Source organism: Parasutterella sp. (genome assembly GCF_057870745.1).
Map to the genome: position 1 here is coordinate 1 of NZ_DBMALT010000014.1, position 57671 is coordinate 57671.

50 protein-coding genes, 1 pseudogene and 1 riboswitch are annotated in these 57671 nt (G+C 48.0%); of the genes and pseudogenes, 34 read left to right on the forward strand and 17 right to left on the reverse strand.

Annotated elements, in window-relative coordinates; genetic code table 11:
* Window positions 1–107: 107 nt before the first annotated feature.
* The 5 genes from ACZND6_RS05270 to ACZND6_RS05290 form a co-directional block, all read right to left on the reverse strand.
* The gene (locus ACZND6_RS05270) at window positions 108–1214 is read right to left on the reverse strand and encodes an amidohydrolase (protein WP_155168397.1); all 1107 of its coding nucleotides are present in this window, start codon (window positions 1212–1214) and stop codon (window positions 108–110) included.
* Between the two features lie 158 nt (window positions 1215–1372).
* Window positions 1373–2812, reverse strand: a complete 1440-nt coding sequence (locus ACZND6_RS05275) for an APC family permease (RefSeq protein WP_300874782.1) — start codon at window positions 2810–2812, stop codon at window positions 1373–1375.
* A 208-nt stretch (window positions 2813–3020) separates the two neighbouring features.
* Window positions 3021–3614 carry a methylated-DNA--[protein]-cysteine S-methyltransferase gene (locus ACZND6_RS05280; protein ID WP_370748955.1) on the reverse strand — a complete coding sequence of 198 codons (594 nt, stop codon included), beginning with the start codon at window positions 3612–3614 and terminating at the stop codon, window positions 3021–3023.
* Window positions 3615–3717: 103 nt separating this feature from the next.
* Entirely contained in the window at window positions 3718–4167 is a 450-nt protein-coding gene (locus ACZND6_RS05285; protein ID WP_022100257.1) for an Lrp/AsnC family transcriptional regulator, read from the reverse strand.
* Window positions 4168–4273: 106 nt separating this feature from the next.
* A complete protein-coding gene (locus ACZND6_RS05290) occupies window positions 4274–5371 on the reverse strand; it encodes a threonine synthase (protein WP_369976143.1) in 1098 nt (365 codons plus the stop codon).
* 283 nt (window positions 5372–5654) lie between these two features.
* On the opposite strand from ACZND6_RS05290, the gene ACZND6_RS05295 reads away from it, so the two are divergent.
* The 20 genes from ACZND6_RS05295 to ACZND6_RS05390 all read left to right on the forward strand — a co-directional run bounded on the left by ACZND6_RS05295 (window position 5655) and on the right by ACZND6_RS05390 (window position 24892).
* Window positions 5655–5945: a hypothetical protein gene (locus ACZND6_RS05295; protein ID WP_155168389.1), complete on the forward strand. Its 291-nt coding sequence runs from the start codon at window positions 5655–5657 to the stop codon at window positions 5943–5945.
* Between the two features lie 48 nt (window positions 5946–5993).
* Window positions 5994–7310, forward strand: coding sequence for a heavy metal translocating P-type ATPase (locus ACZND6_RS05300; protein WP_293737824.1), 1317 nt, complete (start codon window positions 5994–5996; stop codon window positions 7308–7310).
* Window positions 7307–7750: an HMA2 domain-containing protein gene (locus ACZND6_RS05305; protein ID WP_155168387.1), complete on the forward strand. Its 444-nt coding sequence runs from the start codon at window positions 7307–7309 to the stop codon at window positions 7748–7750. Before ACZND6_RS05300 ends, ACZND6_RS05305 begins: the two co-directional genes overlap by 4 nt.
* 568 nt (window positions 7751–8318) lie before the next feature.
* The gene (locus ACZND6_RS05310) at window positions 8319–10364 is read left to right on the forward strand and encodes a multiheme c-type cytochrome (RefSeq protein ID WP_008812360.1); all 2046 of its coding nucleotides are present in this window, start codon (window positions 8319–8321) and stop codon (window positions 10362–10364) included.
* A 65-nt stretch (window positions 10365–10429) separates the two neighbouring features.
* Window positions 10430–10855 (forward strand): rhodanese-like domain-containing protein, encoded by a 426-nt coding sequence (locus ACZND6_RS05315; RefSeq protein WP_008812359.1) that lies wholly within the window; start codon window positions 10430–10432, stop codon window positions 10853–10855.
* Window positions 10856–10905: 50 nt separating this feature from the next.
* The gene (locus tag ACZND6_RS05320) at window positions 10906–11700 is read left to right on the forward strand and encodes an FKBP-type peptidyl-prolyl cis-trans isomerase (RefSeq protein WP_022100796.1); all 795 of its coding nucleotides are present in this window, start codon (window positions 10906–10908) and stop codon (window positions 11698–11700) included.
* A gap of 22 nt (window positions 11701–11722) precedes the next feature.
* Entirely contained in the window at window positions 11723–12376 is a 654-nt protein-coding gene (locus ACZND6_RS05325) for a tetratricopeptide repeat protein (protein ID WP_293737825.1), read from the forward strand.
* Window positions 12377–12415: 39 nt separating this feature from the next.
* A complete protein-coding gene (locus ACZND6_RS05330) occupies window positions 12416–13159 on the forward strand; it encodes a 4Fe-4S dicluster domain-containing protein (RefSeq protein ID WP_008812356.1) in 744 nt (247 codons plus the stop codon).
* 2 nt (window positions 13160–13161) lie between these two features.
* Entirely contained in the window at window positions 13162–14100 is a 939-nt protein-coding gene (gene nrfD / locus ACZND6_RS05335; protein ID WP_293737826.1) for an NrfD/PsrC family molybdoenzyme membrane anchor subunit, read from the forward strand.
* A gap of 98 nt (window positions 14101–14198) precedes the next feature.
* Window positions 14199–14699, forward strand: a complete 501-nt coding sequence (locus ACZND6_RS05340; RefSeq protein WP_008812354.1) for a nitrous oxide reductase accessory protein NosL — start codon at window positions 14199–14201, stop codon at window positions 14697–14699.
* A gap of 2 nt (window positions 14700–14701) precedes the next feature.
* On the forward strand, window positions 14702–15979 hold the full coding sequence (gene nosD, locus ACZND6_RS05345) for a nitrous oxide reductase family maturation protein NosD (protein ID WP_300874816.1): 1278 nt from the start codon (window positions 14702–14704) through the stop codon (window positions 15977–15979).
* Window positions 15976–16848 (forward strand): ABC transporter ATP-binding protein, encoded by an 873-nt coding sequence (locus ACZND6_RS05350; protein ID WP_302817672.1) that lies wholly within the window; start codon window positions 15976–15978, stop codon window positions 16846–16848. The genes nosD and ACZND6_RS05350 overlap by 4 nt, the downstream gene beginning before the upstream one ends.
* Window positions 16845–17654 (forward strand): ABC transporter permease, encoded by an 810-nt coding sequence (locus ACZND6_RS05355; RefSeq protein WP_293737829.1) that lies wholly within the window; start codon window positions 16845–16847, stop codon window positions 17652–17654. The genes ACZND6_RS05350 and ACZND6_RS05355 overlap by 4 nt, the downstream gene beginning before the upstream one ends.
* A 30-nt stretch (window positions 17655–17684) precedes the next feature.
* On the forward strand, window positions 17685–19556 hold the full coding sequence (locus tag ACZND6_RS05360; RefSeq protein ID WP_293737830.1) for a heme lyase CcmF/NrfE family subunit: 1872 nt from the start codon (window positions 17685–17687) through the stop codon (window positions 19554–19556).
* Entirely contained in the window at window positions 19553–19942 is a 390-nt protein-coding gene (locus tag ACZND6_RS05365; RefSeq protein WP_302817675.1) for a cytochrome c-type biogenesis protein, read from the forward strand. The genes ACZND6_RS05360 and ACZND6_RS05365 overlap by 4 nt, the downstream gene beginning before the upstream one ends.
* Window positions 19939–20535 carry a TlpA family protein disulfide reductase gene (locus ACZND6_RS05370; RefSeq protein WP_489524445.1) on the forward strand — a complete coding sequence of 199 codons (597 nt, stop codon included), beginning with the start codon at window positions 19939–19941 and terminating at the stop codon, window positions 20533–20535. Before ACZND6_RS05365 ends, ACZND6_RS05370 begins: the two co-directional genes overlap by 4 nt.
* A gap of 283 nt (window positions 20536–20818) precedes the next feature.
* Window positions 20819–22597: a sensor histidine kinase gene (locus tag ACZND6_RS05375; protein ID WP_293737833.1), complete on the forward strand. Its 1779-nt coding sequence runs from the start codon at window positions 20819–20821 to the stop codon at window positions 22595–22597.
* A complete protein-coding gene (locus ACZND6_RS05380) occupies window positions 22584–23234 on the forward strand; it encodes a response regulator transcription factor (RefSeq protein WP_008812346.1) in 651 nt (216 codons plus the stop codon). Before ACZND6_RS05375 ends, ACZND6_RS05380 begins: the two co-directional genes overlap by 14 nt.
* Window positions 23235–23396: 162 nt before the next feature.
* Window positions 23397–24512 (forward strand): HNH endonuclease domain-containing protein, encoded by a 1116-nt coding sequence (locus tag ACZND6_RS05385; RefSeq protein ID WP_293737834.1) that lies wholly within the window; start codon window positions 23397–23399, stop codon window positions 24510–24512.
* Window positions 24503–24892 carry an HIT family protein gene (locus ACZND6_RS05390; RefSeq protein WP_293737835.1) on the forward strand — a complete coding sequence of 130 codons (390 nt, stop codon included), beginning with the start codon at window positions 24503–24505 and terminating at the stop codon, window positions 24890–24892. The genes ACZND6_RS05385 and ACZND6_RS05390 overlap by 10 nt, the downstream gene beginning before the upstream one ends.
* 6 nt (window positions 24893–24898) lie before the next feature.
* Here the strand turns inward: ACZND6_RS05390 and ACZND6_RS05395 are convergent, their stop codons facing one another.
* Together ACZND6_RS05395 and ACZND6_RS05400 are read right to left on the reverse strand one after the other, a co-directional pair.
* Entirely contained in the window at window positions 24899–25237 is a 339-nt protein-coding gene (locus tag ACZND6_RS05395; RefSeq protein WP_489524453.1) for a DUF4143 domain-containing protein, read from the reverse strand.
* A gap of 6 nt (window positions 25238–25243) precedes the next feature.
* Window positions 25244–25966, reverse strand: a pseudogene (locus tag ACZND6_RS05400) (ATP-binding protein); the annotation flags it as partial.
* 659 nt (window positions 25967–26625) lie between these two features.
* Here ACZND6_RS05400 and ACZND6_RS05405 point away from each other — a divergent pair.
* Window positions 26626–27438, forward strand: coding sequence for a MetQ/NlpA family ABC transporter substrate-binding protein (locus tag ACZND6_RS05405; protein WP_300874827.1), 813 nt, complete (start codon window positions 26626–26628; stop codon window positions 27436–27438).
* An 82-nt stretch (window positions 27439–27520) separates the two neighbouring features.
* Here the strand turns inward: ACZND6_RS05405 and ACZND6_RS05410 are convergent, their stop codons facing one another.
* Together ACZND6_RS05410 and ACZND6_RS05415 are read right to left on the reverse strand one after the other, a co-directional pair.
* Complete coding sequence (locus ACZND6_RS05410; protein WP_300817011.1) at window positions 27521–28150, reverse strand: RNA-guided endonuclease InsQ/TnpB family protein; 630 nt, start codon at window positions 28148–28150, stop codon at window positions 27521–27523.
* A complete protein-coding gene (locus ACZND6_RS05415; protein ID WP_489524446.1) occupies window positions 28120–28662 on the reverse strand; it encodes a helix-turn-helix domain-containing protein in 543 nt (180 codons plus the stop codon). The genes ACZND6_RS05410 and ACZND6_RS05415 overlap by 31 nt, the downstream gene beginning before the upstream one ends.
* A gap of 517 nt (window positions 28663–29179) precedes the next feature.
* A riboswitch (Lysine riboswitch) is annotated at window positions 29180–29352 on the forward strand.
* Between the two features lie 88 nt (window positions 29353–29440).
* Here ACZND6_RS05415 and ACZND6_RS05420 point away from each other — a divergent pair.
* The 4 genes from ACZND6_RS05420 (at window position 29441) to ACZND6_RS05435 (ending at window position 33369) form a co-directional block, all read left to right on the forward strand.
* A complete protein-coding gene (locus tag ACZND6_RS05420) occupies window positions 29441–30886 on the forward strand; it encodes a Na+/H+ antiporter NhaC family protein (RefSeq protein ID WP_293738360.1) in 1446 nt (481 codons plus the stop codon).
* Between the two features lie 3 nt (window positions 30887–30889).
* Window positions 30890–32035 (forward strand): M20 family metallopeptidase, encoded by a 1146-nt coding sequence (locus ACZND6_RS05425; protein ID WP_418941372.1) that lies wholly within the window; start codon window positions 30890–30892, stop codon window positions 32033–32035.
* Between the two features lie 257 nt (window positions 32036–32292).
* The gene (locus ACZND6_RS05430) at window positions 32293–32778 is read left to right on the forward strand and encodes an IS110 family transposase (RefSeq protein WP_489524447.1); all 486 of its coding nucleotides are present in this window, start codon (window positions 32293–32295) and stop codon (window positions 32776–32778) included.
* 171 nt (window positions 32779–32949) lie between these two features.
* Window positions 32950–33369 (forward strand): transposase, encoded by a 420-nt coding sequence (locus ACZND6_RS05435; RefSeq protein WP_489524448.1) that lies wholly within the window; start codon window positions 32950–32952, stop codon window positions 33367–33369.
* A gap of 340 nt (window positions 33370–33709) precedes the next feature.
* On the opposite strand, the gene ACZND6_RS05440 is transcribed toward ACZND6_RS05435, so the two are convergent.
* On the reverse strand, window positions 33710–36022 hold the full coding sequence (locus tag ACZND6_RS05440) for a phosphoethanolamine--lipid A transferase (protein WP_489524449.1): 2313 nt from the start codon (window positions 36020–36022) through the stop codon (window positions 33710–33712).
* A gap of 97 nt (window positions 36023–36119) precedes the next feature.
* Here ACZND6_RS05440 and ACZND6_RS05445 point away from each other — a divergent pair, with 97 nt between their 5' ends.
* Window positions 36120–36806, forward strand: coding sequence for a response regulator transcription factor (locus ACZND6_RS05445; protein WP_302817642.1), 687 nt, complete (start codon window positions 36120–36122; stop codon window positions 36804–36806).
* Window positions 36803–38116 carry a sensor histidine kinase gene (locus tag ACZND6_RS05450; protein WP_418572924.1) on the forward strand — a complete coding sequence of 438 codons (1314 nt, stop codon included), beginning with the start codon at window positions 36803–36805 and terminating at the stop codon, window positions 38114–38116. Before ACZND6_RS05445 ends, ACZND6_RS05450 begins: the two co-directional genes overlap by 4 nt.
* On the opposite strand, the gene ACZND6_RS05455 is transcribed toward ACZND6_RS05450, so the two are convergent.
* The 4 genes from ACZND6_RS05455 to ACZND6_RS05470 all read right to left on the reverse strand — a co-directional run bounded on the left by ACZND6_RS05455 (window position 38087) and on the right by ACZND6_RS05470 (window position 42963).
* Window positions 38087–39058: an AEC family transporter gene (locus ACZND6_RS05455; protein WP_302817644.1), complete on the reverse strand. Its 972-nt coding sequence runs from the start codon at window positions 39056–39058 to the stop codon at window positions 38087–38089. The genes ACZND6_RS05450 and ACZND6_RS05455 overlap by 30 nt on opposite strands.
* A gap of 138 nt (window positions 39059–39196) precedes the next feature.
* On the reverse strand, window positions 39197–39766 hold the full coding sequence (locus ACZND6_RS05460) for a molecular chaperone TorD family protein (protein ID WP_300876890.1): 570 nt from the start codon (window positions 39764–39766) through the stop codon (window positions 39197–39199).
* Window positions 39767–40109: 343 nt separating this feature from the next.
* Complete coding sequence (locus tag ACZND6_RS05465; RefSeq protein ID WP_302817647.1) at window positions 40110–40751, reverse strand: 4Fe-4S dicluster domain-containing protein; 642 nt, start codon at window positions 40749–40751, stop codon at window positions 40110–40112.
* A 10-nt stretch (window positions 40752–40761) separates the two neighbouring features.
* Complete coding sequence (locus tag ACZND6_RS05470; protein WP_418572929.1) at window positions 40762–42963, reverse strand: molybdopterin-containing oxidoreductase family protein; 2202 nt, start codon at window positions 42961–42963, stop codon at window positions 40762–40764.
* Window positions 42964–43097: 134 nt separating this feature from the next.
* Between ACZND6_RS05470 and ACZND6_RS05475 the strand changes: the two genes are divergently transcribed.
* The gene (locus ACZND6_RS05475) at window positions 43098–44087 is read left to right on the forward strand and encodes a LysR substrate-binding domain-containing protein (protein WP_489524450.1); all 990 of its coding nucleotides are present in this window, start codon (window positions 43098–43100) and stop codon (window positions 44085–44087) included.
* Window positions 44088–44214: 127 nt separating this feature from the next.
* Window positions 44215–47373, forward strand: coding sequence for an MATE family efflux transporter (locus ACZND6_RS05480; protein WP_302817825.1), 3159 nt, complete (start codon window positions 44215–44217; stop codon window positions 47371–47373).
* Window positions 47374–47640: 267 nt separating this feature from the next.
* Here the strand turns inward: ACZND6_RS05480 and ACZND6_RS05485 are convergent, their stop codons facing one another.
* Entirely contained in the window at window positions 47641–48555 is a 915-nt protein-coding gene (locus ACZND6_RS05485) for a LysR family transcriptional regulator (RefSeq protein ID WP_149888983.1), read from the reverse strand.
* A gap of 94 nt (window positions 48556–48649) precedes the next feature.
* Here ACZND6_RS05485 and ACZND6_RS05490 point away from each other — a divergent pair, with 94 nt between their 5' ends.
* The 3 genes from ACZND6_RS05490 to ACZND6_RS05500 all read left to right on the forward strand — a co-directional run bounded on the left by ACZND6_RS05490 (window position 48650) and on the right by ACZND6_RS05500 (window position 52701).
* Window positions 48650–49597: a carbon-nitrogen hydrolase family protein gene (locus ACZND6_RS05490; protein WP_489524451.1), complete on the forward strand. Its 948-nt coding sequence runs from the start codon at window positions 48650–48652 to the stop codon at window positions 49595–49597.
* A gap of 57 nt (window positions 49598–49654) precedes the next feature.
* On the forward strand, window positions 49655–50944 hold the full coding sequence (locus ACZND6_RS05495) for a citrate transporter (protein ID WP_149888985.1): 1290 nt from the start codon (window positions 49655–49657) through the stop codon (window positions 50942–50944).
* A gap of 431 nt (window positions 50945–51375) precedes the next feature.
* Window positions 51376–52701, forward strand: a complete 1326-nt coding sequence (locus ACZND6_RS05500) for an L-cysteine desulfidase family protein (protein WP_418581589.1) — start codon at window positions 51376–51378, stop codon at window positions 52699–52701.
* 58 nt (window positions 52702–52759) lie between these two features.
* On the opposite strand, the gene ACZND6_RS05505 is transcribed toward ACZND6_RS05500, so the two are convergent.
* The gene (locus ACZND6_RS05505; protein ID WP_240141196.1) at window positions 52760–53968 is read right to left on the reverse strand and encodes a M20 metallopeptidase family protein; all 1209 of its coding nucleotides are present in this window, start codon (window positions 53966–53968) and stop codon (window positions 52760–52762) included.
* A 466-nt stretch (window positions 53969–54434) separates the two neighbouring features.
* Between ACZND6_RS05505 and ACZND6_RS05510 the strand changes: the two genes are divergently transcribed.
* Both ACZND6_RS05510 and ACZND6_RS05515 read left to right on the forward strand, forming a co-directional pair.
* Window positions 54435–55613, forward strand: coding sequence for a hypothetical protein (locus tag ACZND6_RS05510; protein WP_300877052.1), 1179 nt, complete (start codon window positions 54435–54437; stop codon window positions 55611–55613).
* A 28-nt stretch (window positions 55614–55641) separates the two neighbouring features.
* Complete coding sequence (locus ACZND6_RS05515) at window positions 55642–57252, forward strand: gamma-glutamyltransferase family protein (RefSeq protein WP_300877055.1); 1611 nt, start codon at window positions 55642–55644, stop codon at window positions 57250–57252.
* Window positions 57253–57335: 83 nt separating this feature from the next.
* Here the strand turns inward: ACZND6_RS05515 and ACZND6_RS05520 are convergent, their stop codons facing one another.
* Complete coding sequence (locus ACZND6_RS05520) at window positions 57336–57584, reverse strand: hypothetical protein (protein WP_008864387.1); 249 nt, start codon at window positions 57582–57584, stop codon at window positions 57336–57338.
* Window positions 57585–57671: the final 87 nt, after the last annotated feature.

A 57671-nucleotide genomic window follows, 5' to 3' on the forward strand; every position in this document is an offset into this window, starting at 1 on the left:
GAGCCCGAGACATTCTCGAGCTTCTTGGCATTAACAACAAATTCCCGCGAAACCTGAAAGGCTAAAAGTCAATACCGAACTATTTCGCGGGAGTTTGGGTTCGTTAATCAGGCAAGAATTTTGCCGACAACGTTAACAAGCAGCTGAGAGGCCTGCGGGAGAATGGCTTCATTAAAGTTCATGTTTCGGTCATGCAGTCCCGGTGCGGCGCCGCTTCCGATGCCGTAATACAGAACTCGGAGCTCCGGTTTGGCTTTCTTGTAGAAGTGGAAGTCTTCCCCGCCGCCTCCGCAGTTAGCACCCAAAGTTTCTTTTCCGAAAGTCCCTGCAACGGTTTCTTTGAATAGCTCACCGAGTGCTTCATCGTATTCAGGACCCGGGCAATACTCTGTGACTTCGCAGGAAGCCTTGGCCCCGAAGCTGCCTTCTAAGCCTGCGGCTGCGAGTTTCATTCTTCCGATGATCACTTCGAGTGCGGCATTGTCCTGAGCACGGAGGTCGTAGGCGATCTTCACAAAGCTCGGAATGGAATTGGTTGCACCGACTTCAGAATGAATCTGAGTCGGTTTGACGGACCAAGACTTGTTCGGATCGATTTTGATCAGCCCGACTGAAGCAATGTACTGAGAGGCGGCTTCGATCGGATTGATGCCGAGATGCGGTCTTGCGGCATGAGCCTGTTTGCCGTCAATGCGAACTTCAACGGTTGCACAGGCAACATGATTCACGGACGCACAGTATTTTCCGAACGGAAGGTCCTGAACGGGACGGATGTGAGAACCAACAACGATATCAACGCCGTCTAGGACGCCGTCTTTGATCATGGCGAGCGCGCCTTGGAGGCTTTCTTCAGCCGGCTGAAACGCCAGACGAATTTTTCCCTTTTTAAGGTTTTTGCGGATTTCTGGAGCTGCAGCAAGAAGAATTGCCGCATGAGCATCATGGCCGCAGGCGTGAATGGCCTCTATTCTTTCAGGATCGTTGGGATCTGCATAGGGCAAAGCATCGATGTCGGCGCGAAGCATGACCGTGGGACCAGCAACGCCGCTGTCAATATCAACAACTAGGCCATGACCGCCCACGCCTGAGCGGACGTTAAAACCCATTTCTTCGAGTTTGTTTTGGATGTATTGAGCAGTTTTGATTTCCTGGCCGGAAAGTTCTGCCAGTTTGTGCAGTTCAGTTCTGTACTGGATGGCTTCTTGGAATGACATATTTGGAACAACAAGTAGCGACCGGCCGGTCTCGTTTCGAGCCTAATCCTCCGATCGTTCGTCGTCTCAAGAAGAGACGCGCAGATTTTAGGATAGGACCTATCCTTTGACAATCCGGCTTGGTAGAAATCAGAGTCTTCCAAGAAGCGTTCGTGCGATTAGGCAGCAGAATCCTTTACTTCTGTCAGGTGCTGATGCTGAAATTTGTCGAAGAATTTCAGAGGGATGATAGTGAAGATGATCAAGCCTCCCGCGAGGAACCCAACGTATCCGAGGGATGCCGCAAGGCCTTCATTGATGATTTCTTCCGGCGGAATAAAACCGCAGAGCAGCGCAATTAAAGAGGTACAGAAGGCCACGCCCGACATTAAGATCATTCCTACCCTTCCGCCCGGAACTTTGTATTCTCCCGGGCTGTCGGGGTTTTCAATTTTGAGACGAATTGCCGCGGCAAACATCAGCAGGTACATGATCATGTAAAGCTGAGAGCACAAAGCAAGGAACAGCCAGAAGGCATCCGACACGCTGGGCATGATGAGCACACTCAGGCTCAGGAAAGACGCTAGGGAGGCCTGCAGAATAAAAATTCTTGTCTGCATGCCGTAACTGTTTCGGTATTGCCAATACTGCGGAAGATAGCCTTCTTTAGCAACTTCGAGCAAACCGCGGGAAGGACCGTTCATCCATGTCACGACAGATGCTAAAGCGCCGTAGGCTAAAAGACAGGCGAGAATCGGTGTGAGCCAGCCGACTCCGAGGGCATTCAGCATCAATTCAAAACTTTGGCAGACACCTGCGGACTTAGACAGATCGCCGATCGGAACAACAAGAGAAATCGAGAGCGCACCTAAGACGGAGAGGATCAAAATAATGGCCGTTGCCAGGTAAATGGATTTCGGGAAAGATGAGCGCGGATTCTTCATCGAGGTGACATGCACGGAGCTCATTTCCATACCGGCGAGCGACACCATCATGCCGGCAAGCAGCATCCATTGTCTTGCAGTGGACAGGTCAGGAATAAGCGCTTTCCCGCCGTCCAAATTGATTTGAACCAGTTTGCCGAGCCAAACATAGGTGAGCGCACAGACAATCAGAAAAAAGCCGGGAATAATGGTTCCGACAACCACACCGGAATTTGATAAGAAAACCGATAACCGCATGCCGCGGAAGTTTAGAAAGGTGGAGAGCCACAGCAAAAAGATGGCCGTAAAGAAGATGTACCACCGATTTGAGGCTAACTCGGGATTAAAAATGTATGCGATGCAGGTGGCGACAAAGGTGACCGCGGCCGGATACCACGGCATGTTTTGGAACCATTCCATAAAGATCGCGAGGAACCCGAGCTTGGGGCCGAACGCTTCTTTGACCCAAATAAAGACGCCGCCGCGCTGAGGATAAGTACTGGCAAGTTCTGCGGATACTAAAGCAGAGGGAATGAAGAAACAGGCAGCTGCGGCTGAGAGGAAGAAAATAATGTTCCAGCCGTATTCAGCCATACTCGGCAGATTTCTCAGCGAGAAAACAGAGCACACAGTGAGCATGGCCATGCCTTTAATGCTCATGGTGAATGCAGAATTCGGAGCTTCTTTATCTTCCATAACTATCCTTCCGGGAACTTTCGCAAATCGATCTGAAGGAGAACTGCGTGCTGCCGAAGAACTCGTCGGGCGATCGATGGGTTATAACCGCTCAATATATTGAGAATTGTGGAAGGATAACCGAGCTTTGACGCAAAATAGGGATGGGGTTGGCCCTGTCGGCTTATTCACTTACGTTCCGTTGCAACTTCGGAAGTTTTTGTTGGGTCTATCCAACAATGCGCTTTGGGCAGTCGCCAAAAGGTAGGTTTTCGATATCGGTGCCGAGTTCGTGTGCGAGCAGATATTTTTTGACATCAAAACCGCCGCCGTAACCGGTGAGTGACTTATCTTTGCCGATGACGCGGTGGCAGGGAACGATGATGGAGAAAGGATTATCTCCGACGGCAACACCGACTGCTCGAGCGGCTTTTGGAGTTCCGGCTTTTTGAGCGAGCTCCCCGTAAGTGATCGTCTCGCCGTATGGAATTTCCAGCAAGAGCTGCCAAACGCGTTTTTGGAAATCCGTGCCGAGGAAAAGGAGATCAAAGTCCGGAGCTTCTTTGCTGCCTTCGAAATACGCATCGAGCCAATCGGAAGCTGCTTCGATAACTTTCGATGTGCTTTTGACCACAGATGCCTTGGTGTACTTTTGCAGGCGGTTCATGATGGTGGAGTGGTGCCAGCCGTCAATCCAATCTGCAACGACCAAACGGTTATTCCATGAACCGAGTGTCAGCGCCCCTCCACAAGGAAGCCTCTTTTCTGAGATGTAGATCGGTTCGATCGCCTCGGAAGTCGTAATTTGTGGTCTTTTTCTCATTTTTTCTATTGGGAGGATGGTGACTTTGTTCTTGGGAAGATTTTATGAACAAACGGACTGCGAAGAGGCAGTCCGTTAGCGCGTTAGAAAGAGATTACTCAGGTCAAAGAATAATGCGGTGAGGGATGATTTCTTTCATCAAAAGCGTGGTCTCGACCTTCTTAATATTAGGCAGCAAAGAGAGCTGCGTGTCGTAGGCTTCCTGATAGGCGGTCAAATCCGGAGTGGCGACCAGAAGGACGTAGTCCTGTTCGCCGAAGATCCGATGCGCTTCGATGATGCAGGGAATTTTTTCCAGGGCTTTTTCAAATTCTGTGATTTTTTCACCGGCAGCTTGCGACAAGGTGATGAATACCAGTGCCTGGAAACCCATGCCGACAAGCTTGGGATTGACAACGGCTTGATAGCTTTCAATGACGCCGGATTCCTCAAGATTCTTAACTCTTCGCTGGCAGGAAGATACGCTGAGATTGGTCTTTTTTGAAAGTTCGGAAAGTTGGATTTTTCCATTCTCTAAAAGAACGGAAAGAATCTCTTTGTCGTATTTATCCATGGACCGGTCTCACCATAAAAGAAGTTGACCAAATTCTAGCAATCTTATGCTGAAAGGAAGTAGTCAATGTGCACAAAATGCAACTTCCTCCTGACAAAACTGCTAATTAATGTTCGCTCTTAAGGCCTGCGCCGCAAAGAGAGAGGAGGGCGTCCTCGGTCGGACCGAATTTTTCGCAGTAGCGATAGTAGGCGGCAAGCGCGGCGGCTGTAGTGTGTTCAACATAGAAACCGCGTTTTGCCATTTCCTCGCGGCACGGAAGAATTCTGTCTTCCGGAGCGGTGATTACTTTGACGTTGTGGCGGCGGATCATGTCGAGTACTTCATCTGCGCGAGCCGGTTTGCCGATCGCAATGCCTTCTGCCAATGTTGGTTTCGGTGTGACTTCGACTAAAGAAGAAGACCCCTGTTCTTCGGTTTCATAGAACGGAGCGCAGTTTTCGCTTTGAACAGCGATGAGCTGCGGGAATTCGTCGATAACTCCGGAACGCATGAGATGCTCTAAAGCGAGGACGGCGCCAATGAAGAGCGTTCCGTTGCCGAGTTCAATGAAGATATGACGAGGGATTCTTTTGAGCTGCTCAAAGGTTTCATAAATATAGGCTTTTGTGCCTTCGTAGAAGTAAGGGTTGTAAACGTGGTTGGCGTAGTAAGCCCCTTCTTCTTTGACCTTAGAGCGGCAGACTTCGGCGCAATGGTCTCTAGTTCCGGGGACGACAACCGCTTTGGCTCCGAAGCCTTCAATCATGGCGATCTTATTCGGGCTGGTGCCTTCGGGAACGTAAATTTCGCAGGCGATACCGCTTCTGGCGCAGTAGGCGGCAACAGCCACGCCGGCGTTGCCGCTGGAGTCCTGAACGCATTTTTTAACGCCGATGGCTTTCATATGGCTTACCAAGGTAGCTGCTCCGCGGTCCTTAAAGGAGAGCGTCGGCATCATGAAATCCATCTTGAGGAAGACGCTTCCGTTATAGGAAACGATGGGCGTCATGCCTTCTCCCATGGAAACTCGGCGCCAAACATCACCGTCCAAATTCATAAAAGCGTGGTAACGGAATTGAGACCAAACCGATTTATCAATTAAGGATTCCTGCCAAAGAGGAAGGTGATCCTGAGGAAGGGAAAACAGGCCGCCGCATTCGCAGGCGTTGTGAAAGGTTGAAGTGGGTGTTTCTTTGCCGCAGCTCGTGCAGATGTAGCTCATTGGGACTCCGAAAATAATTAATTATGTAAAAAAGACCACAACCTTGAAAGTATACCGAGAATCAACGTTAAGGAAGGGTGTGCGCCTGATCAAGGAGGAAAAAGGACGCGATAGTTTGGATGGCAACTATGAGAAAAAGACCACAAAATTTTCTCTGCTTTTGCTGAAGGTGCCGGAGGTTGTGAGCCCCGTTGCTTTGCTCATTTTGCGTGCTTAGGGTTCAAAAAAATCTTCCGTAAACAAGAATAATTCTCATTTCAAACAAAAGCGAAGGTTACTTATCATGGGTGAAAACAACAAGGTATTGCTTGGTGTCCTCGGCGGCGTCTTACTCGGTGCTTTTGGTGCTGCTGTCGTCAAACGCGGAAATCTTCGTCCTCATGCCGCCAAAGTCCTTTCGTACGGATACGACATTAAGGATGCAATCATTGAGCAGGCTAAAACGCTCAAAGAAACATGTGAAGATTTAGCTGCCGAAGCCAAAGAAAAATACGAAGATCGTAAAGCCGAAGAACAGAAACCGGCAGTGACGCCCGCTCCGACTGTTGTCCCTGAAGATTCGAAAAAAGAATAAGTCGGACTTTCTGATATTAGTTTCAGAAATTTAGCTGTCGAGGTAGGTATGGATTTTCGAGTGGTAGCGAAAACGCGCCATCGTGCGCGTTTTCGCTCTGATTTCAAAGTCAGCTTCATTGAAAGCAGCGAAAAAGCAAAGGCGAGTATCGAGGGTCAGGCCGTTCGTCTTGCCGACCGAATCGTCCCGTACAGCTTTTTATTAGCAGGTGTTGTGGGCTTGGCTACCCGGAACTTGGCAAAAGTAGCCGCTGTTTTAATGGTTGACTATTCCTGCGCTTTAAAGCTTGCGACACCGATCGCATTTTTAAGTGCGATGAAGGAAGCTGTTAACCACAAGATCCTTATTAAAGGCGGTAAATATTTGGAGGCGTTAGCCAAAGTTGATACTGTTGTTTTTGATAAGACCGGCACGTTAACTGTTTCCTCGCCAAAGGTTGCAGAAGTCCTTTCGTTGGATCCTGATTGGACGGAAGACGAGGTTCTGAAGATTTCTGCTTGTTTGGAAGAACATTTCCCGCATCCAGTTGCCCGCGCTGTGGTCAAAGCCGCAGAGCAAAAGAATTTGGCGCATGAAGAAGAGCATGCAGAGGTTGAATATATTGTCGGCCACGGTATTGCCTCGAAATTACGCGGTCAGCATTTGGTGATCGGTTCCCGTCATTTCGTAGAAGATGACGGCGTGTCATGTGCTTTTGCGCAAAACCAAATTGAAGCCATTGCGTCCAAAGGTCATTCTGTTCTCTATCTGGCGGTGGGCCAGAAGCTCATAGGCTTGATCGGCATTGAAGATCCTTTGAGAGACGAATCGAAGTATGTCATAGCTCGCCTTCGCCAAATGGGCATTCCGCACATTGTGATGATCACCGGTGACGGAGAAAAAACCGCGGCCAATGTGGCGGCCCGTCTCGGAATTACCGAGTTCTACTCTCAAGTGCTTCCTGACGGAAAGTCCGCCATTGTGTCGCATTTAGAAAAAGAGGGCAGGCGCGTTTTGATGATCGGTGACGGCATCAACGACACGCCTGCGCTGTCTGCTGCTTCGGTCGGCGTCTCGTTGTCCGACGGCGCCGATCTTGCAAAGGAAGTCGCCTCCGTTGTTCTATTAGGTTCTGATTTAACGCATTTGCCGCTGGCGCTGGAGCTCGGAAGAAGAACCTACGCAAGAATTAAAACGAATTTCAGAACTACGATCGGACTGAATACAGCGTATTTAGTCGGAGGGCTGGCCGGATTGATTATGCCGGCGACCGGAGCCGTTCTGCATAATGCGACAACGCTCGGCGTGGCCTGGAACGCTCAGCGCGCCAAGCTTCCAGGCGACACATCCGACTATGCACCTTTCCTCCTGGAGTTTGCGCAATGACTTTCTTAGATCAATACATCGTTAGCCGCACAAAAAGTCGGATGCGGTTGCGGATTCCTCAGCTAAAAAGCAATGAGACTGCGGTAAAAATTTTCGACGAAGTTAGAAATGTCGCAGGAATCGAAACGGCAGATATCAACGAAACAACGGGTTCTTTGCTCATTCGATTTGTGCCGGAGCTTTTTGACGAGCAGCAGCTTGAAAAGATCTTGCAGCACAACCTGGAAGGGCTCCCCGTCAGCAGTCGGTGCGCTCCCGAGAAAATTCTGAGAAGCAAGGAGCTTCGCAGGGTGGAGAACGGCAGCATGATGCTCTTTGGCGGAGCCACCCTTGCATCAATCTTGCTGAAAAACTGGAAACTCCATACATATGCGGGAATTGCGTACACCGTGTTCACGCTTTTGCATATGCATCGGTACCGAAAGACTTTGACGAGATAACGCAGGGCCTCCAAGATTCGGAGGCTTTTTTCTTATCTCTTCTATAGTCGTTACATAAACTTCCTCACGTATTAAAGGGATGGGGCAAAAAATGTTGCGTCCACAACACGGCAGTGAGGTCTTAGGGGCTATTTTTTTCTAAGATGTTTTCCTTATTGCATACGGCGATTTTTAGTCCCGTATCGCCTTTATGAAGCCCCCTTTGTTGCACATTTATACATCCATAAGGGTTGGTATTTACTTGTCTTGCCTGACAACTTCTTCTGGTTATTAGCGAACAGATCTCAAGGACGCCAGGACATTTTGAAAATTTTGCATCACAGCTGCCGGATTCCCCGAATTGAATAAAACAGCAAAGACTACCCCTAAAGGATTAGTCCGTTCAGTCTAAAAACAGGGGTTACCCTTAGTATGAATATCTTATTTGTGCCTTTCTAACCTTAAATTAACCTGAAGGTGGGGAAAGGTATTGCCTTTGCATTCCTTGTTCCCATTTCACACCTACCGAGGCCTAGATATTCGGAGCAATTTAATTATTCGAAAAACCTCTGCCTCACCTGGAGAAGATATGTTACGAGAGACACGAAAAACAGCGATAGGCTTAGGCCTTGCAGCTGCTATGGCGACATCATGTGTCTATGCAGCGGACGGTCAGCCCCTTCCGACACCTAAGGTTAATGAGATTACCCAGAAAGTATGGGCCAATCCTGACCTGACGGAACCGACCAAGGGCATCCGCACCCTGCAGGACTACATCGTCCAAGAAAAAGAACTTTGGGACTTTTTATTCCAGAATCATCCCATCTTTGCTACTTACGGAAAAGACGGACGAGTGATCGGTACACCGGTTATCTCTACCCGCGGCTCTGAATACCTTGGTGAAGGCAATGCTCAGAAGTACTCCGCTCATCAGGACGGCAACCGTCCGATGGCCTCTCAATACCGTTTGGGCCAGCGCTCCATTCTTGACTTCCCCAACAAGTTTGTGGGACCGGAAAAATGCGGCGAATGCCACGCGATTCAGTACGAACAGTGGAAGCGTTCCCGTCATGCTAAGACGGTTCGTTTCCCTGGCGAACATCCTGAAGTCGATAACGACCTGAAGAAGAAACTGTACGGTTCTGAGGCCTCTATTCTTCCTGACGGTATTACGGCTGATGTGATTTACGCCACCATCGGTACACCGCGTACCAAATACGGCTACATCGACGGATGGCTCGTTCGCGGTTCCTACCACGTTCGTGACGGCTTGCTCAAAGACGGCACCGGTAAGGTTGTTGCCGGCGGCAACCAGTTCTCCCGCGGCTGGGCAGAATGGCTGACACCTGAAAAAGCGAAAGAAATTCAGAAATTAATCCCTGACTTCCCGACAGAACTCAGCCAGTTCGGACCTTCCGCCTCCCACCAGTGGGGTATGACATCCTACGGTTCTACTTATGAAGGCAAACTTCTGTTCCAGGCTGCTTCCTCTTACTGCGAAGTCTGTCACGCCTTCAAGTTTGACTTTAAGGATAAGAAGGAATTCTTCGCTGCTCTGGGCAACCCGAAAGAACTCCAGAAACACACAATCTCCCGCGGTATCGCTTGTGAAGAATGCCATGGTGAAGGCGGACACTTGGTTGGCAACACCAACAACATGAGCACAAACTGCGACCGCTGCCATCAGCGCTTGAACTTTATCGAAGACGAAGTTGATCGTCCCGATGCTAAGGGTAAGCTTGAAAAGGCATTCAACGCTAAGACGAAGTCTTCTTGCCCGTCCTGCGGTACAGAAGGCGCTCAGCTCTTCATGTCGAAGCACTATGAAAAGGGTATGCGCTGCGTTACCTGCCACGACCCGCATGAAGTTACCAGCAACGACTGGACTTCCGGAGTAACACGTCCCGCAATTCGTAAGAACTGCCAAGACTGCCATACGACACAGGCTCAGATGGTTGCGAATGCCGACACCCACAGCAAGGTCGACTGCATCGCCTGCCATATGCCGTTCACGATGAGCTGCGAAAACTTCACAGCTATTCAGCGTCCTGACATGGCCGGTTTTGACGCCGTCCGTCGTTCTCACCTCTTCAAGATCATGGTCGATCCTGACAAGAAGATGATGAACCCGGGTCCGGGCCAGTCTCGTGCTTCCAACTCTAAGGGCTGGAGAATCTCCAGAGACGAAGAAGGTCACGGTTACGTTGACTTAATGTGGAGCTGCGCACGTACATCCATCGCCGACTTTACGGTTGTCGAAGGCAAAGGCTGCCACAGCCCGTTCCAGTCTGAACTCGATCAGGGCCTGATCTATCAGGACCAGAAAGAGATCTATGGCGAAGTCATGAAGTGGCAGAACCCGATTAAGGAAGGCCACCAGAAGAACGTCGAAGCTCTGACTCGTATCAACAAGCTGCTTGAAGTCACCAAACTCACGCCTGAACAGAGAACGGAAGCCATGCTTCTTATCGACAAGGCCGGCGAAATCATCAAACAGGTCCAGGATGACGGTTCTTGGGGTGTGCATGCCTTCAACTACACGAAACAGCGTGTTGAGACGGCACAAGCCTACCTGACCAAGGCTCAGTCCATTATCGATCAGGGCGGTTACAAGGCTGTAAAAGCAACGAAGTAACCACAAAGATTAGTGTCACGTAAACTTCGGGTCTTCGGACCCGAAGTGAAAGCAGAGAAGTAAGAATGAAAAGCAAAATACTCCAAGCCGCGATGATTTCGTTTCTGTGTCTTTACCCGCAAATCAACTTTGCGGGCGGAGGCGGAGAACCGGTCGAAGCGCCTGTCTATGACGAACTCCTAAACCAGATCTCTATGCGCGAAGCTGAGATGCTCTGGCAAGCCGGAATTCCTTTCTACGACGTGAATACGCTTGAAGTATGGACCCAGGGCTACATCCCGGGCGCTAAGTTCTTCAACGTCCGCAACTGGAAAAAACTTCTTCCCGAAAACAAAGACCAAACGATGGTGTTCTACTGCGTGAATAAACTTTGCACGGCTAGCGAAATGGCTGCCCGCGAAGTCATGAAGCTCGGTTACACCGACGTGCGTCAGATGCCGGACGGCATTGAGGGCTGGAAGCTTTCCGGACGCAAGGTTGAAAGACCTTAAAGAAATTTCATTCCGTTTGAATCAAATCAACCTCATTTAAAAGTATCACTATGTCGATTCTCAAAAAAACTATGTTGTCAGTCGCGTTGACCTTCGTTTTCGTCGGTTCCGCCCTTGCACAGGACATGACACCGGAGGCCAAAGAGTCTTACAGCTTAGGAGCTTCGCTTGGAAATTACCTTTCCTCTCAGGTCTTCAAACAGTCTGAGCTTGGCGCACCCGTTAACATGGACCTGGTTGTGGAGGGCTTAATGGATGCTCTGAAGAATAAGAGCAAGTTAAGCGAGGAAGAAATCGTGACTTCGCTCAACACCAGAGCTGAAAAGCTGAACCAGCTCCATGAGGCAAAGGTCAAGGAAGTCAAGGAAAAGAATCGAGGCGAAAGTCTTGCCTACCTTGAGAAAAACAAAAAGAAGAAGGGCGTTAAGGTCCTGGCTTCCGGAGTTCAGTATGAAGAGCTGAAAGCCGGTACCGGCCCCTCCCCGAAAGAAGAAGACGTAGTGACGATGGTTTACGTCGGAAAACTGGTTAACGGCACGCCTTTTACGAATGCAGAAGGAACACCTGCTGAAGAAAAAGACGTCGTCATGACCCTGATTCCCGGCTTTAAGGAAGGTTTGTCTCAGATGAAAGAGGGCGGCAAGGCCGTTTTCGTTATCCCGGCCGATAAGGGTTACGGTGAAAACGGAGCCGGTCCGGTTCCGCCCGAATCTGCTCTCATTTTTGAAGTGACGCTCAAAAAAGTTGAAAAACCGGGTGCTAACAAAGAATCTAACCAGGCAATGCCGGCAGGACATCCTCCGATGAACGGAAGTCGTCCTAAAATGGCGTGGCCTCACAGTTAATTCTTAAGCAAAGGGAGTTTTAATGATGATCGGATTGGCTGCATCCATCGCTATCGTGGTTTTCTTAGTGTGTATCGTTTTTATCGTTTACGCATTGAGAAGCCGTGCAGCACGCAGCCACACCTCGATCCTTTCACTGATTATTCTTCTTCTCATCGGTTCGTCGTTGGGTGTGTACGCTTCTGTGGGCCGCTTTTCCGATTGGGAAAAGGCTCAGGTGGACAACACCAAAGATCATCGTCTCGCAGCCAAGATCACTCAGGCCCGCAGAGATGCGATGAATAAACCTCGCAGTGTGGAAGCCCACAGAGATCTTGCCGGACTTTACATGCAGGGCGGGCTCTTTGACGAGAGCGCAAAAACATTGGATGAAGCTTTAACAATTACCGGACCGAATGCCGGATTGTATGGAGACAAAGCCAGAGCGCTCTACTACCGAGATCATCGTCAGATGACATCGGAAGTGAAGCTCACGCTTGAAAAAGCGTTAAGTCTGAATCCGGCGGAAGCCTCTTCAAGAATGCTGCTTGCGGAACACGCCTTTAGGAATAAAGACTACGCAGCGGCGATCAGTGAATGGGAAACAATCATTAAAGCGCACAGTGCTCCGGAGCGCGAAACGGCAATCCAGCGTGCGATTGCTAACGCTCGGGAGAAGTTAGCCCAGTCAAAATAAATTAGCGACAGACGAATTAGTCTGTTTTGGAGAATCACCGTGAGTGCAAACATCGACAGAAGAACATTTCTAGCCGGTACAACCGCGGGTTCCTTAGTTTTGTTATCGCTCGGAGGCTGCAATAAGCCCGACGAGAACAAAGGCGCAATAAAAACGAGCGCAGGATCTGATTCTGGCCAAGCTAAGCCGCATTACGCGATGGTCTTTGACCAAAACAAGTGTATCGGCTGCGGCTTGTGCAAAGAAGCCTGCAACGAAACCAACAAATTGCCCAAGGGAGTTTCGCGCTTAGTGCTCGAACGTCAGACGACTCATGTTCCGGGAACTGCGTGTCCGATTTGCGGAAAACTCGAAGGCTGCGACTGCGAGCGCGTATACGTTCGTGTCTCTTGTCAGCAGTGCCAGGACGCCCCGTGCGTTCGTGTCTGCCCGACAGGTGCAGCACATCGAGACCCGAAGACCGGTATCGTGACGATGGATCCGGACCGCTGCGTCGGCTGCAAGTACTGCATTGCCGCTTGTCCTTACAACGTTCGATACATCAACTCGGAAACAAAAGTGGCGGACAACTGCGACTTTTGCCTGAAGACCAAATTAGCAAACGGAGAAGAACCCGCCTGCGTACAAGCCTGCCGGCACGGCGCCTTGTATTTCGGCGACGTCAATGATCCGCAAAGCATCATCAGCCGTCTGCTTCGTGTCAAAGACACGGTTCGTATCCGTCCGCATTTGGGTACGGAGCCTAGCCTCAGATACGTCACCGTTCAGAAAGAAGGAGTCTGATCATGTTGGACTTTACTATTGGTCTTACCGAGGGTGTTGCCTGGCCTTGGCCGATTGCCGTGTATCTGTTCTTAGCCGGTATTTCCGGGGGTGCGGTTGCCGTTGCGATCTGTGTGAACCTTTTCAGAGGCGTTCACCTCAACACACCCATCATGAAGGCGGCGAGTTTGATCGGTTTTATTACGATCGTTCTCGGCATGATCTGCTTGGTGCTGGACCTGACCAATCCGCTCTTCTTCTGGCGAATTCTGGTTTATTACAACCCGACTTCCGTCATGAGCATCGGCGTGATGGCGCTTCTGTTCTATATCCCGCTCGTTTTTGTGCTGATGTGCGTTGCGCTTCAGCAGGAAATTACGTCCGTTAGCTGGCTCAAGTGGCTTGACCCGATCATCAGCTTCTTTGCCAAATTCAGAGTGGCTTTGGACTGGATCGTTCTTATCCTTGCGATTGCGATCTGTGCCTACACCGGCTTCCTGATTTCGGCTCTGATTCGCTTCCCGCTGATCAACACCGCTGTCCTTCCGGCCTTGTTCGTCGCCTCTGGTTTCTCTGCCGGCTGTGCAGCGACAAAAGTTTTGGCCGCTTGGCTCTTCGGTGCCGATCGTCACGGCTCCGATCTGCATGTTCTTCATGCGGCTGAATGGCCGATCATGGCGGTTGAAGCTCTCTGCCTGCTGATGATCATCATCGCTTTGGTCAGCGGAAACGCCGCTGCTCAGGCTGCCTTTGCTGCCTTTACAAGCGGAATGTGGGCTCAGGTTTTCTGGGTCGGTGCAGTCGGTATCGGTTTCCTGATTCCGCTGGCGCTGAGCTTCTTCGGAAGCAAGGCATTCCGTACCGGAGCAACTGCTTTTTATACCTCCGGACTGGCTGCTATTTGCGGAATGATGTGCCTGCGTTTATTCATTATTTACGCCGGCCAGATCAACTCCATCTAAATAGAAACAGTGCTCCGAGAGTTTGCTTTCGGGGCACTTTTCTTATCTCCTTAGACCGGTAGAAAACCGGCCACTTTAATCTTTAGGAATCCTCCGCTATGGAAAAGTTAATTCAAGTCTTCTGTACAGTCGCAGCTGCCGCTCTCCTTGCCGGATGCAGTGGAAAAAGTGAAGATAAAATCCCGGGCCCGGTAGCTTTTGATAAACACGATCGCTGCCATATTTGCGGCATGGTTATTTTGAACTATCCCGGAGCAAAAGCTCAGGTTTTTGTAAAGGGAGAAAAAGAGCCCCTGAAGTTTTGTTCCGTCAAAGACGGATTTGTCTATGTTCTGCAGCCTGAGAATGCAAAACGAACCGTGGCTTTCTGGGTTTCCGACTTCGGCAATAAGAAAGATATCCCGCTGCATGAAAAGATGCTCTCGGCACAAAAAGCTTTCTTTAACGCCGGATCTGACGTTCGCGGTGCGATGGGCAAATCGATTCTTCCTTTCGCGACCAAGGGAGACGTCGAAGCCTTTACAAAAGAGCACGGCGGAACAATTGTGAACTATTCCGAAGTGAACCTTGGGCTTTTGAAATCGCTTAAAGGCCACTGAGCATGAGAAAAGTGCCTCTTCTGTTTCTTTTATTTTTTCCGCTCTTTTGCAGTGCGGCCCAATGGGATGTGAGTACGTCTCAGGAACTCTGCGATGCGCTTTCAAAAGCGGGGGCAGGAGACGAAATTGTGATGTCTCCGGGAACCTATGAAGGCACTTTTTCAATTCCTACCAGTCTTTCTCTTCGAGGAAGCAAAGATTCGATCATCGACGCCGCCGGAAAAGGATCCTGCCTAGAGATCAAGGCTTCCGGAATAAAGGTTTCAGGCTTAACGCTTAAAAATTACGGTGCAGATCTTTATGAACGAAACAGCGGCGTTTTAATCAACGAAGGCATTGAAGATATCCTTTTAAAGGATCTCAAAATCGAAGGTGCCGGATTCGGAATTCGAGCCGACAAATCCGAAAAAATTCATATTGAGGGCTGCGAAATTCGCGGCAATAAAAGAAAACACGTTTTAGACCGAGGGGATGGTGTCTATTTCAATTATGTGAAGAACGCTGTACTGCAAAACAACAAAGTTCGGTACACCAGAGACGGGTTTTATTTCGAAAATACCGATCGAACACAAAGCAGCGGAAATTACTTTGCGGCTCTCCAATACGGTATCCATTACATGTACACACGAGGCGATTCCGCCTGGAACAACGAAGCAGAAGCCTGTATCGGCGGCTATGCGCTGATGAGTTCTGAAAAAATCCGCCTGTTCGACAACCTCTCCAAGCGTACGGTCGAATTTGGCGTCCTGCTTAACGAAACAGATGCCTCTGAAGTATCAAACAATCGCGTTGAGCGTGTTAAAAATCCGCGAGGCAAACCTTCCTTAGACACTGAAGGGAAAGGCATATTTATATACGGCGGCGGTATCAATACTGTTGAAGGCAACAGCTTTGAAGGGTGCGACATCGGTGCAGGCGTGGCCATGGGTGGAGAAGGAACCGTTCTCCATAACAATCGTTTTGTCGGCAATCGTTTGCAGGTCAGATATATCGGTTCTTCTTTTGTGGAGTGGAGCAGGGAAGGAGTCGGAAATTATTGGAGCAACTACCAGGGCTGGGATTTGAATCAAGACGGCGTGGGAGATGTTCCGTATCAGCCGAATGACTCCTTGGACAGATTATTTTGGCTTTATCCGCAAAGCCGTTTCCTAATGGATAGTCCCCTTGTCGTTTTTCTGAGGTTTATTACCGCCCAGTTTCAGTTGGATAAGGGCAAGGGCATTGTCGATTCAACCCCAATCATGCACGATCCTATTTCGACGAAGAAAGGAACCATATGAATGCAGTCGAATGCCTGAATGTCTCGTTTAACCGAGGATCACGGATGGTCCTCGATGGCATTTCTTTATCTGTTGCACAAGGAGAATTCGTCGCATTGATCGGACACAACGGCGCGGGAAAATCTACGCTGATTAAGATGTGTCTCGGCCTTATTACGCCGAAAAAGGGGAAAGTTAAGGTATTGGACGGAAAGCCCGGTACTTCTCCTGTCTCAGTCGGTTACCTGCCGGAGAACGTGAGTTTCTACGACGGAATGACGATCCGAGAAAATCTCAACTATTTTGCGGATCTTAAAAATATCTCGCGCCAAAGAGCCGATGAACTAATTGAATCACTGGGACTTTCAGCTGTAGCTGCACAAAAAGTCGGCCAGTGCTCTAAGGGGCAGAGACAGCGTTTAGGGCTGGCTCAGGCACTTTTAGCTAAGCCTAAACTGCTTTTCTTGGATGAACCGACGGTTGGATTGGATCCTACCGCGTCGGATTTTATGTATCAGGAGCTCTTAAAACTCAAAGAACGCGGCTGTACCGTGATTGTGTGCACCCATGAGCTTATGTTGGTTGAAGGATTTGCGGATCGAATTGTGATGCTCGTGGGAGGACATAAGGCGGCGGACGGAACGATTCGAAATTTGAGTGAAAAGATGGGACTCTCTTTTGAGTTGGTTTCTTCAGAGGCCTTGAATGCAGCTCGTCAGGATGAATTTCTTCGTTCTTCTGTCGTTGACGGGCGCCTTGTCTGTACGGGAACGGATCTCAGCCAAAAACTCACTTATTTGGAAAAGAAATACGGCATCACCGGGGTCGGCGTAAAGAATCCGTCTTTGATGGACATTTATAAAGCAGCGTTGAAGGAGCACCAAAAGTGAGAAGTTTTTTATCTTCTGTTCGGGTCGTTGCTGCAAAGGAATTCAGAGACTGCTGGAGAAATTTATGGCTGATCGTAGGATCCGCACTTTTTGCTTTTCTCTCTCTGGCAGTAGTCTTCGGAACGGCGGCAATCGGCGGCGATTTTTCTTTTCGCCCGTTGGAAGCTGTGATGACTTCGGTAGTCACACTCGGCGTGTTTTTGATTCCGCTAATTGCGGTTCTGATTTCTTATGACGCTTTTGTCGGAGAGCGGGAGCACGGAACGTTAATTCTTCTTTTAACTTATCCGCTCTCCCGAACGGCGCTTTTAACCGGCAAACTTCTCGGACAAGGCGTTGCACTCGGCGTTTGCCTGCTTCTTGGTTTTTCCGTATTGCCGCTCCTTACGGCATTAAATGTTCTACCCTACGACCTCACAAGACTTAGTCTTTTGACTGCGGCTCTGATTTTTTCAGGCTGGCTCTTAGGCTTGGTTTTTATCTTAATTTCTTTAACGGTCAGCTTGTTGGCGAAGAACAAGGCGCGGACTTTAGGCGTTCTGCTCTCTATTTGGCTGCTTTCAGTTATTTTTTACGATTTAGGGCTTTTGATCATCACGATTGCCTTTGAGCATCAGATCACAAACGAATTCCTGAACATCTGTTTGGCGGCTAATCCGGCGAGTGCCTTCCGTCTTTTTAACCAGCAACTGCTTGAAAATTCGAATATTCCCCTCCAAACTTCGTGGCTTGGGTTATATTTGTGCCTATGGTCGTCGGTCTTGTTCATTCTGGACCGTTTTATTTTGAATAAAAGAACTTTCTAATCAAAGTTTTTTAACGAAGGACGCTCTTCCGTGCAGGCAGAAATTAGTCATTTTGTTCTTATTGCCGCTGCGTTATGTGCAGTGTTTTTGTCTTTGCCGACCCTATTGGGGTCTAAAAGCAGAGCACCGCTTTTCGTTAATCTTTGGAAGCCGGCTTTAGGCATTACGTTCGCAGGGTTAACTTTTGCTCTGATCATGCTGATCTGGGCATTTTTAACTAATGATTTTTCGATTGCCTACGTTGCCAACAATTCCAATACAAAATTAGACCCGGTTTATAAAATTTCTGCAGTTTGGGGAAGTCACGAAGGCTCTATGCTTTTGTGGGTCTGGACGATTACCGTTTGGGCTTCTTTGTTTGCAGTTTTCTCACGAGACGACGAGCTGTTCAAGTCCAGAGTGCTGGGTATTTTGCTCGGCGTGACCGGTCTAATCTGCCTCTTCCTTATCTTTACTTCAAATCCTTTTGAACGGCTGCTTCCTTTAGTTCCTCCCGAAGGGAAAGACTTAAACCCGATTCTTCAGGATATCGGCATGATCCTGCATCCGCCGATGCTTTTCTTAGGTTATGCGGGTACGGTTTTGTGCTTTGCATTCGGCCTAGGCGCTTTGATGGAAGGGAAGGTGAGACCGGAATCGCTTCGCGGGCTTACCACGATTTCGGTGATTGCGTGGCTTTTCCTGACCGCCGGCAACGTTCTAGGTTCTTGGTGGGCCTATAACGAACTAGGCTGGGGCGGCTGGTGGTTCTGGGATCCGGTTGAGAACTCATCTTTTGTTCCCTGGCTTCTCATGACAGCCCAGCTCCATGCGTTGGTTCTTCTCAGATTCCGTGCCCACCTCACAAAGACGGTCTTGTTTTTCTGCATCGTTTCCTTTGCCCTTTGCTTACTCGGAACGTTCATTGTCCGTTCAGGCGTTATTCAATCGGTTCATGCTTTTGCGTCTGATCCGAACCGCGGAGCTTTCCTGCTCGTTATTTCTCTTTTAATGGTAGTGCCGGCGTTATTCCTATTTATGGTTCGGGCGCCTAAATTTGAGAGTGCAAAACAAATTTCCGGTATTGAAGATATTTCTTTGGTTTTGGCAGTGCTGCTTCTTGCTGTAACAGCTATCTGCGTTTTATTCGGTACCCTTTACCCGCTGGTCCATGAGGCGCTTGGGAAGGGTTCTCTTTCTGTCGGTGCGCCGTACTTCAACTCGATTTTCGCTCCGATGGCGATTTTGGCGGCACTGATGATCGGCTCCGTCCAAATGAGAAATTCGCCGATGTGGACTTGGGGTGCGGCTTTCTTCATTTCTGCCATCGCTGCAATTTATGTCGGCTTTTTCACGGAAGCAAAATCTTCTATTTACACGACTGCCGGTGTGTTTAGCGCGCTGTGGATTCTTTGCTCTTTCTTGGCGGCTCTGATTTCTAAGAAAAATAAGAACTTCTTTGCACTCGTTGCTCACTTGGGCATTGCCGTAAGCATTATCGGCGTGGTAGGAGACACCCAATATTCTCAGGAAGCTGTCGTAAGAATGGGGCCGGGACAAGGCCGTCCGCTAGGAGACGTTATCTTCGTGTATGAAGAAACCCGAAAGGTGGATACCAATTCTTTCTTTGCCGATGAAGGGAAGGTTCTTGTGCTCAATAAAAATGAAGACGTAATCGACGAGCTTCATCCTCAGCGCCAAACGTATAAATCCAACGGTATGGAAATGACGGCGGCCGGTATTTCACACGGCTTCTTCAGAGACTTTTATGTTTCGATGGGCAACCGGTTAAGCACGGATGAATTCTTAGTACGCCTCAGCATTCGTCCTTTGGTGAGCTGGATTTGGATCGGCGGCCTCTTCATGCTTCTATCCGCAGTTTTTGCCTCTGCCTGGCGCAGAAGAGAATGGGGCCAATCATGAGATTTGCGCTTAGATTACTTCTTTGCTTTTTTATTGCTTTCAGCGCGGCATCGACAGTTTTTGCTGTTCCTTCTATCCGTGATCAAGCGATAGAGATTTCGAAAGAATTGCGCGATCCCGGAGCAGTGAACCAGTCTCTATATGAATCGAACGCTCCCCAGTCCGCGGAGCTAAAGGCAAAGATTTATCAATTATTAGAAAACGGCCAAACGCGGGAAGACGTTTTGGATTACTTTGCCGCCCGCTACGGAAAGCAAATCCGATACGCTCCGCCGGTGGATCCTTGGACCGCTGCGCTTTGGGTTGTTCCCGCCGTACTTTTTGCCGGTTTGGTGCTGACAGCACTTTTCCTTATCCTCAGACGTAAAAAGGAGAAATCTTCATGAACTTCTCGTTCAAACTTTTAGTTGCCGCTGCCGTATTTGCGACATCTTTTACCGTCGGCGCTCAAACTATTTTTTCTACCAGCGGTTACAGCACCGGGGAAGCGCTTGAAAAGCCGATGGTCATGAAGCCTTTTGTGGAATTCTCCAAGGCTCGTCCTCTTCCCGCACTCAGAATTTTTACGCTTGAAGGTGAAAAGGTAGATTTATCCAAATATCAGGGGAAGCTCCTGATTTTGAATGTCTGGGGAACGTGGTGCACACCCTGCATTAGAGAAATTCCTCAGCTGATTGACCTGCAAAAACAGCTTAAGGGCTCAAACATTGAGATCGTCGGTGTCGCGGTTGATAAAAGCGTCGCAGGTATTCCTAAATTCCTGGCAAGACATAAGATGTCGGCATTTAATACTTGGTCTGATCCGACGGAATCTATTGAGGAGGTAATGCCCCTTGAAGTCGTTCCGACCAATTACATTACTGACGGAGCCGGCAATCTTGTCGGTTACCTGCCGGGTTATCTGCCGTGGGATGATAAGGACGTCATGCCCTTCTTGAAGAAATTGGCAGAAAAATACGCTAAGCCCAAAGCCAATTGATTCTGATTTTTTTAGCCGAAGCACAAAATGATGCTTCGGCATATGACTATTCCTCGCCTAACAGACAAGGGTTTTCTTGAATTTCAGCTAAGACAATTGTCTTATTTTTGTCTGATTTCCGGAAAATTAAAATTAAACATTCCGACTCCAATAAGGAGTGAAAGTTTATCCAACATGCTGATTTCTGACGGAATCTTCGGAACGAGAATTCAGGCTTCCTATTAAATCGGCGGCGAACGCTACGTAAATGAATTTTTGGGTAGAAATATTGAACCGATTCAAAATGAGGTGGTTTATCCTCGTTTTGTGCGGGTTTATTTCTGCTCTCTCACAGGCTTCCGAACTCAAGAGCCTCCTGCCGCCCGTGCGTCTTGCTGTCGTGAACTCTTTCGGCTCAAACCTTTCGGTTCGATACTTCAATGGGACGGTGAACGCCATTGCAAAAGCTGTCGCCCCGAGAAGGCTGGTTGTCCAATTTTATGATCAGGAAGTTTTCCTTGATGCCGCTCAGAATAAAGGCTTTGACCTGGCCATTGCCTCAAGCGGGCTTACAGCGCTCATGACGGATGCGAGCAGCGCAGCGGCGCTTCTGACAATCATTAACAGCCGAACGCCGGATCCAAATCATGCCAATGCCGGTGTCATTGTTGTTCGAAGTGATAGAGATGACATCAATTGTCTTGCAGACCTAAAAGGAAAGACAGTTGCCGTTTCCAGCACGAAAGCTTTTGCCGGATTCCTGGCGGTCATGGGAGAGATCCAGGCAGAAGGATTAAATCCGAATCGCCTGTTTAAGTCGGTGACGGCGACACATAAACCAATGACTGAATTGGTTAAGCAAGTCGTCAATAAAGAGGTCGATGTCGCTTTCATTGCAAGCTGCCTTCTCGAAAATATGGAAGCCGACGGTGTCATCCCTAAGGGTTGTCTTAAGGTCGTTAACGAGAAAAAAGACGCAAACTTTTACTGCAAGCATTCCACTAGACTTTATCCGGGCTGGATACTTTCTGCGCAGCCTACGCTTGACTCCAAAACATTGAGAAACATCATGGAGGCTTTGCTTCAGCTTCCTCCCGGCAAGGAAGAGGGCTCTTACTGGACGGTGGCAACCGATTACGATCAAATGAATCTGCTTCTCCAGCGCATGGAAGTCAGATATTTGGAGGATAGAACAATCGGCTGGATGCTGAATTATTACCGCTGGTATTTCATTGTCGGATGCGGTGCGCTCCTGCTTATTATCCTTAATTGGGCTTATCTAGCCTTTGCTGTCAGACGCAAGACAGAACAGTTGCGTAAAAAGGTCGAAGAAAATCGCGAGTACGAACGTGAAAATCGCAAGATTACGGAGCGAATTGAAGCGTTAGAAAAAGCGAAATCCATCGGCATTATTTCCGCTATGGTTGCCCACGAACTCAAACAGCCGCTTGGTGCCATTAACAACTACTCAGAAGCGATTTTGAGGCAGCTTAAACGCGGAAAGAAACCTGCAGAAGAAATTCTGACAGAGGCACTTTCGGAAATTAAATCCGAAAGTCAAAGGGCTTCTGAAATCGTTGAGTTCGTACGCAATATCGGTCGCAAAGAGCCTCGCCAGAGAAAGCGCTTTAATTTGGAGTCGGCCGTTGAACATACGATAGAGCTAATGAAGCGCCTAGGCCGTCTTAACAGTAAATGTACGTTGACCGGTGCAGAAAATTTATTTGTTTACGCCGATCCGCTGAATGTTGATCTCGTTCTTATGAACCTTCTTAAGAATGCAGAAGAGGCGGTGAGAAATCAGCAGAATGCAGAAATTAAAGTAGAAATTAAAAATGCGGGGGCTGATGCTTTCGTGATCATTGAAGACAACGGTCCGGACATGACGGACGATCAGTTTGCCTCATTGCGGAATCTCGGACAATCCAGCAAAAAAGACGGATTGGGTCTGGGACTCGCAATTGTCAGAGAGCTTTTAGAGGCTAACGGAGGATCTTTGAAACTTGTCAGGATTCCTTCAGGAGGACTTCGCTGTATTGCTTCTCTGCCTATAGCTTTGGAGGATAAAGATGGGCCTGGATAAACTTCAGGAAAAAGCGGTTGTTAGGATTATTGACGACGACGATTCAATGCGGAAATCGTGGCGCTTCTTAATCGAAGGGGAAGGGTGGACAACGAAGTGCTACTCCTCGGCGCTCCGATTTCTGGAAGAAGACGACCGTAATGAGCTTGGCTGTGTTGTGCTTGATGTTCGTATGCCGGATATGAGCGGAATCGAACTTCAGCGCGTGATGATGCTCCAGAAAAACGGCTTGCCCATTATCTTTGTTTCCGGTCACGGAGACATTGATATGGCTGTACAGGCCCTCAAAGACGGTGCAACAGACTTTCTGCCGAAGCCGGTCAGCGCCGATCGCCTTTTAACAGCCATTGAAAGAGCGGTGAGTAAGGACGTCGAGCGTCGCCAGCAGAATCAACTGACAGATGAATACCGACACGTTTTTGACACGCTTACGGCTCGGGAAAAGATGGTTGCTAAGAAAGTGGCGAGGGGATTGCTCAATAAGCAGATCGCTGACGAATTGCAGATCAGTGAAAAAACCGTACAGGTTCATCGCGGTGCAGTGTGCCGCAAACTCGGCGTGAAAAGCGCCGTCGGAGTTGCAAGCATCCTTAGTATTCTTCATGAAGAAGACTCTTCTTCTGAAGACATTCGATAAGCGGGATAGATGAAAAATCGCTGATTTTGACCTATTAAAGGAATAATAACTTTCATAGCTTTCGATTTAGTGGGTCAATAATTTTGTCGGTGCTGTACCATTTAGTACTTTTGAGTTAATCTATTCTGAGGTGTCTGAAGGCCATTGTGAGGAGGAGGAAACATGAAGGATCCATTCGGTTCTTCTTTGTTTGTTTCTTCTTCGAATGTGGAGATTAGGCCCTTACAGCGCGCATTCCACAAAACAACCGCTTCCTATAAATTTCTGTGGTTGCTGGTGATTTTGGATCTTGTGAAGGAGGCATCCCATGACGCTGGTCCTCTTAGACTTTCGATTTCAAGGATCTGTGCCAGGATGGTTGCGAAATCTTGGATTCCGACGCAGAGATTTAAATTGTCTTTCGGCCGATGGGATCAAATCACGACCATTATCGAATCGCTAAAAAATCCGGAGAATGATTTTCCTTTTGACCCGCGGTACAAAGAACCGGAAGCTTTACGTGTGTTGGAAGATTTTGCAATCGCACAGCCGGAAAAATTCAGGAAGATTATTTTTTCGCCCTTAGCCCGATACGTTCCTTATCGTTTTTTGAGCGTCTGGTTTCCTAAGGCAGTTGACTCTTACAAAGAAGCAATTGCATTCAATTCCAAAAAAAATCCCTACTATTTCCCCGAAAATAGCTTGAGTTTTATCGAGATGTCGGCAGAATGGCGGAAATACTTTTTGGAGAACTACGCGCTTCTCAAAGACTTTACGTATTGGAATTTTGCAGACTTCCTGCAAACACGAAATACAGCAGTCCCGGGCCTCGTTAAGAAGTTCGAGCTTCCCGAGAGCCGAATTAGTCTTGAAACTCAAAGAAAATTCTGGGCTCCTTTCCTAACATCTTCTCATTTGGCGAAGGATATTTACGGGAATCAGCTTGTTCCGAATAATTTTGCGCTGGATCACTTCTTGCCGTGGACTTTCGTGGTTCATAACCAGATCTGGAATTTGACGCCCATGGATCGCAGATTAAATTCCTCGAAGAACGATCAGATTCCTCAGGATACTTATATAGGGGCGCTTGCGCTACAGCATAAAAATCTGGTTCGGTACCATTTTTCCAAGGACAGAAAAGACTCAGAGGAGTTCTTTGCAGAGTACGAAAACTTCCTCGGCATAGAAATTGCTGATTTCCTTTCAGCCTCTGATGCTCAGGTAATAGAACTCTACCAAGAACATTTTGATCCGTTGCAACAAACCGCATTGAATATGGGCTTTCAGTTATGGCAGTGAATGTTAATGACCCGTGCTTGTTCTGCGAATTTTTCAAAAATAAGAAAATCGCGGCCGAAAATGATTTGGCTTTCGCCATTTTTGATGGCTTTCCCGTCAATCCTGGCCACGTCTTAGTTATTCCAAAGAGACACGTTGCAAATTACTTTGATTTGACGACTGACGAGGCTTTGGCAATCCAAGATCTTCTCCAAAGGATGAAAGCAGAAGTTGACACAAAATTCCATCCCGACGGTTACAACGTTGGCGTGAATGTCGGTGCAGACGCTGGTCAGTCAGTTTTTCATGTGCATGTTCACCTTATTCCTCGATATAAAGGAGATGTGAAGAACCCGAGGGGCGGCGTGCGGGGAGTTATTCCTTCAAGGCAAAGCTATTAAACTCGACTAAAGATAACTGATTGGAATAGCTGACACTTCACGATTAAGAGGAAAATCGTCCTGAACGAAGCAGACCAGAGCGCCTGTTCCTCTTATTTCTTCCGGAATTACCTCAAAATTTTTGACCATCGAAGGATGGGGTGCCCCCGTTTTCTTTATTTCAATTGGGTAGAGTTTTCCGTTCTCTTTGATCAAAAGATCTATCTCTTTTCCGTCTGAGTCTCTGAGGTAATAGAGCTGAGGTTCGATACCACGGTTTCTATAACTTTTGAGGATTTCAATGATGACAAAGTTTTCGAGCATCGGACCACTCATTGCTCCGGTCTCCAAGGCCTCTTTTGTCATCCATCTACTCAGGAATGCACAAACACCAGTATCAGTGAAGTAAACCTTGGGACTCTTGACCAGTCGTTTCAACCTATTATTGAAATAAGGAGGCAACAAGTAGACCAGACCTGAGGCTTCTAACACGGATAGCCAAGATTTGGCTGTTGGCTGTGAAATGCCCAGTTCCTTAGAAAGTGAATTGTAATTTAGTTGCTGACCTGTTCTAGCTGCTACTGCCCGAACGAATTTAACGAAATCTAATTCATCGTAAATGCCAGAAAGAGTTCGGACGTCACGCTGAAGATAAGTTTGGAAATAGGAATCGTAAAAAATCTGCCAGTCAGGATTTGAAGCCCACAATGCAGGGTACGAGCCTTTCCAAATATGCAAGAACACATCGTTGAATAAGACTTTTTCTCTTTGGCGACATTTTTGAAGGTATTCATTTGTTGGGATAAAAGGCTCCTGCCCTAACCAACCGTTGAGTTCGCGCTGAGAAAGTCCTAATAATTTCAAGATTCCTACTCTCCCAGCTAGGCTTTCTGAAATTCCATTCATTAGATGTAGCTGCTGAGAGCCGGTTAACCAATAATTGCCGTTTTCGTCTTTCCCGTCTACCCGTGTCTTTAATTCGGAAAATAATCCCGGAGCGTATTGCACCTCATCTATGAGCAATGGAGGCAAAAATCGTTCAAGAAATAAGTGTGGATCAGAAACTGCTAGCTCCCGAAGGCTCAAGGAGTCTAGAGAGACGACAGATCGAGTGGGGTCATTTTTTCTAACAAAGTACTTTTACCCACTTGGCGAGGGCCCGTGAGCAGAAGTACCTTAAACTGACTAGATATTTTTTTTACTGTTTGTGAAGCGTCTCTCTCAAAAAACATCACTTTCCCCTATTTTCTCTCTCTTATTTTAAACAAAATCGTAATTTTCAAATTTGTATTTTGAAAATTACGAAATTCTATTAGGAAATACATGAGATTTTTCTAAAGTTTCTTTGAGTTTAGAAATTAGAGTCTATAAATTGGCTTTCTTTTGAGATAGCTAGTGTTTAAGCAATACAGAGTTGCTATTTAAAAATCGTATTCGCGTTTCCGTTTTTACTTCTTTTTTGTCCATAAAATAAAACCATTCGGTCTTCATTGAAGCTTTGAAAATGAACAGCACATTGAACCACACCGTTAAAGCTTCGCTTCACAACGAATGCTTTGTGCTGTCCAATCGAATGTGCCGAATGTGAGTCTGACTTTCCGCTAAGGAATGTCTTACTGACTTCTCTATTTGTCTTTCCCAAAATCTATCTTTAACTCGGGACAAGAGTAAGCAGAGTGAAGGTACATCCAAAAACCGCCCGCTTTTCAAGTCCCGACAAAATTAAACAACTAACTTTGTAATAGGTGAAAAGCATGCAACGTTTCCAATTTTTAAAACTGACTGCCGCAGCAGTGATTGCCGTTCCTCTCCTTCTTTCCGGATGTGGCGATAAAAAGACCGCCGAACTTAAAGTCGGTGCGACCGCAGGCCCTCACGCAGCGAATGTTCAAAAGGCCGCAGAAGTAGCTAAGAAACAAGGCTTAAACGTTAAGGTCATTGAATTTACGGACTACATTTCCCCGAACAAGAGCTTGGAAGAGGGTTCTTTAGATATCGCAATTTATCAGCACGAGCCGTTCCTCAACAATTTCAACAAGCAGCAGGGGACACACCTCAAAAATATCGGTGTAGCTGTTGTTCAGCCGATGGGTTTTTATTCAAAAAAAATTCACAGTCTGAAGGACATTCCTGACGGCGCAACGTTTGCGATCCCGAATGACCCGAGCAACGAAGGCCGCGGACTTCAGTTAATTGAAAAAGCCGGTTTAATTAAATTGCAGCCCGGAAAAGACGGCTCTGCAATTACGGTTGCCGACATCATCGACAATCCGAAGCATCTGAAATTTAAAGAACTCGAAGCCGCTCAGCTGCCTAGGAGTTTGTCCGACGTCGACATTGCTACGATTCCGATGAATTACGTTATCAGCGCAGGTCTTTCTCCGGAAAAAGACGGCTTCTACTACGAATCTAAAGAAGCACCTTATGCGCTGATCATTATTGCTGCAAGAGAAAACAATGCTAATAATGCAGACGTCCAGAAGTTTGTGAAGGCATTCCAATCTCCGGAAGTAGCTAAATTCATTAAGGAAGAATTTAAAGGTGCAGTAGTTCCGGCTTGGGAATGATACATAATAGGTAATTTCTTGATTGACGTCCTCCTCGTCATGAATGGCGAGGATTCCATACCACCTCTGTAGCGGCCGTAGCCTAGTGCTGCAGTGGGTCTCTTCGGGTTCCTGCTGACAGCGGCCTTACTGCACCACTCATTGCACAGGCTAACTGGGCCCGTCCGGACCTTAATACATTTATCGCTCCGACCTCATCTGCGTTGGAGCGGTAACCGCAGCCAATGCATGCAAAGGTCGCCTGCGATTTTCTATTCTCTGCCGAGACGAGTCCGCATCGCGGACAAGTTCGGCTCGTGCTTTTGGGATCTACTTTTATCAGCTTTCCTCCTCTCTGCTCTAATTTGTAGGAGAGCATCTGGAAAAAGCCGTACCATCCCTGATCCAAAATTGATCGATTCAGTCTGCTCTTCTGCTTGACGTTTTTGCCCGGGGATTCTTTTGTTCCGCTGGCAGAAGCGGACATGTTCGAGACTTTCAGATCCTCAACGTATACGATGCTGTGGTTTTTAGCTATCTTTGTCGAGGTCTTGTGAAGAAAATCTCTTCGGCTGTCGGCTATATAGCGGTGCAATCGAGCAATTTTGTGTTTTGTCTTTCTGCTGTTTCTGCTTCCCTTCTTCTGCCGCGCAAGTTTCCTTTGAAGCTTGGCAAGTTTTTCCTGCTCCTGCTTAAAAGCGTTTAGAGGTTCAACGAAGTCCCCGTTTGACAGAGTCGCAAAACGTTGACTCCCATGTCTATTCCTATTTCAGAAGGATTGGGAGCAGATGAGACGACTTCATACTCAGTCTGTATGCTGACATCCCATTTCTCCCCGCGCCGGCTGACAGTGACATTCTTAATGGTTCCGATGATATCCCTGCTTTTTCGATATCCCATCCAGCCGATTTTCGGCAGTCGGATCTGTTGTTTAACTTCATCAAGTTCAACGCCCTGGGGAAATCGAATGGAGTCATGCTGAAACTTTTTCTTGGAAAATTCGATCGTTTCTCGAAAAAATTGATATAAGCCAGTTCCAAATCCTTTAATGACTGCTGAAGCACCTGGCTGTGGCATTTCTTTAAAAAAGGATTCTTTTTTCCATCCGGGCAATCTATTGGCAGCCGCTGTGTATTTGAAAGAGTGCTTACTGTCTTTCTTATAGAGAGACTTTTCAAGTGACAAGGTGCGGTTGTAGACGTAACGGGCGCAGCCACAGAATTGCATCATCAGTTGAATCTGCATTCCCTTTGGTCTTAGTTCGAATTTGAAACCGCGCCTAATTAACAATTGTATTCCCCCACTGCGATAACTCATTTTAACGGAGCCAGATGAGTTGCATCGGGAAAACGATACGGCAGAATCTGAGAAAAATTTTGGTAGAAGTATCTTTGATTCTGTTGATCGTATGCGGCAATCCGTCGTGACGAGTTCTCTATTACCATAGACAAAGCAGATATCAAAATATGCAGAACCACGACTCTGTGGGGCCTTTATATCACCGTCATGAATGACGGTGTTTTACGGGCCCTGCTGATAAAAACGAATTCCGCCGAATCAGCAGTGGTACGGCGGAATTTTTTCTAACAAATTTCCATCTAATCTAACAAATCGAATGTTAGATAAATGTTAGAAAAATGCACTTGAGGAGTCGTTTTCATTTGTCAGACTGCTCATTAACGAAAGTCGATTCTCGGGAAAACGATAAGGTGCTTTGTATCTAAATGTATGTCAAGAGAGCACCTGAAGTTCTAAGATTAAGGGATCAGGTAGAGGTGCAGACTTTATAAGTAGTTGCTTCCTTTAAAGGAGAATCGGGAGGCAGCAAAAGGAAAGCTTGCCGAAGGCCGATCGATCTCTCCTAAATTGATCGGACCTGGGCCGTCGAAGAACATTCGGCGGACTGTCACTGAATAGTGGAGCGCTACCCGAGGTCTCGAACCTTATTCCTTTTGATATTACCCTTAAGGTCCGGATGCTCGAGGAGCTCCGGAATGAAACATAACAATATCAAGAGGACGAAATGTCTCAAACCAACTCAAGTTCCCGCTTAGCGCCGTGGCAGGCTATGACCATGCTTGCCGTAGGTATTGCCATAATCTTTTTCGGGCTGATGGCTTTAAAGGTTAATGCCCGTATCGTTCTTGCTGTTGACGGGGCCATCATGTGCTTAATGGCCTGCGCCTTCGGTATTTCTTATGACAGTGTTCAGAAAGGCATCAAAGACACCATCGCTTCGATGCTTGTTGCAATGCTGATTCTTTTGTCCGTCGGTATTCTCATCGGCTCTTGGATGGCCTCCGGGACAATTCCGGTCATGGTCTACTACGGTATGCAGGTGATCACTCCGGCCTTGTTCCTCCCGGTTGCCTGTATTCTCTGCACGTTAATGAGTACTTTAGCAGGAACCTCTTGGGGCACGCTGGCTACAGTCGGCGTTGCATGCATGGGCGTGGGCGAAGGACTTGGTATTCCCGTTGAGGCAGCCGCCGGTGCAGTCTGCGTGGGTGCTTTCTTCGGCGATAAGATTTCTCCCTTAAGCGACTCTCCCGTGATCACTGCCACCGTGACGGATACACCGTTAATGGAAGGCATTAAACATGCTCTGATTTCCACAGGTCCGGCTTATCTGATCAGTTTAGTTTTCTTCTTTGTTTACGGTCTGGAATTCAGCGGCGGCTCTGCAGCTGAAAGCGCAACTTACGTTGAAATTTTAAGAACGATTGAGAAGAGCTTTAATCTCAATCCAATCAGTCTGCTTCCGGTGTTTGTCGTAATCGGCCTGATCGCTTGGAAGAAACCGACCATTCCGACATTCGTCGCCGGTATTGCTGTTGCTGCATTCTTAGGTATGTTCCTTCAGGATGTCAGCCTCAAGAATATGATGAATTACATGTACAGCGGCTTTAGCATCCACACGGATTCTGCTTTTGTCGACAAGATGCTGAACCGCGGCGGCTTCACCAGCATGTTAAGCACCATCGGCTTATTGATGACAGCTGCTATTTTCGGTGCTCCTTTGAGAACCGCGGGCGTTGCAGATGTTTTACTGGACTACGTCAGAAAATTCGCTCGCAACAGCCGCATCATGGCCTTCTGCGTCATGTGCCTGCATACGCTCTTCTTCATGATCACCGGCGCTTACTACGTCAGTTATCCGGTTGTCGGTTCCATGACAAAGGACATGTTCCCCAAATACGGTCTGCAGCCTAAGAACCTGATGCGTATGATGCTCGATACCGGCACCGGTCTTGCACCGTTGGTTCCGTGGTCTACTACGGGCTCTTACACAGCTTCCACGTTAGGTGTTGCCAACATTGCTTTCTTTGCATTTGCTCCGATGCTTTGGCTCTCCATCATCCTGTCCGCGGTTTATGCACTGACCGGCATCGGTATGGCCAAGCTTGAAGAACAAACAGTCGAGCAGGAAGAAGGTTCTCGATTCAACGGCCAGCTGGCAAAGGAGTAAATCATGGAAAAACTTTTTCAGCGCTGGTATGACTTGATTTCCATTGATTCCGTATCCGGTCACGAAGTCGGAGCAGCAGACTATGTTGCCGAAGTTCTGCGCTCCATGGGGCTGGAGCCTCACTACAGCTATTTCCCGGAAGATACCGACAGACAGCGTCCTTCTGTTTGGGCAGTACTCGACAGCGGCAAGCCCGGCAAAACCATGCTTCTTATCGGCCACATTGACACTGTTGACGTGAACTTAAAGAACTGGAAAACCAATCCATTCATGCCTGTGGAAATCGACGGCAAGGTTTACGGCCGCGGATCCATGGATATGAAAGGTGGAGATGCCGCGATTCTTACGACGGTTGAGTATTTTGCTCAGCACAAAGATGAGTTTTCCGGAAAGATCTTGGTTTGCTTTGTCGCCGATGAAGAAGGATTAAGCAAAGGAACCTATCAGCTCGTTGACGAAGACGTGGTTCATGCGGATTACGCCATCATGGCGGAGTGCCGCTACAACAATGTGGCTGTGGGCTTCCGAGGTCGTTTCAGCTTCGAAATCACGGTTAAAGGCAAGGCAGGGCACGCCAGTCGTTACCCGGAAGTCGGAGAAAACGCTCTGATTTCTGCCGGTCGCTTGGCCGCTGCGATTGAAGCACTCCCGACACTCTCGCATCCCAAACTTCATCACGGCACATGGTGCGTCCGTTACTTAGCAGGCGGCAATTCCGGTGCTCTGGTTGTTCCAGACAGCTGCTACATGTTTGTGGACCGCTATGTTGTTCCGGGAGAAGATGAAGCGATGTGCATCCGTCAGATGCAGGAGGCTGCAGAAAAACTCGGCTTGGCAGACAAAGTTGATATCCATTTGAAACCGCGCAACAGCCCCTACATGAAGTCTTTTGCTGTTCCTGAAGATCATGAACTTGTTGTCAAACTTCAGGAAAGTTTCAAGGAAGTCACCGGCGAAGATCTTCCGATTGATTATGACCCGTCGGTTTGCGACTCTAATATTCTGGCAGTTTCCTGCGGAATTCCTGTTGTCACGTTCGGACCTTCCGGCGGAAATATGCACGGAGACAATGAGTACGGATATCCGTATCAGGTCAAGAACTGTTATGAGATCTACAAGAAGACCGTTAAAAAACTTCTTCCTGCATAAAAACCAACCGACAGACGCCGCTTAAGAGAGCGGCCTCAAACCACACCCGCGTCGAGAGCTTCAATTATTGGGACTCTCGACGTTTCCTTAGTAGGCGGATTAAAAGGAGGCCGGCATTCTTTGAGATATGTGAGGGCTTGGGAATGCGGGCCGTAGGACTTTTGCTGTATGGAAATTAATGACATGGAACCCCTTTGCTCCCAACGAAATAGAGAGAGCAAAATGAAAGTGACAAAGTTCTCATTAAAGGTGATTCCATGTCAGTTAGAAGGATACTCGCAAAAACGATCGATACAGATCTCGAATATGAAGCCATCGGTATAGATTTAGCTAAGAATTGCGTCAGTGCTGCTCTGTTAACAACAGATAGCGAAGTGGTCTGCATCGACCGGCTTGACTATTCGGAGCTTGAGAAAAGCGCACAAGTGCTAACCCCCACGACGTTCGCCATGGAGCCGTGCACTGAAATGAATTATTTAGTTCAAAAGTTAGAGGCTTGGGGGCATCGTTGTCTGGTTATCGGCGGCAAGAATGTACAGAACTACGTTGAAAATCATTATTCAGGCAAAAAAACTGATTTAAATGATGCTCAAGCTCTGGCTTTTCTAGCCCAAGATACACAGCTGAGAACAATCAAAGCCAAAGATATAGAGCAACAAAAGTACGCGAGCTTAACAACGCTGCGGGAACAATATATCAAGCAATATCGACAGACAATTGTGTCTTTAAAAGGAATTTGCTAGGCCTGGGGATTAAGTATTTCAAAAGGAATTAGCGGGAAAGCTCGTTTAAAAGAGCTGATAGAAAACCATGCGAATTTCCCTTCAGAATTAAGAGCCGAGCTCATCAATATGGTTGCTCATGCTCAATCCGCCTAGAGAGATTTAAACAACATTACAAAAACGTTAGTAGAGTTGGCGAAGAAAGATAAAGCCTGTCAACTCATTCAAACAGTACCGGGATTGGGTCCTATCTGTAGCTGTAGGTTACGTGCGACTGTAGGGGATATCAAAAGATTTAAAAATCCTAAAGACTTTCCTGCCTATTATGGCTTGGTGCCAAGAAGCATCGCTACCGGTCACAATGAGAAGAAAGGAAAAATTACTCATCGAGGAGACAAAACAATGAGATCCCTGATGGTGCAAGGCGCAGGGTGTGTAGTCATTATGGCTACCAAAGGGACATTGGGGTCCAAGCAATTAACAAAGTGGATTCTAAAGAAACAAAAAGAAAAAATGCCGTGGGGAAAGCTTGTATGCGCTGTTGCTGCTAAACTTTTGAGGATAGTTCGGGCTATTCTTATCATACAATTCAAAAATAGCCGGAGTGGCTAGATGTTCATTACCACAGGCGGCTTAAAAACTAACTGACAGTTCGAGCACAATCGACTACAACAAAGCATGAGAAAGCCGAAAGGCCCTCTCCACAGCCTCAATGAACTTCTTGAGATTTCAGTCACCTGCTCTTGTTAGGCACGAGGGGACCATTCTTGAATTTCATGGTAGGCAAATAGAATTCAAAGGGATTCTTATAACAGCCTGAAGAGATTGCTAGATTGGCCTCTTCCTGATGATGTCGTAGACGTAAATGTGTTTAACTCTAATAAACAACCTATGTTAACGGACCGCTAAAAGAGTCTTGCTTTGCAAGACTGTGGAAAACCGTTGCCTTAAATTACTTGACAACTGTCGGGGTTCCAGAGATTTTTTTGCAGACTGCCGTGAAATCTTTCTTTCGGTCGTAGACAACGGACTTCACGTCCAGAAGACCGAGAAGTGAGGAGAAAAGCTGGTCATGAGAAGCGTCCGCTTTTGCCTGCTCCCGCAGGCAGACGTCATTTAGGCCGAATTTTTGCTCAAAACCTTTAGACAGCCATAACAGCATGGGTACTTCTTTTTGCTCTTTCGGTGCGATTAATTCCGGAGCCCCGTGCAGGTACATATTGTTTTCGCCGAGACTTTCTCCGTGATCACTGACATAAAGCAGACCTGTATCAAAACCGTCTAGACCCTTTAACCAGTCAATGACGCCGGCTAAAAAGTGATCGGTGTAAAGGATTGCGTTGTCATAAGCATTGACGATCTCTTCCCTCGTACAGTTGTTGAGTTTTTCATCCGTGCAGACAGGCTTAAAGACTTCAAAGTTTTTAGGATAGCGTTTGGAATAAGCAGGGCCGTGGTTGCCGAGCTGGTGCATAAAGACTACCGTAGTTTTGCCGGGTTTCAAGATTTCTGAAGTATCTATACCGGCCAATAAGGCCTCGTCATAGCATCTCGGTCCTGAGCAAAGTGAAGGGGCCTTGGTTTTAGAAATGGACAAGGACGGAACACCTTTACAAACACCTTTGCATCCGGATTGGTTATCCACCCAAAACACGTTGACACCAGCTCTTTGCAGAATCGGCAAGAGGCTTTCTTCTTTCAGGATTCTGTCTCTGTCGTAGTGGCCTCGACCTACTCTGCTGAACATGCAGGGCAAAGAGATATCGGTACTGGTTCCGCAGGAAATCGTTTTACTGAACGGAATGACATTTCTGGCACGCAGCTGAGGCGTTGTGTCTCGGTGGTAGCCCGCAAGGCCCCAATTCGCTAATCGAGCGGTTTCCCCGACAACAACGATAAAAAGTGTTCCCTTGTCTTTGCTGTGGCTGGCCCCAAGCGTGGGTTTGGGATCGATGACAATGCGAGGTGTATCAACTTCTGTGGAACCGTCCTTAAATACGGCTTTGTAGGTTCCGCTGAAAACGTTCACCGGAGAGATTAAATTTCGAAGAACCGGCTCGGAGCGAATAAGCGAAGAGACGCCCTGGAAATTGAGCATTAAGAAGCAAACGCCAATGACCAGTCCCATTAAACCTTGGAATAAGCCGCGTACAAAAGAAGAATGCTTAATCGGAACAAAGAAAGTCAGATAGAACTGCGGAAGGCATAGAAAGGCGAATTCTAAGAAGAACTTAGCAGTCAGGAGTTCCGCGGCTTCAGCTGTATCGGTAGCGAGCGCATTGCGCATCATTTCGGAATTAATAATGGTCCCGTACTGATAATTGAAGTACAAAGTCCCGGCTGCGCAGACCGTAAAGAATAAGCTGAAGGCTTTGATTAAGAAACTGTAGTTTAAGAGCCGGAGAACCGCGAAAAACGCAGAAAAAAGAATAAAAGCACAAACTGCAAGCAGCCATAAATCAGATGGTGAAAACTTCAGAGCCGAACATGCTTTCGAGAAGAACGGCAGGTTAAAAATGAAAGTAAGGAAGAAAGCCGATATTAAGCAATAAGAAAGTGTAGAAATGGGTTTTTGGCGAATTCTTATCGGAGCTTTTGGAAAGAAAAATAACCTGTAGAACAGGGCGCAAATGGCCCAGTCCAGAAACATCGTGGCAAAAGAATGGGAGAGAAAATGTGCGCCTTGCGCCTGACGCCCAAGCCCCAAGATCCATCCTAAAACAAAGGCGAGGATAAGAAAAAGCCATGCTTTCTTAAGTTTGAGCTGCCGAAATGCAAAGTAGAGCGCAAAGAGGCAAAAACCGGAAGAGGTATGACCGGCGGGGAAACATTTTCCGGCGCTGCCGTTTCCGCCGTACTGAGGAAGTGACCAAGGGCACGGAGAGGCGGATAGAGACTTCAAACCGCTGATGATGAGCGCACAGGCCGAAATAGAAAGCGCGACGTACAGACAGACCTTTCGGTAAGGTTTTAATCGGGCGAACTGCTTCAAATAAGAAAGTAGAAAAAGAATAAGCGAGCTGACTGCCATGGCGACTGCAACATACTTTGCGCCTTTATGAAGTACCGCAGAAAAGAAAAAACTTCCGGTTCCGAGCCAATTGGTTCCGGAGATATAAAAAGGAGCGGCAAAGAAAGAGTCGATCGGTGCGTAGCGAAACTCCGAAATTAGGCAGAGCAACCACAAAGGAAGCAATACCGTTAGAATGTCATTGAAGCTCCAAACCAGGAAAGAATTGGTCTTCTTTGGCATACTTGAATTCATCGTCTACAACTCCGCACCGATCGGAAGATAAGTATGGATCTCTTGCCTGAAATGACGGGTTAAGCGATCGTGAAAACTACGTTAAAAACGAACAGATATGCCGACGATTTTGATTGTGGAAGACAACGAGGACATTAGGCTCAACCTCGTTGAATATTTAGAGTCCAAAAATTACCAGACCGACAACACGGATGACGGCTTGAAAGCTTTGGCTTTAACAATCGTTAATAAATACGACCTCATCGTTCTGGACATCATGATTCCCGGCATGGACGGACTGCGCCTTTGCCACGAACTGAGAAGCCGGGGCAACATAACTCCTATTATTATCCTGAGTGCTAAGGATAGTACGGACGACCGCATCATGGGGCTTTCCGAAGGCGCGGATGATTATTTGGTTAAACCGTTCTCCTTAGCGGAACTCCTGCTGAGAATTCAGGCAGTTCTTCGCCGCAGTTCAACTCCCGAAGAAAAAGTTCTTCAGGTCGGCAACCTCAGGCTCGAACTCGACAGCAAGCGCGTCTTTCGAGGAGATACGGAGCTCAAACTTAATCCGACAGCTTTCCGGATTTTGGCCTTTCTGATGCAGAAAAGTCCCGAAGTTGTTTCTCGTGAAGAAATTGAAGATGAAATCTGGGGTTTCCAGCGAGTGGCCGGAGATAATTTGAGAGCTCACATTTACCAAATTCGAAAAATCGTAGACAAGCCTTTTGAAGAGCCGCTGATTGAAACGCGTCACGGATTCGGCTGGGCGGTACGCGCAAAAGAGGATCTGGAAGAATGAAAAAAGGTCGTTCGCTCAAACAGTCATTAGGAATGCTTTGCGGCGTGATTGCAGCCGCCTGCGCGGTTCTGTATTCCATCACGTTGGTTTACGTTTTAGAGACGGCAGAGAGCAAGCTCATGGCATCTGTGATGGACGATATGCTGCAGACTGTTGTGACTGCAGATATCCTGCAGGGGAAACCGCCGCGTCTTGATCAGGTTTCCCGCCTTTATATTGAAGGAGATCCCAGCCGTGAGATCCCGGACCTATTCAGGCACAATCCGCAAGGATATACGGAATTTACGGACGGCGAAGATCTTCATACCTATACCAAAATCATCAACGGGAAGCGTTATGTTCTGACGCGTCATCAAGGCAATTTTGAGATTTGGGAGAGACATCTTTTTCGAATCGGCGTAGTCGGATTCCTGCTTCTTATTGCGATTTGCTCTTTTGTGGGTTGGTATTTGGGTCGCAAGCTGCTGTCTCCTTTAGGACAGCTGACTAAGGAAGCGGTAAGAGCCGAGGGGTTGATTCAGAACGGCAAAATCTACACGGAAGAAATCTTTAAAGGGCACTGGCCGGAAAACGAAATCGGAGAATTGGAACGCTCTTTTAAAGCGTTGGTTTCCAAACTCAAAGTCCTCGCGATGAAGGAAAGAGCGTTTTCCACCGAGGTTAGTCACGAGGTTCGTACTCCGCTGACGGTGATCGATACGAGTCTCGAACTTCTCAATGAACAGGTTCAAGGCAACGACCGTCAAAAAACATTAATTCGTCGTGCACAGAATGCCTCTTCTCGAATCAAAGGGATGGCGGAAGTTTTCTTAAATATCGGACGCGCTCGAACGGGTCAGAACAACGCACTTTGTTCGATGTCCGAGCTTATAGCCGGCTTGAAAGAGTCGTGGAAACAAAAAGCCGAAAACAAAGGGTTGAAGTTTTCTATCGAAATGAAGAACATGCCCAAGCAGACATTTAACGAAGTACTTGGCGCAACGATCTTCGATAACCTCGTCTTCAATTCTATTCACTACACGGACAACGGTTCGGTGACCGTCATCGTTGATGAAGATCAAGCCATCATTCGTGATACAGGGATCGGAATAAAAGAAGAAGATAGAGAAAAGGTTTTTGACCGCGGTTTTAGGGCCGGTCAAGGCGGCCGCGGCCATTATCAGGGATTCGGTTTAGGACTGGCGATTTCTAAGCGTGCGGCCGAAGCGCTGGGCTGGAGCATTTCGCTCAAATCCGAAGTCGGCAAAGGCACCGACTTCGTGATTCGTTTCAAACCGGAGTCAGTTGACGAGGTTAACAGCAATCAATAGGAAGGGTAGGACGAAGATCATGGCAACAGTGCTTGCGCCGATGGCTTCAGAGGCAAATTCTTCGTCCCCGCCGTAGGCTTTAGAGAGCACGGCAATCACGGAAGAGACCGGCAGTGCGGAAGCCAAGATGAAGCACTTCCGCATGAGCGGGTCCATGTCTAAAGACATCGTGCACAAATACATCGTTATCGGGCGAATGACGTAGCAGGAGAGGAGAATCAGCCAGACTTCTCTCGGGAGTTTTTTGAGTTTCTCAAAACCAATTTGCCAAACCGTAATTCCGACAAAGACTAAAGCCAGCGGTGTCGCTAATTGGCCGATTGTATGGGTCGACTGGGAGATGAATTTAGGAACGGGAATCGACAGAAGGACAACGATTAAACCGATAAGGAAACCCATCAGCGGCGGGGAAAGCAGCATCTTGAGTCCGCGAACCGAGAAGATCTTAGGTTCTTCTGTCATGCCTCGGCGCGCACCGTCTAACTGGATGTTAAAGATGCCGACGGTCCAAATGAAGACGCAATTGGCAAAGAAGTAGACGAGCAAATAAGGAATTCCGTCCGAGCCGTACATTGTCTGTACCAGAGGGACGCCGACGAACAAAATGGTTGCGCCGGTAAATGCGGCAATGAACGTTCCTTTCATGTGAGGCCGAACCCAGCCGAGCTTAATGAAGAGAACAGAGATTAAAAAGTTCAAACCAACCGTCAGGAACGGGAGTCCGGCAAACTTAAGCAGGTTAAAGAGTTCGCCTTGCGAAAACTTAGAGATAACAGAATAAAAGAGAAAGCACGGCAGGGCAGCGTTGACGAGTTTAGAGACGATGCCGCGGTGCGAGGGTGCATCGAACCAGCCTTTTCGGGCGAGAAACACACCGAAGCCGATCACGATGAGTAAAACGCAGACCGCGGATAGTGAATGAAGTATTGTGGCGGCTAACATTATTTTTCCTTGGAACTTGCTGATAGTTTAGACCAGCAATCATCGTTAATCGGCGAAGGAAAGATCCTAAAAACTAAAGCAAAAACCGCCTTAGAAAAGGCGGTCGGAAGCACGTGTGAACATGTTCACACAAGAAAATTACAGAGCTTCTACGAGCTTTAAAGCAGCTGTGACAGAGGCGAAGAATGCCTTGATGCCGGCGTTTTGTGTCTTGCTGTCGATGTTTTGCTCCGCAGTCGGCCACCAGGCAAGGATTTCTGTTTTAACGAACTGCTGGGCCTCTTCGATTTTGTCTTCGGCTAAAAGATGACCGAGGAAAGCGAGCTCGACGGCGATGTGGTCATCAGGCAGGTTGGAAGTGTTCTGAAGGCCTTTGCTGAGATACGTTTTAAAAGCTTCGTGGGTGTTCTTTCCGGTCACGGTAATCAGACCGCCGGCCCAGAAAGAATGCGTCATTCCGATCGTCGTGTCGCCGACACCGTAAAAGAGTTTAGCGGCATCGCGGTCAAAGTCTTCATTAAAAGTGACGTCGCCGAAACGAGGACCGTTAAAACCGACTTCATCGGCTATGCTGTTAAAAGCTTCTGCAACCTTGGGGTAGACGGAAGTTTTATTCTCATGCGGGTCGAGAATAATTTCACTTAAGACGGTGATGATTTTAGCTAATGCTTCTGAGCATTCTTCTCGAGTGATTTCTTGGTAATTCATATTTATCCTTTGGGACTGCGGACAAAAACTGCGCAGAATTTTTTCATTGCAAGGAACTGTATCAGTTAAGTGATCGTAGGGCGAGCTTTTTAATTCGGACTTAGGGAAAACTGAGAGACAAGCAGGTGACGACTCCCGAAAATTAGTCTTATCGAAAATAAGGACGGCAGTCTCCAAACCTAAAGTTGGAAAATCCATCGAGTCGGGTTGTTATTTTCGAGGCACGAGCCATTTTCCTGTTTTGGGAAAAGTTGAGACAAAAAAGGCGGGTCCCGGACCCGTCCCAAAAATACCCTAAGAGACACGAGTCGGTGCCGCTTGCTTTCGGCACCGCAATTCAAACTCAGGCTTTAACTTTGATAGCCCCAAAGTCCGTAATGGATGAAATGAAGCGGATCTTCGGAGAAGTGCCGGCATCTTTATTGATGATCTGAGCCTTGGCAATTAAGGCCTTCTGAGCATCGGTCGGGTTGTCGTAATCTACTAACTGCAAAGCCTTGGTTGAGCAGACTTCAACACAGGCAGGCAAGCGTCCTTGGGAAGTACGATGCGTGCAGAGAGTGCAGTGTTCGGCTTTTCCGGGGATACGCGTTGTCCAAGCTGTCGGACTGGCGCTTCTTCCGCCGAGCGGTTGGAGGTCTCCGTAGTAGGACTGCTTGTTCGGGTCGGAGAATTTAGGAGCACCGTACGGGCAGGCGGCTAAGCAGCCTTTGCAGCCGATGCACTTCTTTTGGTCGATCAGAACTTCACCGTGCGGTCCGAAGTAAACAGCTTTTACCGGACAGACCTTCATGCAGGCGGGATCTTCGCAGTGCATGCAGGAGACGCGGAAGTATTCGATGACTTCTTCAGCCGGATGCTCAAGTCTTTCCAAATGGTTCCACTTCACACCGGGCGCAACTTGGTTTTCTTCTTTACAAGCGACGAAGCAGGCGTGGCAGCCGACGCAGTCGTCAGCATTAACAATGATTCCATATTTGCTCATGACGATCTCCTTAGGCTTTCTTTTCAATACGGACGGGATTTTCGAAGTAGCTCGGATAACCGGACAGCGGATCGCGATTGCCGCGGTTCATGAGTTTCTGGGTATTCTGGTTGTCGAGCCAGCCGTATTGAGCGTCAATCGTGCCGACAGGAACAATCAAAGAAACCACTGCTTTGGCTTCTACAGGTCCGCCGTAGGGAGATGTAATAAGGATGGTATCGCCTTCCTTAATACCTCTGGCCTCAGCATCCTTCGGGTTGATGTTGACGTGCAGGCAGTCTTCGATTTCCATCAGATAGGGCTGATCCGTACGGGTCTTGCTGTGTGTGATGTACGGTTTGCGAGAACCGTTCATGAGGCGAAGATCAAATTCTTTGCTGAGCTCGGTCATCGGTTTGTATTCCGGGAGGCCGGGGTAGCCGAATTTAGCCGCACGATCCGAGAAGAAGTCCAGCTTGCCGGAAAGCGTGTTGAAGCCGGGTTTGCCGTCAGGACGGAGTCTTCCGTCTTCGTACTTCTTGAAGCCGGGTTTCGGAGCCGGGATACGGCTGATCTGAGGCAATGCATTTCTAAACTTAACGAGGTCGCCGCCTTCGTACTGATGAAGGATGAAGTCGAGGGCCTTTTCCGGATCGCCGTCGAAGAAGTGTTCGGGTTTATCAACGATGCAGCCGAGTTCCAGAGCAATGCGCCAGTCTTCTTTCGCTTCGCCGAGCGGTTTGATCGGTTTGCGAACGGCAATGTTCGGACCGTACCAGCCGAAGGGGGCATGGCGTTCATAGTTCATCGCAGCAGGAAGAATGATATCCATGTTGCGGTGGCTGTCTTTGCGGTGGAAGTAGTCCGTTGCGAATGCAAAGTCTAATTTCGAGAGAGCGTCGTTATAGACATCAGGCTGCGGCCAGATGTTGACGTTAAAGCCCCATCCGCAGAAGACTTTGACCTTGCCGTCGCGAACCCATTCAGGCAGATTGTTCGGGCTAGTCTGATCCTGCAGGTCATGCCAAAGCGGAAGTTCGTCTTTATCTAAGCGGCGAGCTTTCACTTCAGGGGAGTTCCACCACTTCTTGTCGGCCATAGCAGGATGCAGACCGAAGGCGGCCATGGACAAGCCTTTGGGAGGCTGACCGAAGGGAACGCCGCCGGGGATGTCGATGTAACCCATCAGGATTGGCAGCAGGAGCAGACCGCGAGTGTTGTTCACACCGTTGGAGTTGTGAGACAGAGACTGAGTCGTCAGAGTGAAGGAGCCCGGACCCTGAGCCCAGAGGCGAGCGGCTGCGACAACTTTGTCGGCAGGTACACCGGTGATTTCCTGAGTCTTTTTAGGAGTGAACTGGTCAACATACTTGGCGTATTCTTCGAAGCCGTGTGTCCACTGATCGATGAAGGGCTTATTAATAAGGTTTTCTTTGATCAGGACGCGGGCGATACCGGCTGCTAAAGCGGCGTCAGTACCGATGGCCGGAGCCAGATGGATATCAGCGATTTCCGCGGCTTTCGTTCTTCTCGTATCAACCGTGATGATCTTGCAGCCGCGTGCTTTTGCTGCCTTGATGGCTTCCCACCAACCCAGGGGCTGAGCCCAAACGTTGGTGGCCATGATCATATAAACCTTAGTATCTTTAGTCGGCGTGGATCCGTTGTTGGGCTGCCCGAAGTTGAGCTGTTCAGCCATCATGCAGCCGGAGCGGCACGCGGCGGAGGATTCTGTGGCCCAAGTAGGAGAGTCGAAATAACGAGCCAAACGATAAACAGAGGGTCTCGGTTCTTTCGGGTCGCCTGCATAGAACATGACAGATTCGGGGCCGTATTTCTTCTTAGCGGCGAGCATATTGGCGGCGATGGTCTTGTAAGCCTCATCCCAGGTAATACGAACCCAGCCCGGATCTTCTGCGCCTTTGGGGGCCGTACGCTTCATCGGATAAAGCAGACGATTCGGGTTATACAAGCGCTGCAGAGTGCTCATGCCTTTAGAGCAGAGCCAGTGGCGCGGATTTTCTTTCCAGTTCTGAATACTGATGATGTTATTGCCCTGTGCTTGGAATTGAATTCCGCAGGAAGGTACATGGTTGCAAGAATCGCAAATGGCAAAGCCCGTCCATTCCTGAGGCTGGGGATTTGCAGCCTGTGCAAGAACGGAAGTGGCCGGAGAGACGGTCGGAAGAGCGGAGATTGCCTTGAGAATTTGCCTTCTTGAGAGTTTTTGCATAATTGTTTCTCCTTGGTCAGCATTGGGGTGCTTCTGAGTGAAATTTTGGAGCGATTTTTACACTTTGAATAGAGGAGTTTTCCTGTCATATTTGATTAAAATTGACAGAAATACTCATCAAAATTGATAACGATATGGCCCAAGACCGTCCCAACAGTGAATTGCTTAGATTTCTCGCTGAGTTTTACGATTCTCGCAACCTTATTTCTACGGCTAATCGCCTAGGAAAGGGCTCTGCGACATGTTTTCGCCTATTGGCCCAGGCCCGTGAAATTTTCGAAGATCCGTTGTTTGTAAAGAGCGGGCGTGCAATGATGCCGACACCCAAGATGGACTCCTTGATTGGCGAAATCCAGTCCATTTTGATGCGCATTGATCGCCTTCCCAGTCCCAAGGTATTTTCTCCTGAGGAATTGACACAAGATTTCCGAATTGGCTGTATTGATAATGCTGCGTTGCGTTTTATCGTTCCCTCGTTAGCCATTCTTTATGCTCAGGCCCCTAACATTCGCCTTTCTATTATTTCTCTTCGTGAGCATTTCCAGTGGGCGTTAGAGAAAGGCAATATTGATATCGTCATTTATGCTCCGCCCAACCTAAAGTTAAGAGAACTCGGCAAGAAATTTCATTACGAGACTCTGTACAACACGGATCACTTGTATGTGGTCAGAAACAGCCATCCTTTGGCGGTTAAGCTGAGAGAAGGCAAACAGCTCAAAAGATCAGACTTGAAGAATTATCGTTTCATTGCCGTGAAGTACGGATATTCGGAAGGCAAGATCACGACAGACTCCTCGGGTTTTGAAGAAGGGAGCAACATCGCCATTGATACGCCGTATCTTCTAACAGTTCCGCACATGCTAACCCAGTGCGACCTTATCGGGCGCCTGCCGGAATCATCTGTGAAAGAACTTATCGGCAATTTGCCGCTGACCATTCTTCCAAAGAATTTGGTTGCTGATCCGGCTTGGACGCCCGTGCTTTTGTGGCATGACCGTACGCATTTTGACCCGGCGCACCAGTGGTTTCGCTCGGTTTTACTGCGCAGTCTCGAAGAAAAACGAGCTCAAAAACGTCAAGGCAGGAAGAATAGCGAAGAGGAGGAGGTTGGGCGAACGCAATAAGACGATCAGAAGAGTGAATCTATTGCCGAAAACGACAGGTGAAATTTGCCTCGCGGTTACACCTGCAAAAGCTAACCTTATGTAAAATCGAAACTTTTCACAAGAATAATTACTTTTGAGTCACAAGGTGAATCAGTCATTACGTTTTGATAAGAAGGATCGAGATCTGCTCGTCAAAATTAACGAGGTCATCGATTCCGGGAATGTGTCTTCTGCAGAGCAGGAGACTTTTAGAACCTCTCTGCATCCGCACGGCATTCAAAACATGGTCAGCACCCATGAAGAACGAATGGCGATGGCTGAAGTTAACCTTTTGCAGCGATTAAATGACGGAACGGGCGTTGAGGCAAGGCTTTCTGCTCTTAAGACGCTTCATGAAGAAGTGCTGTACAGTGCACAAACTCCATTCCGTTTTAATACTTCACGAGTGCTGATTCAGCTCATGAAGGAGATTGTCCGCGCACGCGGTAATGAAGAAGAGCAGCTTCGTCTGATTCACGATTTCCAGAAAGTGGCGGCCGGCAATCCCCGCATTGTGCGCGCCTTTCTTTCTAAATTCTTCTTGCTGGAGATGCCGGAAGAGTGGAATCAGAAAACAATGGACGACCATGTTCACGATGCCAACACCATGGGCCGCAAGAATCCGACCTACCTGGTGATGGACGCTCGTGTCAAAGGAATTCGTCGTCTGACGGTTGTTTACTACAACTTTGTCGATCCGAAGGTGGTCTACGAACTTTATGAAGCTGCCCATATCATGGGCATTTCGGTTCGTCTAGGCATTAAATTTAAAGCTCGTTTCCATGACCGTTACGTCGAATTCCTTTGGACGCCGAAGGGCTTTACCGATACAAAATCGGTTTTGGACTTTTTAAAAGAACCCGAAACTGAAGCGTTAATGCAGGAAGGACGTGCCGTCGAAGACTGGGCCAGAGAAGAAGTCCTTCAGACCTTGGAAGTCTTTAATGCTAGGCACGCTGCAGAAATCGCGAAGGAATGGGGCATTGAGGTTCCTCCCCTGTCCGAAAAAGAATTTGAAGAGTACGTCGGCATAGGACAAACCACGCTGATTCGTCTCTCTGAATTTGTGCATTCCAAGCTGCTCCCGCTTGTCGAAGCAGAAGCTGAAAAGGTTAAGCAGGAGCTCTTGAGCGCCTCTGCTGAAGACCAGGGCGTTCTTCAGGAACGACTGAAAAAACTGGATGAGTTAACTTCTGTAGTGCTCTACCAGCGTTGGCTTCGTCCGTCTTGTAATCCTGAAATTCCGTCGCTCTCTGAGCCGGCGGATGATGACCGTCCGGATTTGCTAAAGATCGACGTTCAGGGTCTCCTTTCGCGCCTGATGCATATCCGTCCGTCGTCGCGGATCACGCTTCTTACAGGTAAGCTGACAGATGCAGATGTTTTAGAGCTCCTTTGGCTCGGAGAAGGCCGGATTTCGCATCTGGAAATTCTGAACATGAAGGAGCGTGAGCTCGGACGCGTCAAACACATGGACGAGATCAACCAGCTGCAGCAAGCGATTAATCGTCACAATGCGATAGAGCTCAAAAGAATCATCCAGAGCATGCGCCAGCGTTCGGAGATTGCGCAAAATCCGGAACGCAGTGCACTCTTTAATGAGTTCCTCGAAAACATTCCTCGCATCCTGAGTTTTTATGCCAACCAGCCGCTCGGCAGCCGGTTCGGATCCGACTCTACGACTATCTTAGGAACGCGATTTGGTATGGGCTTTGCCGTACCCGACACGCTCCCGCGCGGTGCGCAGAAGATGATTGAGAAGGAAAGCGATGAATCTTTCCAAATTCCTCTGCATGTTCCGGTTCAATGCATTGATGTCTATTCGGAGCCCGAGGAAGTTTCTCCTTTCGTGAAGTGGGTACGCAAGAATTTGGGCTTTACCAAGTTCGGAATGAAGCATTCGAGAGAGTGGGTTGCTACCTACGCCAATGCAGAAGTCACAACGAATAACTGCAACGTGGTTTCTCTCGGCGGCATCACTCGCGGCAACACTAACGGCCTTGTGACGGACGAAACCAAAGAAGAGAAAGAAAAGACCGGCTTTTCGTATACCAACACGACGATCCTGAACATTATTAAGGTCACGATCGGCTTCCTGCCGGCGTTCCTCACCTTCATGCTTACTCAGAATTGGTGGGTGCTGGCTTGGTTCGGTGCTTTGATTTGGTTCAGTATTACCGGTATCCGCAATATTATTCAGGCGGTTATCGCCGGCGGAGGCTTCCAAAAGGGCGCCCGTATCGATTGGAAGTCTCTGATTAACTGGTCTCGCGTCAGTGACTCTTTGATGTACACCGGTATGTCGGTTGTGCTTCTTGAAGGCTTTACCCGCAATGTTCTTTTAGGTCACATCCTCGGGATCACGGTAGATAAGGCGCCGTTGCTGGTGTTCTCGATCATCGCTTTAGCCAACGGCCTCTATATCTCCTCCCATAACATCTTCCGAGGATTCCCGAAGACCGCCGTTGTAGGCAACTTATTCCGAAGCATTTTGGCGATTCCGGTGGCGATGGTCTACAACGTGATTCTCGCAATGATTCTGCCGATTATTACCGGAATGCCCGCAGCGGCGATTCTGGTGCCGGCGGCTGCGATCGTGTCGAAGTTCGCTTCAGATACGGTGGCCGGAGTGATTGAGAGCGTAGCCGATCGCCGCAACAATTACCGTCTGCGCACGTCCGACTTCCGTATGTCGACCAAGGCGCTTTTCAGCTGCTTTGAGCGCATGGAGCTGGCTTTCCCAAAAAAAGACATCCTCTCTTTAATGTCTCGCCCGGCAGATTTCATCCGTGTGATTTCCGAGCGCTCTAAGTCCATGGAAATTGAATGCATTGTGATTTCTTTGGATCTGATGTACATCTGGTACTACCAACCTTGTGCACAGCATGCGTTCCTAACGGAACTCAAGAGAATGTCTGCGGAGGAACGTCTGGTTTTTGTCCGCTTCCAGAAGTCACTCACGGAGTACAAAGAAGTTTCAAGACTGTTCTTAAGCGGAATGCTCGGATCTAATTTCTCCAAGGCATTGGCTTTCTACTTGGATAACTACAAAGCCTACCTCGGTGCCATTGAAGACATTTGCCGAAAGATTGAGGATCGTTCTCCTGTAGAGCTTCAAGAGGTTCACGTGAAGAACAGTCCGCTCACTTCAGCTGTCGTATGGGTGAAGACTCAGGCTGCAGCACTCGGAAGGAAACTCCGAGGAAAAAAAGAGGAGTCTTTGGCGCAGGAAGCGGTGGAGAAGACCACGACTGAAAATGTCTAACGGCAGCTAAAGAAAAATCGAATCGGCGCATCCGTTTTTGGATGGGTGCGCCGATTTTTTGCCTGAGATTTCTTTTTCTCTTGTTGTTGAACTCGAGCCGCATATACGACAAATCTATCTCAGTTCTGGATACTGATGTTCAATAATATTTCACATCAGTGTTGAATAATATTGAACATGGACAAAGAGACCTTTATCGGTTTTGGCCTTAGATGAACTAGCTTCTGCTTTCTTTGGCTATTATCGTGGACTTCTAAACCACACCGATCATCTCAGACAAGAACTCAGATTTTGAGAAAACATTTCGATTAGATTCAAGAGCACAGGATCCTTGCGGGAGAAATTTCGCCAACTTAGGTTCACTGGGTAGTCAGGAAACTCCACGGGAGGTTCAAGATATTTAAGGGAGGATACTCGAGCAATTGCCTTTGCCGCGTGCCTTGGTATCGTCGTTAAGGCATCAGTGCCTGTTAAAAGGAACGGAATGGCGCTGAAATGCGAGGTTGAAACAAGCACTCGTCTTTTTTTACCTTTTGATGAGAGTACTTCGTCCACGATCCCGTAGAACCCGCCGTTGGAGACAAGTACATGATCTTTTGAAACGTAAGTTTCCAATGACCAATTCTCTTGAGCAAACGATGTTGGATCGATGAGGCAGCCGTAATTTCCGACCCCGACGGTCGTAATGCAAATGCTTTCACTTCGGATGCCTCCGCTGGTTACTGCTAAATCAATTTCTCGCGAGAGCAGCATCTTTTCCACTAGCATGGAATTGGTTTGTTTAAATCTTAGTCGTGTGCAAGTCGGGATGAGCTTTGCAAGCTCGATCATTTTTGGTCCCATCGCTAACTCAAAGTCATCCGACATGCCTATTGTTATTGTTCGGCCGTTGTAGAGGCCGCCGCGTGTGGAGAAAAGTTCGAAGGTTTCTGAAAACCGTTCGAGTGATTCTTTCAAAGCAGGATAAAGCTGATCGGCAAACAGGGTCGGAGAAAGTCCCCGGCCGGTTCGCACAAAAAGCGGATCGTTATAGAGATGACGAAGTTTTGTCAGTGAAAAAGAAACCGCAGATTGAGTTTGATCCAGTCTGAGTCCGGCTCTTGTTGCACTTTTCTCTTCATAGACTGCGACAAATAATCGAATTAGATTCAGATCTACTGAATCAATATTAATTTCACTCATATCAGATATCGCCTTAGGCCGTATTCATGGCATGAACCAAAGAAGAAAATAACAACTATGTTTATGTCATTTTTATGATTCTAAAGGAGAAAATATGAGTAAACATATTGTTGCCGCTCTTCAACTCGGAAGCGATCTTGCCGGAGAAAAATCTGCGACATTAAATAAAATTATGTCTTATGAACAGGCAATTATTGATTCACAAGCTGAACTTGTCGTGATGCCGGAAGCACTTCTTGGCAGCTATCCGAAAGGAGAAATTTTCGGAACATATATGGGCTATCGCCTTCCAGAAGGTCGCGCAGACTTTGCCGCGTATTACGAAAACGCGATTGATGTACCAGGACCCGAATGTGAAGAGCTTGCCGCCCTTTCGGAACGCACGGGCGCTTCTTTGGTAGTCGGTTGTATTGAAAGAACTCCGAACGCCCTTTACTGTACGGCTCTCTTTTTCGACCCAGAAAAAGGTCTGGTTGCAAAACACCGTAAATTGATGCCTACCGCTTCTGAAAGACTAATTTGGGGCATGGGTGACGGATCCACGCTTCCTGTTGTTCAGACGGCCGCTGGCAAAGTTGGCGCGTGCATATGCTGGGAAAACCATATGCCTTTACTCAGAGCCTACATGTACGCCAAGGGAGTGGAAGTCTATTGCGCTCCAACTGTGGACTGCAGAGATCAATGGCAACATTCCATGAAACATATTGCGCATGAAGGTAGATGTTTTGTTGTGACAGCTTGTCAATATCTGCCTTCTCCTCAGGAACTCGGCAAAGAGGTTCCTCATTGGAAGCCTGATGAGGATTTAATGCGCGGTGGTTCCGTCATTGTGAACCCTATGGGTCAGGTACTCGCCGGACCTTTGTATCACCAGGAAGGGTTAGTAACGGCGGAAATTGAACTCTCGGAAATTGTCAAAGCCAAATACGACATGGACGTAACCGGACACTATGCCAGACCTGATGTCTTCTCCCTTCATGTCGACACCCGACCAAAAAAAACGATCGTAGAGACAGTTGAGACCAAGGTTATCTGCGAATAACTAACACAAAAACTCCGGGAACGTCTTCGGACGTTCCTGATCCCAAGGAGGATTCAAATGACAGGAACAATCGTTGCTCAGCTATTCGTCGTTCTCACGCTGGTTTTAATGATCATCGGTAAAACTCCGATGTACGTGACTGCAGTTGTCGGTTCGACGCTGGCCGCTCTGTTTGCCGGGATTCCGTTGTTCGGTTCTGCGCCCGTGACGATCAAAAGTCTACTGATCGGTGGTCTAAATCCCGTCTTAATCGATATGGGCGGTATTTTGCTGTTCATTGGAATTATGCAGTCCACAGGCTTTTTGCATGTCATCATCGGCGACATTATTCGAGCTGGTAATTATCTCGGAGGAGGCCCTGGAATTATTACTGCGGCTGCCGCCGTTGCCGGAGGCATCGGTATGATGGTCGGCTTTACGCAGGCGGCTATTACCGGAGTAGTGGCAGGTCCTGCTGCAATTAAACTCGGCGTGGACAAAAACGAAGCTGCTGGCGCTCTTCAACACGCTAATATTCTCGGATGCGGAGCTGGATTTTCTCATCCGACGGTTGTGGGAATCCTAGCTGTAGCCGGAATTGGGTATGGCATGGTTAATCTCTGGGGACTTGTAATTGCAGCTGCCGTAATGGGTATCGCATACGTTCGTATGCAAGCTCACGCTAGAAAAGAAGGCTTCACAAGCAAATTGACGCCTGAAGAAATCAACACTATTTTGGAAAAATTCAACCACGAAAAAACTACAACGATACCCTCCTGGAAAGCTTTTCTTCCCTTCTTAATTCTCATCGTTGCGGCATCCTCAGGGGCACCCATATTCATTGTTTGCTTTTTCTGTGCTCTTCTTACCGCGCTTTTGGCGCGCCGCAATCTGCAACAAAGTCAGAAGGAGATGATTGACGGCGTAAAGATGATCGCGGTTCCTTTCATCGCAACGATCGTTTTTCTCTTCATGTCCGGTGTCATCAAAAATACCGGTTTTGTGGACACGATGGCGTCTTTCTTCGAGCCTCTTCTTAAATACTCTCCGGAACTGTTGATGTTCATTGTCTCGATTCTTACAGGAATTATTACGCAAAGTTTGGCAGCTTCTGCCGCAATTATTCTTCCTTTCCTCACTGTTGTTCTCGGAGCCGGCGGCGATCCCATGGCCAGTTCCGTTGCGGCAATTGCCGGTGCCAATATCGGACAGTATTATCTTACCGGCGGTCCGGTTTCGGGCCTGAATACAGTTATTCCGGTTGTTCCAGGATCTGACTTAGTCAAAGCAAACTTGTTTCAAAGACCCGACTACCTGTTTGGCTTTGCTGTCGCTGGCTGTATTGTTGTCGCGTTGAGTTTCTTCTAACAGAGGAGGTTAAATAGGGGTAGTTTGTCTGAGACTATGTTATTCGAAGCTGTGCGAAGCAACGCACAGCTTTCTGCTTTGTTGGCTTCCTACAGAAGTAGAGATGCGAGAGTCGGTCTGCGTCTGAGTCCTAAACAGTCTTGTTAATAAAGGTAGTGTTATTCAATCGATTCTTTGAAGGCATTGGGCAAGTTTTTTGCTACAACCGTTGGGCTTAAGAAAAGTGATCATTAAATTTTCCCAATATTGTGCGCAGCAACTGTCGGCTATATAGGGTGGTTTAATCTCAAAAAATCGAAAAAAGACTCGACGAGCTCAAGATACAAGGCTCCTAACTTAGGAAGAAACAATCAAGTTTTTTGTTCTTCAACTGTTTTCCCCTGAGGATTTTCGCCTAGTGGGTATTTAGTTTTTAGTTAAAAACCGCTAGAGTGTCGATCATAATTATTCACCCGACCAAAAGGCCCAACATGATCGACAAGGCAACCAGAGAGAAGATTATTTCCTTAATTCATCGGGAGGTTGTGCCGGCGCTGGGATGCACTGAACCGATTGCAGTATCACTGGCAGTTGCCAAAGCAACCGAGCTCTTAGGTATGCAGCCTGAAGAAATCAACCTTGGCCTTAGCGGGAACATCATTAAGAACGCAATGGGAGTCGGCATACCGGGAACCGGGATGATCGGGCTTCCGATCGCAATCGCCCTTGGAAGTCTCATTGGAAAATCCGAATACGGTCTCGAGGTCCTCAAAGAAGTCTCCCCAGAAGCTGTCGAAAGAGGAAAAGCTTTTGTCGAGTCGGTTCCAATCAATATCAAACACTTGCCGGACTCTCCTTCTAACCTTCATGTTGACGTTGAGGTCCGAGCGCAAGGTCATTCGGCTAGGGCGGTTATTTCGCGAGAGCACACGCTCTTTGTCCTCTTGGAAAAAGACGATGAGGTGATTTTTGCGGAAGAAGAAGGTTCCGGGAACGGTGATGCTCAAGACGCAGATGCTGTACAACTGAATTTCAGAATGGTTTTTGATTTTGCGACGACGGCTCCGTTAGAAGAAATCCGATTTATGAAAGAAGCTCAGAGACTTAACGAAGAGGCCGCGGAGTTCGCATTAAAAGGTGACTACGGTCATTCCCTTGGAGCAATGATCCGGAACAACGGAATGAAGTACATGGGCGATTCAACCCTGGCCCATATGGTTGAATTTACTTCGGCTGCATGTGATGCTCGCATGGGCGGAGCAACCGTTCCTGTGATGTCTAATTCCGGCAGCGGCAACCAAGGAATTACCGCGACTTTGCCGGTAGTTGTTTTCGCTAAAGATATGAACGCGAGCGAAGAGCAGATGATTCGGGCCTTGACACTTAGTCATTTGACCAGTGTCTACATCAAGCAAAGTCTTGGGCGCTTATCGGCCCTTTGCGGCTGTGTTGTAGCTTCGACCGGAGCATCTACTGCTATCACTTGGCTAATGGGCGGCGGATATGAAGACGCGTGTGCCGCCGTCAAAAATATGGTAGCTAACTTGTCAGGGATGCTTTGTGACGGAGCAAAGCCCGCCTGTTCCATGAAAATCTCTTCAGGTGTTTCTACTGCTCTGATGTCTGCGATGCTGGCGATGAACGGCCGCTGCGTATCTAGCATTGAGGGAATCGTCAGCGAAGATGTGGATCAGACGATTCACAATCTCACCTTAATCGGTAAGGAAGCGATGGTCGAGACGGACCGTCAGGTTCTCGAAATCATGACCCATAAATAGGGGATAAGAGCCAAGCTTGGAGTCGGTATTTCTCCCTCCAAGCTCTCATACATAAGAATTATTTGGCTTCTTGCAGTTTATTCAGTCTCTCAAGCGCCAAGTAGCTGAAGAAAGCTCCTGCCGGAATCAATGCTTTGTCATTGAAGTCAAAATACGGGCTGTGAAGAGCTTCTTTGTGTTCCGAGTCTTTCACTCCGATAAAGAAGAAACAGCCCGGCAAAACCTTTTGATAGGAACTGAAGTCCTCACTGATCATGTAAGGCTCGGCAAGTTCAATGACATTTTGAGCACCGAAACAACGATCTGCCGCTTCCTTTGCATCTTTTGTGAGTTCGGGATCATTATTGACGGCAGAAACGCGGCGTTCATAGACAGTTTCTGCTTTGATGCCGTAGGCCGAGGCGATGCCTTGAGAGCGCCGTGTCAGCTCTTCCTCAATTGTGTCTCGAATGGATTCGTCAAAGGTTCGAACCGTGCCGATCATTTTTACAGAGTCGGAAATGATGTTGTAAGCGCGTGATCCTTCGGTATTAAAACTGCAAACAGAAACAACAGCGGATTTAAGCGGATCCAATGTGCGCGAAACTAAGCTCTGCAGAGCGTTATAAATTTCTGTGGCAACCGGCAGCGGGTCTTTGCCGAAATTCGGACGTGCACCGTGTGTCCCTACACCGACGACGCGAATGGAAAACAGATCGCAGGCAGCCATGGTCGGACCGGCTTTGAAAGCGATCGTTCCGACATCTAAGGAAGGTTCGTTGTGCGCGCCGTAGATCTCTTTAACGCCGTATTTTTGGAAAACGCCGGAGTCAATGACGCTTTGAGCGCCGGCAACATTTTCTTCGTCTGCTTGGAAGATGCAAAGAATTCTTCCGGGGAAATCACGATGTTTGACCAGATAGATAATGGCAGCGATCAGCCAAGTCTGGTGGCCGTCGTGTCCGCATGAGTGGGCATTTCCGTTTTTGGAAGCCCATTCGCATCCGGATTTTTCTTCGATCGGGAGGGCATCGATATCGGCTCTAAGAGCCACCGTTGCTCCGGGCCTATTGCCTTCGATCAAAAGGAATCCGCTTCCGGGAGAGGTTTCTGTATCTAATCCCGAAATTCCGAATTGTTCAAGAATGGATTTGATGCGGGCAAGCGTGCCTCGTGTGTTGAAACCGACTTCGGGATTTTCGTGGACGGTTTTGCGGAAGGAGATCAAACGAGATTCGTATTGTTGAAGCTCCTGACGAATGCTTTCTGGATCTATTGTGTTTTTCATTTTCAGCTGAGATAGCTTTATTAAATAAAGCGTCATTCTCGGAAGGTCGAGGCCGATAGTCAAGAGCACGACTAATTGTTGAGTTAAAAGAGCTGATGAAAATGTCTAACTTCAATGTTTCTGTGCAGAAGTTGTGTGTTGATTGCCTATCACTTTTGGTTTGATGTTTCTGGAGAGAAAAAGTGAAAAGGGAAAAAAACGCCGTGAAATCAGATCAATTTGGAAGAAAAAACTAATCGAAAATACTCATTCGCTTGTTGTTTCAAAAAAGAAATTCTTCAACTTGTGAAAGATAAAATCAAAGAAGAAAAACTTTATTGCCTTGAGCCTGATGGGGACGAGTCGTTTGTAGAGGGTGTAGTTGGAACATTCGAGAAGTTTTTCCTCCTTCATAGGTTTTGCCTGTGAGACTAATTGAAACAAACCTTAAATCTCAAATAAAGGAGGGTGCCTTTAGAGCGCCGGAATGATGTTTACTTCGATGTATTGGTATCTTTTCATCTGCCTTTTATTCTTCGGAATAGGCGACTTCCTTGGCGTTGCCACAAAAGCCAAGGTTTCTGCAGTGTTCGTGAGCTTAATGCTCTTTTTAATCGCTTTTATGGCCGGGTGGATTCCTCCCGACATCATTAAGAAAGCCGGCTTGGATCAGATCGCTAAATGGTCTGTGATTCTGCTCGTGTTCTCCATGGGAACTACCATTAACATGCGTGAGCTGATTGCCGAATGGCGCACGGTTGTGACGGCCCTTTTGGCAATGGGCGTCATTATGCTCGGCGCATTTTTGATGATGCCGTTTATCGGTTACGAAAACACTGTGGTCAGCGTGCCTATTGTGACCGGCGGTATCGTTGCGACTCAGATCATGACAAGCGGCGCGATGGAGCACGGTTTTGCCCTGGCAGCTGCATTAGGCACGATTGTTTTCGCAGTGCAGAAGTTCATCGGTACTCCGTTAGCCAGCTACTTCGGCCTCAAAGAAGCTCGTTTCTTAATCGATGAATACCGCAAAACCGGTGTCGTACCACAAGATACTTATGCACCTAAAAAAGAGCCGGCTGCCGGTCCTTCTTTCTTTGAGAGTCATAAGAAATACTACGGCCAGTTCACTTGTTTGGCCATTACAGCGCTTTTCTCTTGGATCGCCTTTGTGATCGGCAAATGGACAGGCCTTTCTGCAACAATTTGGGCCTTGATCTTGGGCGCCGCTGTCGGCAGTACCGGTTATCTGCCTCGCAATATTCTGAAGCACGCCAATGCCGGCGGCCTACTTAACTGCGCTGTTTTCTGCGCCATTATCCCGTCACTCGCCACGATTAAACCGGAAAATCTCCTGACGCTGTCTTATTCGATCTGCGTGATCTTTGCCATCTCTATCTTCTGCATCATCGTTTTCTTCAAATACCTTCCTTTGTGGAAGATCCTCGGCTCCAAGAACGTTGCCGTGGGCGTTGCTGCCTGCCAGTTAATCGGCTTCCCGGCTACTTACTTAGTCGTTAACGAAATCATTAATGCCGTTGCAGAAACTGAAGAAGAAAAGAAGATTATTCATGAACGCCTAATGGCGAAGTACCTCGTTGCTGGCTTCGTGACCGTGACAACCTTCTCTGTGATCGTTGCCGGCATCTTTGTGAAGTTCATCTGATCCCGATTTCAAGGTTAGGAAATAAAACATGATTAAATTTGATCCTCAAAATTATCCCTATCCGTCCAAACGCAACGTGGTCTATGCCCGCAACGGCATGTGCAACGCAGGTAATCCGCACGCTGCATCCGCCGGTCTTCAGACACTTCTGAAAGGCGGTAATGCGGTGGACGCCGCCGTTGCAATGGCCAGTGCTATGCCGGTGGTTGAGCCGACCGGCAACGGTCTGGGCGCCGACTGCTTCGTGATTCTTTGGTATGAAGGAAAAATGTATGGCCTGAACTCTTCGGGCCCCGCTCCTAAATCTCTTTCTGTTGCAGCATTAAAAGACAGAGGATTTGAAAAAATTCCTTCCTACGGCGTTGAACCGATTGATGTCCCGGGCGCAGTAGCCGGCTGGATGACGCTTCATGAACGCTTCGGCAAACTTCCTTTGGAAGAGGTAATGGCTCCTGCCATTCGTTATGCAGAGGAAGGTTACCCTGTAACGCCTAACATTTCGCGTCTTTGGCAGGAAGCCTTCGAAAACTATTCCAAATATCGTGATCGCTCGGAATTCCAAGGCTGGTTCGACACTTTTGCGCCTAACAACACCTGGCTGAAACCCGGCGAGATGTTCCGCTGCCCGGACATGGCAAAGACACTGAGAGAGATCGCAGCGACAAAGGGCGAATCTTTCTATCGCGGAGCCATTGCCGAAAAGATCGATGCCTTCTTTAAGAAGCACAACGGCTTCTTAACCAAAGAAGACCTCGCCGCATTCAAGCCCGAGTGGGTCGATCCGATCAGCGTGAACTATCACGGAGTGGATGTTTGGGAGCTGCCGCCTAACGGACACGGCATTACCGTACTCATGGCTTTGCAGATTCTTAAAGACATGAAGCTTGCTGAAAGAGATTGTGCTGACACGATGCACAAGCAGATTGAAGCCATGAAACTTGCTATGGTGGATACGGCTCAGTATGTTGCCGAACCTTCTTACATGAAAGTTTCCGATGACCAACTTCTCAGCGAAAAATACGCTGCCAAACGCCGCGCCTTGATAAACGATCAGGCCATCATGCCGGAACCCGGCGAGCCCGGATGCCCGTCGACCGTTTATTTCTGCTGCGCAGACGCAGACGGCAACATGGTGAGCTTCATCCAGTCCAACTTCCGCGGATTCGGATCCGGCATCGTCGTTCCCGGCACCGGCATTTCTTTAAATGACCGTGCAGAGAACTTCAAGTTTGACGAAAACCACGCTAATGCATTGGCCGGCGGCAAACGCCCGTATCACACCATTATTCCAGGATTCTTGACTCAAAACGGAAAACCGTTAGGACCGTTCGGAATTATGGGCGGATGGATGCAGCCGCAGGCGCACGTTCAGGTTGTCATGAATATGATTGACTGGCACCTGAATCCACAGCAGGCTCTGGATGCGCCACGCTGGCAGTGGGTCGGTGGTAAGAAAGTCGAAGTGGAGCAAGAAACTCCCAACTACATCATTCGCCAGCTTCAGCGAATGGGACACCAAATCGTCGTCCAACCTGATCCTTATCATATGGGTCGTGGTCAGGTCATTCTTAGAGATGAAAACGGCGTGCTTTGCGGCGCAACCGAGAAGCGTACCGACGGACAGATCATGTCCTACTAATCAACAAAGGTCTCGATGCCAAGGCGTCGGGACCATTGATTCAGGATCCGGTTCTTTAGCGAGGCCCGGTTTCTGTTTGAAGGTTAGATAATTAATTTAACGTGACCGTGTGCGTTTAAACGATATCGGCGCTCGGTTCCGTCAGACAGGTTTGACACCTTGAATACATAGGCTTCTGGATCTTTCGCTTCCGGCAGCTGCTGAAGGGCTTTTTCGATAGCAGCTTCAATTGAACGGACACCGGAGACTTTAACGGTTCCGATGACATCTCCGTTTTCCTTGAAAACTTCTACCTGATCGATACTTTCGAAATCTAATCTATTGTTTGGCATGACTCTCACTCCCAGCCGAGTATTTAGCAGGAGAATTATCAGGCTCTGCGGACAACAATCTGAGTAATCTAACCAATTGTGAGCAGG

Bases quoted from the DNA above. Each gene is read 5' to 3' on its own strand.
- ACZND6_RS05465 (WP_302817647.1), bottom strand. From the start codon at position 40,751: ATGAGCAAATATGGAATCATTGTTAATGCTGACGACTGCGTCGGCTGC.
- ACZND6_RS05295 (WP_155168389.1), top strand. From the start codon at position 5,655: ATGGGTGAAAACAACAAGGTATTGCTTGGTGTCCTCGGCGGCGTCTTA.
- ACZND6_RS05340 (WP_008812354.1), top strand. From the start codon at position 14,199: ATGGAAAAGTTAATTCAAGTCTTCTGTACAGTCGCAGCTGCCGCTCTC.
- ACZND6_RS05495 (WP_149888985.1), top strand. From the start codon at position 49,655: ATGACAGGAACAATCGTTGCTCAGCTATTCGTCGTTCTCACGCTGGTT.
- ACZND6_RS05270 (WP_155168397.1), bottom strand. From the start codon at position 1,214: ATGTCATTCCAAGAAGCCATCCAGTACAGAACTGAACTGCACAAACTG.
- ACZND6_RS05380 (WP_008812346.1), top strand. From the start codon at position 22,584: ATGGGCCTGGATAAACTTCAGGAAAAAGCGGTTGTTAGGATTATTGAC.
- ACZND6_RS05510 (WP_300877052.1), top strand. From the start codon at position 54,435: ATGATGTTTACTTCGATGTATTGGTATCTTTTCATCTGCCTTTTATTC.
- ACZND6_RS05365 (WP_302817675.1), top strand. From the start codon at position 19,553: ATGAGATTTGCGCTTAGATTACTTCTTTGCTTTTTTATTGCTTTCAGC.
- ACZND6_RS05445 (WP_302817642.1), top strand. From the start codon at position 36,120: ATGCCGACGATTTTGATTGTGGAAGACAACGAGGACATTAGGCTCAAC.
- ACZND6_RS05415 (WP_489524446.1), bottom strand. From the start codon at position 28,662: ATGCAGATTCAACTGATGATGCAATTCTGTGGCTGCGCCCGTTACGTC.
- ACZND6_RS05390 (WP_293737835.1), top strand. From the start codon at position 24,503: ATGGCAGTGAATGTTAATGACCCGTGCTTGTTCTGCGAATTTTTCAAA.
- ACZND6_RS05315 (WP_008812359.1), top strand. From the start codon at position 10,430: ATGAAAAGCAAAATACTCCAAGCCGCGATGATTTCGTTTCTGTGTCTT.
- ACZND6_RS05440 (WP_489524449.1), bottom strand. From the start codon at position 36,022: ATGAATTCAAGTATGCCAAAGAAGACCAATTCTTTCCTGGTTTGGAGC.
- ACZND6_RS05485 (WP_149888983.1), bottom strand. From the start codon at position 48,555: ATGAGTGAAATTAATATTGATTCAGTAGATCTGAATCTAATTCGATTA.
- ACZND6_RS05405 (WP_300874827.1), top strand. From the start codon at position 26,626: ATGCAACGTTTCCAATTTTTAAAACTGACTGCCGCAGCAGTGATTGCC.
- ACZND6_RS05430 (WP_489524447.1), top strand. From the start codon at position 32,293: ATGTCAGTTAGAAGGATACTCGCAAAAACGATCGATACAGATCTCGAA.
- ACZND6_RS05455 (WP_302817644.1), bottom strand. From the start codon at position 39,058: ATGTTAGCCGCCACAATACTTCATTCACTATCCGCGGTCTGCGTTTTA.
- nrfD (WP_293737826.1), top strand. From the start codon at position 13,162: ATGTTGGACTTTACTATTGGTCTTACCGAGGGTGTTGCCTGGCCTTGG.
- ACZND6_RS05310 (WP_008812360.1), top strand. From the start codon at position 8,319: ATGTTACGAGAGACACGAAAAACAGCGATAGGCTTAGGCCTTGCAGCT.
- ACZND6_RS05325 (WP_293737825.1), top strand. From the start codon at position 11,723: ATGATGATCGGATTGGCTGCATCCATCGCTATCGTGGTTTTCTTAGTG.
- ACZND6_RS05490 (WP_489524451.1), top strand. From the start codon at position 48,650: ATGAGTAAACATATTGTTGCCGCTCTTCAACTCGGAAGCGATCTTGCC.
- ACZND6_RS05520 (WP_008864387.1), bottom strand. From the start codon at position 57,584: ATGCCAAACAATAGATTAGATTTCGAAAGTATCGATCAGGTAGAAGTT.
- ACZND6_RS05420 (WP_293738360.1), top strand. From the start codon at position 29,441: ATGTCTCAAACCAACTCAAGTTCCCGCTTAGCGCCGTGGCAGGCTATG.
- ACZND6_RS05505 (WP_240141196.1), bottom strand. From the start codon at position 53,968: ATGAAAAACACAATAGATCCAGAAAGCATTCGTCAGGAGCTTCAACAA.
- ACZND6_RS05290 (WP_369976143.1), bottom strand. From the start codon at position 5,371: ATGAGCTACATCTGCACGAGCTGCGGCAAAGAAACACCCACTTCAACC.
- ACZND6_RS05475 (WP_489524450.1), top strand. From the start codon at position 43,098: ATGGCCCAAGACCGTCCCAACAGTGAATTGCTTAGATTTCTCGCTGAG.
- ACZND6_RS05425 (WP_418941372.1), top strand. From the start codon at position 30,890: ATGGAAAAACTTTTTCAGCGCTGGTATGACTTGATTTCCATTGATTCC.
- ACZND6_RS05280 (WP_370748955.1), bottom strand. From the start codon at position 3,614: ATGAGAAAAAGACCACAAATTACGACTTCCGAGGCGATCGAACCGATC.
- ACZND6_RS05285 (WP_022100257.1), bottom strand. From the start codon at position 4,167: ATGGATAAATACGACAAAGAGATTCTTTCCGTTCTTTTAGAGAATGGA.
- ACZND6_RS05460 (WP_300876890.1), bottom strand. From the start codon at position 39,766: ATGAATTACCAAGAAATCACTCGAGAAGAATGCTCAGAAGCATTAGCT.
- ACZND6_RS05275 (WP_300874782.1), bottom strand. From the start codon at position 2,812: ATGGAAGATAAAGAAGCTCCGAATTCTGCATTCACCATGAGCATTAAA.
- ACZND6_RS05370 (WP_489524445.1), top strand. From the start codon at position 19,939: ATGAACTTCTCGTTCAAACTTTTAGTTGCCGCTGCCGTATTTGCGACA.
- ACZND6_RS05300 (WP_293737824.1), top strand. From the start codon at position 5,994: ATGGATTTTCGAGTGGTAGCGAAAACGCGCCATCGTGCGCGTTTTCGC.
- ACZND6_RS05395 (WP_489524453.1), bottom strand. From the start codon at position 25,237: ATGACAAAAGAGGCCTTGGAGACCGGAGCAATGAGTGGTCCGATGCTC.
- nosD (WP_300874816.1), top strand. From the start codon at position 14,702: ATGAGAAAAGTGCCTCTTCTGTTTCTTTTATTTTTTCCGCTCTTTTGC.
- ACZND6_RS05305 (WP_155168387.1), top strand. From the start codon at position 7,307: ATGACTTTCTTAGATCAATACATCGTTAGCCGCACAAAAAGTCGGATG.
- ACZND6_RS05450 (WP_418572924.1), top strand. From the start codon at position 36,803: ATGAAAAAAGGTCGTTCGCTCAAACAGTCATTAGGAATGCTTTGCGGC.
- ACZND6_RS05515 (WP_300877055.1), top strand. From the start codon at position 55,642: ATGATTAAATTTGATCCTCAAAATTATCCCTATCCGTCCAAACGCAAC.
- ACZND6_RS05470 (WP_418572929.1), bottom strand. From the start codon at position 42,963: ATGCAAAAACTCTCAAGAAGGCAAATTCTCAAGGCAATCTCCGCTCTT.
- ACZND6_RS05375 (WP_293737833.1), top strand. From the start codon at position 20,819: ATGAGGTGGTTTATCCTCGTTTTGTGCGGGTTTATTTCTGCTCTCTCA.
- ACZND6_RS05350 (WP_302817672.1), top strand. From the start codon at position 15,976: ATGAATGCAGTCGAATGCCTGAATGTCTCGTTTAACCGAGGATCACGG.
- ACZND6_RS05385 (WP_293737834.1), top strand. From the start codon at position 23,397: ATGAAGGATCCATTCGGTTCTTCTTTGTTTGTTTCTTCTTCGAATGTG.
- ACZND6_RS05320 (WP_022100796.1), top strand. From the start codon at position 10,906: ATGTCGATTCTCAAAAAAACTATGTTGTCAGTCGCGTTGACCTTCGTT.